The organism is Paraburkholderia sp. SIMBA_054 (assembly GCF_046534875.1).
Classification (GTDB): domain Bacteria; phylum Pseudomonadota; class Gammaproteobacteria; order Burkholderiales; family Burkholderiaceae; genus Paraburkholderia; species Paraburkholderia hospita.
Genome location: NZ_JAWRXV010000085.1, coordinates 1 through 41,165 on the forward strand (window position 1 = coordinate 1; position 41,165 = coordinate 41,165).

The 41,165-nt window shown below is 63.1% G+C and carries 45 protein-coding genes and 1 riboswitch; of the genes, 19 read left to right on the plus strand and 26 right to left on the minus strand.

What is annotated here, in order from left to right; all coding sequences use genetic code 11:
• Nucleotides 1-786: 786 nt before the first annotated feature.
• Nucleotides 787-1,215 carry a DUF3293 domain-containing protein gene (locus SB822_RS49475; protein ID WP_086915815.1) on the minus strand — a complete coding sequence of 143 codons (429 nt, stop codon included), beginning with the start codon at nucleotides 1,213-1,215 and terminating at the stop codon, nucleotides 787-789.
• A 28-nt stretch (nucleotides 1,216-1,243) separates the two neighbouring features.
• A riboswitch (SAM-I-IV-variant riboswitch) is annotated at nucleotides 1,244-1,347 on the minus strand.
• Nucleotides 1,348-1,565: 218 nt separating this feature from the next.
• Here SB822_RS49475 and SB822_RS49480 point away from each other — a divergent pair.
• Nucleotides 1,566-2,846: a DUF445 domain-containing protein gene (locus SB822_RS49480; protein ID WP_079490761.1), complete on the plus strand. Its 1,281-nt coding sequence runs from the start codon at nucleotides 1,566-1,568 to the stop codon at nucleotides 2,844-2,846.
• Nucleotides 2,847-2,898: 52 nt separating this feature from the next.
• On the opposite strand, the gene SB822_RS49485 is transcribed toward SB822_RS49480, so the two are convergent.
• Nucleotides 2,899-3,219: a hypothetical protein gene (locus SB822_RS49485; protein WP_007580336.1), complete on the minus strand. Its 321-nt coding sequence runs from the start codon at nucleotides 3,217-3,219 to the stop codon at nucleotides 2,899-2,901.
• Nucleotides 3,220-3,333: 114 nt separating this feature from the next.
• Between SB822_RS49485 and SB822_RS49490 the strand changes: the two genes are divergently transcribed.
• Nucleotides 3,334-3,837, plus strand: a complete 504-nt coding sequence (locus tag SB822_RS49490; RefSeq protein ID WP_410858165.1) for an MOSC domain-containing protein — start codon at nucleotides 3,334-3,336, stop codon at nucleotides 3,835-3,837.
• A 65-nt stretch (nucleotides 3,838-3,902) separates the two neighbouring features.
• Here SB822_RS49490 and msrB read toward each other — a convergent pair whose 3' ends face one another.
• Complete coding sequence (gene msrB, locus SB822_RS49495; RefSeq protein ID WP_007580332.1) at nucleotides 3,903-4,355, minus strand: peptide-methionine (R)-S-oxide reductase MsrB; 453 nt, start codon at nucleotides 4,353-4,355, stop codon at nucleotides 3,903-3,905.
• A gap of 303 nt (nucleotides 4,356-4,658) precedes the next feature.
• Between msrB and SB822_RS49500 the strand changes: the two genes are divergently transcribed.
• Nucleotides 4,659-5,342, plus strand: a complete 684-nt coding sequence (locus SB822_RS49500; RefSeq protein WP_079502123.1) for a DNA-3-methyladenine glycosylase I — start codon at nucleotides 4,659-4,661, stop codon at nucleotides 5,340-5,342.
• A 24-nt stretch (nucleotides 5,343-5,366) separates the two neighbouring features.
• Here the strand turns inward: SB822_RS49500 and SB822_RS49505 are convergent, their stop codons facing one another.
• From SB822_RS49505 to SB822_RS49540, 8 genes are all read right to left on the minus strand, one after another.
• Nucleotides 5,367-5,807 carry a zinc-finger-containing protein gene (locus SB822_RS49505; RefSeq protein WP_079490770.1) on the minus strand — a complete coding sequence of 147 codons (441 nt, stop codon included), beginning with the start codon at nucleotides 5,805-5,807 and terminating at the stop codon, nucleotides 5,367-5,369.
• Nucleotides 5,808-5,960: 153 nt separating this feature from the next.
• A complete protein-coding gene (locus SB822_RS49510) occupies nucleotides 5,961-6,839 on the minus strand; it encodes a hypothetical protein (RefSeq protein ID WP_007580327.1) in 879 nt (292 codons plus the stop codon).
• A gap of 290 nt (nucleotides 6,840-7,129) precedes the next feature.
• Nucleotides 7,130-8,365 carry a c-type cytochrome gene (locus SB822_RS49515; RefSeq protein ID WP_007580325.1) on the minus strand — a complete coding sequence of 412 codons (1,236 nt, stop codon included), beginning with the start codon at nucleotides 8,363-8,365 and terminating at the stop codon, nucleotides 7,130-7,132.
• A gap of 19 nt (nucleotides 8,366-8,384) precedes the next feature.
• Nucleotides 8,385-10,112, minus strand: a complete 1,728-nt coding sequence (locus SB822_RS49520) for a methanol/ethanol family PQQ-dependent dehydrogenase (protein WP_079490772.1) — start codon at nucleotides 10,110-10,112, stop codon at nucleotides 8,385-8,387.
• Between the two features lie 580 nt (nucleotides 10,113-10,692).
• Entirely contained in the window at nucleotides 10,693-10,884 is a 192-nt protein-coding gene (locus tag SB822_RS49525; protein WP_079490775.1) for a flagellar motor protein MotA, read from the minus strand.
• A 39-nt stretch (nucleotides 10,885-10,923) separates the two neighbouring features.
• On the minus strand, nucleotides 10,924-11,205 hold the full coding sequence (gene pqqD / locus SB822_RS49530; RefSeq protein ID WP_007580317.1) for a pyrroloquinoline quinone biosynthesis peptide chaperone PqqD: 282 nt from the start codon (nucleotides 11,203-11,205) through the stop codon (nucleotides 10,924-10,926).
• 111 nt (nucleotides 11,206-11,316) lie between these two features.
• Nucleotides 11,317-11,391, minus strand: coding sequence for a pyrroloquinoline quinone precursor peptide PqqA (gene pqqA / locus SB822_RS49535; RefSeq protein WP_006410019.1), 75 nt, complete (start codon nucleotides 11,389-11,391; stop codon nucleotides 11,317-11,319).
• 181 nt (nucleotides 11,392-11,572) lie between these two features.
• A complete protein-coding gene (locus tag SB822_RS49540) occupies nucleotides 11,573-13,570 on the minus strand; it encodes a sigma-54-dependent Fis family transcriptional regulator (RefSeq protein WP_410858166.1) in 1,998 nt (665 codons plus the stop codon).
• Between the two features lie 194 nt (nucleotides 13,571-13,764).
• Here SB822_RS49540 and SB822_RS49545 point away from each other — a divergent pair, with 194 nt between their 5' ends.
• Entirely contained in the window at nucleotides 13,765-14,679 is a 915-nt protein-coding gene (locus tag SB822_RS49545; RefSeq protein WP_410858167.1) for an alpha/beta fold hydrolase, read from the plus strand.
• Nucleotides 14,680-14,689: 10 nt separating this feature from the next.
• On the opposite strand, the gene SB822_RS49550 is transcribed toward SB822_RS49545, so the two are convergent.
• The 4 genes from SB822_RS49550 to SB822_RS49565 form a co-directional block, all read right to left on the minus strand.
• On the minus strand, nucleotides 14,690-14,965 hold the full coding sequence (locus SB822_RS49550) for a hypothetical protein (RefSeq protein ID WP_007736488.1): 276 nt from the start codon (nucleotides 14,963-14,965) through the stop codon (nucleotides 14,690-14,692).
• 97 nt (nucleotides 14,966-15,062) lie between these two features.
• On the minus strand, nucleotides 15,063-15,359 hold the full coding sequence (locus SB822_RS49555) for a hypothetical protein (RefSeq protein WP_007580305.1): 297 nt from the start codon (nucleotides 15,357-15,359) through the stop codon (nucleotides 15,063-15,065).
• A gap of 128 nt (nucleotides 15,360-15,487) precedes the next feature.
• Nucleotides 15,488-16,222: a glycine zipper 2TM domain-containing protein gene (locus SB822_RS49560; protein ID WP_410858168.1), complete on the minus strand. Its 735-nt coding sequence runs from the start codon at nucleotides 16,220-16,222 to the stop codon at nucleotides 15,488-15,490.
• A gap of 118 nt (nucleotides 16,223-16,340) precedes the next feature.
• Nucleotides 16,341-16,685, minus strand: coding sequence for a cupin domain-containing protein (locus SB822_RS49565; RefSeq protein ID WP_007580298.1), 345 nt, complete (start codon nucleotides 16,683-16,685; stop codon nucleotides 16,341-16,343).
• Between the two features lie 201 nt (nucleotides 16,686-16,886).
• Between SB822_RS49565 and SB822_RS49570 the strand changes: the two genes are divergently transcribed.
• Complete coding sequence (locus SB822_RS49570) at nucleotides 16,887-17,615, plus strand: transposase (RefSeq protein WP_079490784.1); 729 nt, start codon at nucleotides 16,887-16,889, stop codon at nucleotides 17,613-17,615.
• A 185-nt stretch (nucleotides 17,616-17,800) separates the two neighbouring features.
• A complete protein-coding gene (locus SB822_RS49575) occupies nucleotides 17,801-18,121 on the plus strand; it encodes a DUF4148 domain-containing protein (protein WP_410858169.1) in 321 nt (106 codons plus the stop codon).
• A 141-nt stretch (nucleotides 18,122-18,262) separates the two neighbouring features.
• Here the strand turns inward: SB822_RS49575 and SB822_RS49580 are convergent, their stop codons facing one another.
• Nucleotides 18,263-18,865, minus strand: coding sequence for a phosphatase PAP2 family protein (locus SB822_RS49580; RefSeq protein WP_410858170.1), 603 nt, complete (start codon nucleotides 18,863-18,865; stop codon nucleotides 18,263-18,265).
• Nucleotides 18,866-19,065: 200 nt separating this feature from the next.
• On the opposite strand from SB822_RS49580, the gene SB822_RS49585 reads away from it, so the two are divergent.
• Complete coding sequence (locus SB822_RS49585; protein ID WP_410858171.1) at nucleotides 19,066-20,073, plus strand: AraC family transcriptional regulator; 1,008 nt, start codon at nucleotides 19,066-19,068, stop codon at nucleotides 20,071-20,073.
• On the opposite strand, the gene SB822_RS49590 is transcribed toward SB822_RS49585, so the two are convergent.
• Nucleotides 20,028-20,528, minus strand: a complete 501-nt coding sequence (locus SB822_RS49590) for a hypothetical protein (protein ID WP_410858172.1) — start codon at nucleotides 20,526-20,528, stop codon at nucleotides 20,028-20,030. The genes SB822_RS49585 and SB822_RS49590 overlap by 46 nt on opposite strands.
• A 455-nt stretch (nucleotides 20,529-20,983) precedes the next feature.
• Here SB822_RS49590 and SB822_RS49595 point away from each other — a divergent pair, with 455 nt between their 5' ends.
• Complete coding sequence (locus SB822_RS49595) at nucleotides 20,984-21,685, plus strand: SDR family NAD(P)-dependent oxidoreductase (protein WP_007580286.1); 702 nt, start codon at nucleotides 20,984-20,986, stop codon at nucleotides 21,683-21,685.
• A 162-nt stretch (nucleotides 21,686-21,847) separates the two neighbouring features.
• Nucleotides 21,848-23,827 (plus strand): PhoX family protein, encoded by a 1,980-nt coding sequence (locus tag SB822_RS49600; protein ID WP_410858173.1) that lies wholly within the window; start codon nucleotides 21,848-21,850, stop codon nucleotides 23,825-23,827.
• Nucleotides 23,828-23,915: 88 nt separating this feature from the next.
• On the opposite strand, the gene SB822_RS49605 is transcribed toward SB822_RS49600, so the two are convergent.
• Entirely contained in the window at nucleotides 23,916-24,059 is a 144-nt protein-coding gene (locus SB822_RS49605) for a hypothetical protein (protein WP_007580282.1), read from the minus strand.
• A 308-nt stretch (nucleotides 24,060-24,367) separates the two neighbouring features.
• On the opposite strand from SB822_RS49605, the gene SB822_RS49610 reads away from it, so the two are divergent.
• The 3 genes from SB822_RS49610 (at nucleotide 24,368) to SB822_RS49620 (ending at nucleotide 27,990) form a co-directional block, all read left to right on the plus strand.
• Nucleotides 24,368-24,601: a hypothetical protein gene (locus SB822_RS49610; RefSeq protein ID WP_410858174.1), complete on the plus strand. Its 234-nt coding sequence runs from the start codon at nucleotides 24,368-24,370 to the stop codon at nucleotides 24,599-24,601.
• Between the two features lie 212 nt (nucleotides 24,602-24,813).
• A complete protein-coding gene (locus tag SB822_RS49615) occupies nucleotides 24,814-26,898 on the plus strand; it encodes a putative bifunctional diguanylate cyclase/phosphodiesterase (protein WP_410858175.1) in 2,085 nt (694 codons plus the stop codon).
• A 381-nt stretch (nucleotides 26,899-27,279) separates the two neighbouring features.
• Nucleotides 27,280-27,990 carry a lysophospholipid acyltransferase family protein gene (locus SB822_RS49620; protein WP_410858176.1) on the plus strand — a complete coding sequence of 237 codons (711 nt, stop codon included), beginning with the start codon at nucleotides 27,280-27,282 and terminating at the stop codon, nucleotides 27,988-27,990.
• Nucleotides 27,991-28,050: 60 nt separating this feature from the next.
• On the opposite strand, the gene SB822_RS49625 is transcribed toward SB822_RS49620, so the two are convergent.
• The 3 genes from SB822_RS49625 to treF all read right to left on the minus strand — a co-directional run bounded on the left by SB822_RS49625 (nucleotide 28,051) and on the right by treF (nucleotide 30,999).
• On the minus strand, nucleotides 28,051-28,527 hold the full coding sequence (locus SB822_RS49625) for a hypothetical protein (RefSeq protein WP_079490802.1): 477 nt from the start codon (nucleotides 28,525-28,527) through the stop codon (nucleotides 28,051-28,053).
• A gap of 251 nt (nucleotides 28,528-28,778) precedes the next feature.
• Nucleotides 28,779-29,018, minus strand: coding sequence for a hypothetical protein (locus tag SB822_RS49630; RefSeq protein ID WP_007736514.1), 240 nt, complete (start codon nucleotides 29,016-29,018; stop codon nucleotides 28,779-28,781).
• 184 nt (nucleotides 29,019-29,202) lie between these two features.
• Complete coding sequence (treF, locus tag SB822_RS49635) at nucleotides 29,203-30,999, minus strand: alpha,alpha-trehalase TreF (protein WP_410858177.1); 1,797 nt, start codon at nucleotides 30,997-30,999, stop codon at nucleotides 29,203-29,205.
• Between the two features lie 120 nt (nucleotides 31,000-31,119).
• Here treF and SB822_RS49640 point away from each other — a divergent pair, with 120 nt between their 5' ends.
• Both SB822_RS49640 and SB822_RS49645 read left to right on the plus strand, forming a co-directional pair.
• On the plus strand, nucleotides 31,120-32,172 hold the full coding sequence (locus SB822_RS49640) for an FUSC family protein (RefSeq protein ID WP_410858178.1): 1,053 nt from the start codon (nucleotides 31,120-31,122) through the stop codon (nucleotides 32,170-32,172).
• A 187-nt stretch (nucleotides 32,173-32,359) separates the two neighbouring features.
• Nucleotides 32,360-32,560, plus strand: coding sequence for a hypothetical protein (locus tag SB822_RS49645; RefSeq protein WP_007580266.1), 201 nt, complete (start codon nucleotides 32,360-32,362; stop codon nucleotides 32,558-32,560).
• Nucleotides 32,561-32,922: 362 nt separating this feature from the next.
• Here SB822_RS49645 and SB822_RS49650 read toward each other — a convergent pair whose 3' ends face one another.
• Nucleotides 32,923-33,099, minus strand: coding sequence for a hypothetical protein (locus SB822_RS49650; RefSeq protein WP_161556769.1), 177 nt, complete (start codon nucleotides 33,097-33,099; stop codon nucleotides 32,923-32,925).
• Between the two features lie 24 nt (nucleotides 33,100-33,123).
• Here SB822_RS49650 and SB822_RS49655 point away from each other — a divergent pair, with 24 nt between their 5' ends.
• Together SB822_RS49655 and SB822_RS49660 are read left to right on the plus strand one after the other, a co-directional pair.
• On the plus strand, nucleotides 33,124-33,546 hold the full coding sequence (locus tag SB822_RS49655) for a rubredoxin (protein ID WP_410858179.1): 423 nt from the start codon (nucleotides 33,124-33,126) through the stop codon (nucleotides 33,544-33,546).
• 129 nt (nucleotides 33,547-33,675) lie between these two features.
• Nucleotides 33,676-34,098 carry a BspC domain-containing protein gene (locus SB822_RS49660; RefSeq protein ID WP_039900248.1) on the plus strand — a complete coding sequence of 141 codons (423 nt, stop codon included), beginning with the start codon at nucleotides 33,676-33,678 and terminating at the stop codon, nucleotides 34,096-34,098.
• A 13-nt stretch (nucleotides 34,099-34,111) separates the two neighbouring features.
• On the opposite strand, the gene SB822_RS49665 is transcribed toward SB822_RS49660, so the two are convergent.
• The 4 genes from SB822_RS49665 to SB822_RS49680 form a co-directional block, all read right to left on the minus strand.
• Nucleotides 34,112-34,411 (minus strand): hypothetical protein, encoded by a 300-nt coding sequence (locus SB822_RS49665; RefSeq protein WP_007580261.1) that lies wholly within the window; start codon nucleotides 34,409-34,411, stop codon nucleotides 34,112-34,114.
• A 119-nt stretch (nucleotides 34,412-34,530) separates the two neighbouring features.
• On the minus strand, nucleotides 34,531-35,448 hold the full coding sequence (locus tag SB822_RS49670) for a LysR family transcriptional regulator (protein WP_007580260.1): 918 nt from the start codon (nucleotides 35,446-35,448) through the stop codon (nucleotides 34,531-34,533).
• Between the two features lie 34 nt (nucleotides 35,449-35,482).
• On the minus strand, nucleotides 35,483-36,394 hold the full coding sequence (locus SB822_RS49675; RefSeq protein WP_086915798.1) for a LysR family transcriptional regulator: 912 nt from the start codon (nucleotides 36,392-36,394) through the stop codon (nucleotides 35,483-35,485).
• Between the two features lie 106 nt (nucleotides 36,395-36,500).
• Nucleotides 36,501-37,841, minus strand: a complete 1,341-nt coding sequence (locus tag SB822_RS49680) for an acetamidase/formamidase family protein (RefSeq protein WP_410858180.1) — start codon at nucleotides 37,839-37,841, stop codon at nucleotides 36,501-36,503.
• A gap of 404 nt (nucleotides 37,842-38,245) precedes the next feature.
• Here SB822_RS49680 and SB822_RS49685 point away from each other — a divergent pair, with 404 nt between their 5' ends.
• The 3 genes from SB822_RS49685 to SB822_RS49695 all read left to right on the plus strand — a co-directional run bounded on the left by SB822_RS49685 (nucleotide 38,246) and on the right by SB822_RS49695 (nucleotide 41,021).
• The gene (locus tag SB822_RS49685; RefSeq protein WP_007580257.1) at nucleotides 38,246-38,995 is read left to right on the plus strand and encodes a creatininase family protein; all 750 of its coding nucleotides are present in this window, start codon (nucleotides 38,246-38,248) and stop codon (nucleotides 38,993-38,995) included.
• 235 nt (nucleotides 38,996-39,230) lie between these two features.
• Entirely contained in the window at nucleotides 39,231-40,331 is a 1,101-nt protein-coding gene (locus tag SB822_RS49690; protein WP_410858181.1) for an NAD(P)H-dependent flavin oxidoreductase, read from the plus strand.
• 27 nt (nucleotides 40,332-40,358) lie between these two features.
• Complete coding sequence (locus SB822_RS49695; RefSeq protein WP_079490820.1) at nucleotides 40,359-41,021, plus strand: MOSC domain-containing protein; 663 nt, start codon at nucleotides 40,359-40,361, stop codon at nucleotides 41,019-41,021.
• The last annotated feature ends 144 nt before the right edge of the window (nucleotides 41,022-41,165 follow it).

A 41,165-nucleotide genomic window follows, 5' to 3' on the forward strand; every position in this document is an offset into this window, starting at 1 on the left:
GGCAGGGGCAGGGGCAGGGGCAGGGGCAGGGGCAGGGGCAGGGGCAGGGGCAGGGGCAGGGGCAGGGGCAGGGGCAGGGGCAGCGGCAGCGGCAGCGGCAGCGGCAGCGGCAGCGGCAGCGGCAGCGGGCAGCGGGCGAATATCCCCAAGATAGATACGAGTACCGGAGCGCTCGATCACTCGACGCCCCTTATCCCCAACGAGACCCTCTGAGACCCACTGGCGCGCGAATGCAGACACAGCGCTGCCTGCCCGCAAGCCTAGCTTCGGCGGCGTCACCAACCCGTACGGTGCGGCCCTATCTCGAAATTAATAAGCTTTACTGATTGATCATTCGCAGCGACGCAACGGTGGACGACCCTAAAGCAACCAGCCTGTCTCCACTACAGAATGCGGCCCACAGGCCGCCCGCGACTCCCAGGAGATAGCAGAGCAGCAGACCAAAGCTCAAACCCGCCTACAGCCCCAAAACGGCCCCAAATTCGCCGCTACGCGCAAAAAGTATTTCCCAGCAAAGACTTGCAGCCGAAACCGTGAAACAACCTTAAGAAAACCAAGCAGGTCAAGAAACCTTTATAATGCAATGAGTTAGCTGATCATTCGCCGAATGTTCCACGCTTCTACATGCTTCAAGCGAGATATTTCGCGCCAAACACCGGTTTCGTTGATTTTCTAAGCGAAAACGATCAAACCGTATCATCCGATACGTAGTCTGTCGTATTCAATACAGCGGAAGCCCGCTCGGCCAGCAACCAGGCATAAAAATCCAAAAGCCGCGCCCGAGCGCTAACGCAAAAGCATCAACTGAGGCACCGTATCGCCTCCAGCCCAAACGATCGCATTCTGCCCAAACCGCACGCCAAGCTCCTTAGCCTCTTCAACAGACACCCCCAGCACAAGAAAACTAGCTTCACCGGTCCAATCATTGGAAGGGTGCTGGCCGACGCCCTCGATAAACGTCCACCCACGCTGCATCAGTTCGACAGCAAGCGTCTCCTGCCTCTCAGCATTCGCTGCATCGTCGAGCGGTTCGCTGAAAGGATTGCACGCCGTCACAAACGCGCTGCTCTCCACGCCGTTCAAACGGTGAATCTCAGCTAGCGTCGCATTACCTTCGCCGATCTTCAGCAAGGCCGGCGTGGAACCGTGAACCTGATAGTGCGTCTCCAGATAAGCCTGGATCGTCGCGCGGGGAATCTGTGATTCTGAAAACAAAAAACCCTCCAGCTGTGGGAGGGTCGACGCGTCACCCTTTGGTTGCTCTGCTGAGCCACATCCGCTTTCGCGATCCACCTTGCCGGGGCGGGCAGGTTGGCATGGGCGTCGACCCAATTCAAGATGAACCGGCAGTAGAGCATGGTGGCCAATTCAGCGTCAAGGCGGCAGACTCCGCTTCTGCACATCTGCATACGACAACTGGTTGCTCGCCGAAAATCGCACCCGTATCGTTCGCATGAACCGAGCACGGTGCGACTCACGGTGCGACTGACCGCACGCAAGCCAAACGCATCGCAGGAACACCCCGTGCATCCCGAACGCGAATCGAACCGACACGAACCTACTCAATGAACAAGGAAGTCGAACTCAAACGAGCCAAGCTTCGTGCGACGCTCCTGCTGCTGGTCGCCACCGGCATCTTCATCGCGACGGCCTTCATGCAACGCAGCCTGTGGATCGACGGTATCAAGGCCGTCGCGGAAGCCGCGATGGTCGGCGCGCTCGCCGACTGGTTCGCTGTCGTCGCGCTGTTCCGCCGCGTGCCGATTCCCGGCGTCGCCGCGCACACCGCGATCATCCCGCAGAACAAGGACAAGATCGCCGACAATCTCGCGCTGTTCGTGCGCGAGAAGTTTCTCGACGATTCATCGATAGTCGGCCTGATCCGCAAGCACGATCCCGCGCAAAGCATCACAAACTGGCTGTGCGTCGAAGAGAATACGCAGCGCCTGGGCGGCTATGTGGTCAAGCTGACGAGTGGCATCCTCGAATTGCTGGACGACGCGCGCATCCAGACCTTCATCAAGGACGCGCTGGACGCGATGCTCGACAAGATCGACCTGTCGAAAGCGACGGGCGCGATCCTCGACACGTTGACGCGCGACGGCCGTCACCAGCAATTGCTCGACGAAGGCATCGAGCATCTGATGGCATTGCTGCGCGAACCGGGCGTCCGCGAATTCATCGCTGAGCAGATCGTCGACTGGCTCAAGCGCGAATACCCGACGCTGCAGAAACTCATGCCGTCCGAATGGCTTGGCGAGAGCGGCGCGAACGTCGTCGCGGATACCGTGAACAACATGCTGTTGCGCGTGAGCGAGGACCCCGATCACAAGCTGCGCCACAAGTTCGACGAAGCGACCGCGCGTCTCATCGTCAAGCTGAAGTCCGATCCCGCATTTCTGCAGAAGGGCGAAGAGATCAAGCGCTACGTGAAAGAAAGCGAGAATCTCGCGCTATACGTGAAAGATCTGTGGAGCCAGTTGCGCGACTGGTTGCGGCGCGATCTCGAGCGCGACGATTCCGTGCTGCACGCGAAGGTGGCCGCGATGGGGCAATGGGTCGGACGCGAACTGGCGCGGGACGAATCGCTGCGCCGCTCGCTGAACGATCATATGGAAGAAGCGGCGCGCGCGATGGCGCCGGATTTTGCAGGCTATCTGACGCGCCATATCAGCGACACGGTCAAGAACTGGGATTCGCGCGACATGTCGCGGCAGATCGAATTGAACATCGGCAAAGACCTGCAATACATCCGCATCAACGGGACGTTGGTTGGCGGATGCATCGGTCTGCTGCTTTATGGAAGCTCGCAGATTTTCGCGCTCGTGCGGCTGCACCTCTGGTAGCGCGGCACGAACACGGACACGGACACGGACACGGACACGGACACGGACACGTTTATTGCGTGGCCGTCGGCTTTTTCTGCTGGGCGCATTCCTGCGTGAAAAGCATGCTCGCCTGGTCTGGCGTCATGGCCTCGCCGCTGTAAATCCTGTCGATGACGGCCGTGACCGCCTGACGATCCGATGCATCCTTGTAGTAAGTCTGCGCCTGCGTCAAAGCCTGCTGCTTCGTTTTCTTGTGACGGCGCCAGGACGCCACCTGGCCCGCGATATCGCCGATCGCGAAGCACTGGTCGGCGACCGTCTGCGCGAACGTCGGCGCCGACGGTTGCGCGAGGCAGACGGCGAGCGCCGCCGCGGCTACTGCTCGTTTCATTTCCGGTTCCTGTTGTCAGATGGGCGATAGTATAAAGACGGGCGCAGCCGACACCCAGCCTCGCGCTCACGCCCACCCGCTCATATCAACGCCACGCGCACCTGCAGGACGCCAATGCCGCTCAACCCTTCATCGCCGCTCGCCCGACTGCTCAACGGTCCGATTCATCCCGGCAAGGTCGTCTGGATCGGCTTGCGGCCGCGGCGAAAAGTCGCGATGTCGGTGGTGGAGACGGCGCAGATCGACGCCGACGCGGGGCTTGTCGGTGATCACTACGCGAGCCGTGCCGGCGCGCGTCAGGTGACGCTGATTCAGACTGAAAGCCTGCGCAGCATCGCAAGTCATCTGGGGCGCAGCGATGTTGCCGCAATCGACGTGCGCCGCAACATCGTGACGCAAGGCATCAATCTGATGGCGTTGAAAGACCGGCAATTTCGCATCGGCGATGCCGTGCTGCAAACGACGGGCGAATGTCACCCGTGTTCGCGTATGGAAGAAGTGCTGGGCGTGGGCGGATACAACGCCGTGCGCGGCTTCGGCGGCATTACGGCGCGCGTCGTGAAAGGCGGCACGATCGGGATCGGCGACGTGATCGAAGCGCTGCCCGTCGTGGACTAGCGCGTTCGATATCGTGAAACGCGACGTGCAGAGGCGCAATGCGCCAACGCACGTCACGCATCGGCTTACTTCTTCGCGACTTCGAAGAGATTCCGGAATTGCCCGTAACCTTCTTCTTCCAGCCGCGAGACGGGAATGAAGCGCAGCGACGCCGAGTTGATGCAATACCGCAGCCCGCCTGTTTCGCGCGGTCCGTCAGGAAACACGTGACCAAGGTGACTGTCGCCATGTTTCGAGCGCACTTCGGTTCGGATCATGCCGTGGCTCATGTCGCGCAGCTCGACGACGTGCTCGTCCTCGAGGGGTTTCGTAAAGCTCGGCCAGCCGCAACCGCTGTCGAACTTGTCCATCGACGTGAAAAGCGGCTCTCCGGAAACCACGTCTACATACAAGCCGGCTTCCTTGCTGTCCCAGAACTCATTGTAGAAGGGGCGTTCCGTCCCGCTTTCCTGCGTCACGCGACGCTGTTCGGCGGTCAGTCGGGCCACTGCTTCCGGTGTTTTTTCGTACGCGGGCATGTGTGAATCTCTCCTTGATAGGCGCGGCGAGCGCTGACGCTTGCCACACGAGTCTGACGGCCCGTTTTCCAGCGTTGCCGGTGACGGGCACTCGTATATATGGGCACTGTGGATACGCACAAGCATACGCAAATGTCCCGCAGCTTGCATGGCGCGCGCCAGGCGCGCCACTGGCGCGTGCGCTGCCATTGATGCATTTGCTGAATCATTCGTGGACGCTTGCGAATGGCCAGCGAGCAAGACGACAATAGGCGCGCTTCAGGAACAATGCCGCCGACCCACCGCCCTATATGGGCACCGACGATGAAGAAAACAACTTCCACCACGAAGCCCGCTGCAAAAAAGGCGCACGCCGCTGCGAAGAAAGCGGCGCGTCCGAAGAAGCCGCAACCGCTCGACGCGATCATTGGCCCTGACGGTCTCGCCCGTCCGCCGTGGGCATCCGTCGATCCGCTGCTCAAGGATTACTACGACACCGAATGGGGTATGCCCGTGCGCGACGAGCGAGGCCTGTTCGAACGCTTGAGCCTGGAGGCGTTTCAGTCGGGACTGTCGTGGGCGACCATCTTGCGAAAGCGCGACGCGTTCCGCGAGGCGTTCGCCAACTTCGATCCGGACGTGGTCGCAACGTTCGACGAAAAGGACATCGAACGCCTGTTGGCCGATGAGCGCATCGTTCGCAACCGGGCAAAGATTCTTGCGACGATCGCCAACGCTGCCGCGACGATCCGCTTGCGCGAAGCGGGCGGCCTCGCCGCGCTGATCTGGTCGTTCCAACCGCACACGACACCCGCGCCGCGAACGATCGCCGAGATTCCGACCACGTCGGCGGAATCCCTTGCGTTGAGCAAGGCGTTGCGCAAGCGCGGCTTCGTATTCGTCGGACCGACGACGATGCATGCGCTGATGGAAGCGACGGGCATCGTGGACACGCATCTCGTCGATAGTCATCGCCGTGGCACTTCGGGCGTGTGGCCGCGCGACTGACCCACGCGCCGACGTGCGGCGGCCTCAGCTACTGCGCCGCGCAGCCATGAACGCCTCGACATAGCGCAGCGCCTGTTCGCACTGATCGGGCGAAAGCATGTGAATCGAATTGGGCAGCGGATCGAAGCCTAGCTCGGTCGCAACCCAGCGGATCGCTTTCGAGCGTGCTTCGAAAGCATTGACGCCGTCGCGCCGCACCTTGCCGGCGACGAGCGGTTCGAGCGCGTCGTGCAAGCGGCTCTTCGCATCGCGCAGCGCGGCGTCGGCGAGGCGTCCGAGCGGCACATGCCGCGTGCTGCGCGCATGAATGCCGATCCACGCCTGACATGGCGTGCAGACCCAGACGGGACCGTGATCGTCGCGATACGGATAGCTCTCTTCGCCCGCGCGCGCGAGCACGGCTTTCGCGCCGCAGTAATCGCACAGCGGCTGCGGCAGCGCCTTGACGGGTTTGCCTACGCGCATCGCTGCGCCTCGGCCGGTTTCAGTTGCTTCATACAGCGCTCGACAGTGGGTGGCTTTCCCAACGATACCAAATGGCCGCTTTCCGCACGAGAGGCAACGCTTGCGTGCGGTGTTATCGGCGTTTGAGCTAGCGGGGAAGCAACCGTCCCTTCGCTACGGCGCGCGGACACCGTCAGGCGCCGACGATGCCGGCGGCGGAAACGTTGTCGCTGGTGTGCCAAGGCGTCCTGGCGGCGACGCGTCTTGTCGCTTGTGCGGCGCCATCGTCCGAAGCAGCACGACATCGCGCTCCGGCTCCGGCATCGCGATGATCGCGTGCAAGGTCACTCTCGTCGTCCAGCACACATCGGACGGTGTCGCGAGCGTCGGGTTGGACGCATAGAACGTGAAGCGCTCGATATTCACCTGATCGCCGCGCAGCTCGGCGATCAGTGTCCGCGTGAGTTGACGCTCGGCTGCCGCATACTGCTGCGGTGTCGGCGCGGGCAAGGGCGCATTCGACGCATCGTTCACCAGCACCTTGTAGAGCAGCCCGAAATACTGATCGACGTCCGTATCCGGCATGTCGCGCAGCGAGACGCGGTTCATCACCGCGCGCATATCGTGGAGACCGAAGCAGTTGACGGGCACCAGCTCGTCGAGGAACTTGGTCAACAGCTTCACGTACTGAAGACGGTCGGAAGGCGTGAGATGCGCAAGACCGTTCGACATGAATTCTTCGCGCGCTCTGGAGTCGAGAAAGATCTCCCCGACGTGCCGCGCGCCACCGTGAGCGTCCGACGCGATGACGGGGTCGTGCTGGATCTTCTCCACCCACGCGAGAATGATGCGCGCCTTGTTCGAATCTGGATCGATGCCGTGGTTGCGCAAGAGCTGATCGAGGTCGCGCTGTCCGTATTCCGCCGTGCCCGCGATCGGGCCGGGCGCGACAGGCTGCGGGGCGGAATCCGGGTCGTGACGGATCGCCGCGCTGACCAGGGTCGCGGCCGTCAACGCAGCGATCAGTGCGAGGAGAAAAGCTGACCGTCTCATCGGGATGACAGGGTTGCGAATCGATTGCGCCTGTCGTGATTGCCGGAAAACGGGAAAATGCGACTTGTCGCTACGTGGCGCCGACTCAATATGATGTTAGGACATCCCTGCGTGCCCTGATGCAAATAGTCGGCGTATGTGCCGCCCACATACGCATCGTCGATGCAATGAAGACGCGATGTTAAGAAGCGGTTGCGTAATGCTAGTGACGCTACGCGTGGGCGGGATGCGTGACGACGAAGATCGTCACGCTCCGGCCCACGCATTCGATTCAGGCAATCACAAAAGCTTCACTTTCCGGCTCCGGCATTGAGTGGCGTCGCCAGGGCGCGCGCATTGTCGGCCGTCATCTTCGCGCCGCTCGCCCGATAACCATTCGAATAGAGCAGGAACGCCATGATGTCCGCGTAATCCTGATCCTTCATCTTGCCTGGTTTGTCAGCGGGCATGTTCGTCGACATGTATGTGAACACGCCGCCAATCGTCAGATGCGCATTCGATGCCGGCGCGAACGCCGGCCCTTGCAGCGCGGGCGCTGTCACGCCCTGCAACTGCGCGCCGTGGCATTTCGCGCATGCCGCCGAATAGAGCGTCTTGCCGTGTGTCGCTTGCGCCTGATCGAATGAGGGCGTTCCGCCCGCCGCGTCGGCGGCGATCTTCACGAAGCCGCCCGCGCTGTCTGCGTTCGCCGACGCCAGCAGCGCGCGTTGTGCGGCAGCGTGCGATGCGGAAGGACCGTCGCGAAAGCGCGCAGTGTCGTCGCGCGCGGTTGCGTCGAGCGCGTGCGCGGGCATCGCCCAGTCGTGCGTCAAGCCAGCGAGCCGCCCACTGCCCGACATCTTGTCGAGCGCCGCATCGATCCGCTCGCGCAGCGCCACCGTGCGAGGCCCGAATGCGAACACGAGTTGCCAGTCCGCATAGGGCGAACGCGCGGCGGCGACAGTGAAGCGCTGTTGCGGATGCGCAAGACGATACGCGACGACAGCCGGATACCAGACGATCGCGCGCTGCGCCTGTCCCTTCGCGACGGCTTCGACGGTCAACGCCGACGTGTTCTCCAGATCGAGCGTGACGCTCGGCTGCTGCACGGCGATCAGTTGCGCGGGACTCGCATAGGTCGCCGCGACCGTGTTCTTCGCCGCGCCTTGCGGATTGGCGTCGGGCGCTTCGATGCTCACATAGCCCGCGCGCAGGTAGCCGTGCGAGAACTGCAGCTTGCTGCTAGAAGCATCGGCCACATTCGAGCGCGGAAAGCCCGCGATCACGTCACAGTCGCGCGCGAGCGTCTTGTCGAGCTCTCCAAGCGAGACGCCGTCGTCGTCGCCTTCGCCGATGCCGTGCCTGACGATCGTCGCGGCGATGCCTGCCTGCGCAAACGCGTCGCGCGCGACGGCTTCGTCCAGCGCCGCAGACGGACTGCCGGGAAACGTGCAAACCTTCACAGCCGCCATCGAATGAATCGACGTGAGCGCGAGACAGGCAGCGAGCACGCTCGCTGCCGGAATACGATTGAGAGAATGGTTCATGTCTGGACGTCCGGAAAGATCACGAGTGGTTGAGCGCGAACACGTACAGCGTTCCGCCGCGCGGCACCTTGTCGGCGGCCTTGGCCATCGGGCCGCCCCAGATCGGATTTGCGCCGCCGTAGCCGGCCAGCACCGCGACATATTCCTTGCCGTCGATCTCGAACACGGACGGCTGCGCAATGATGCCGCTCGCGAGCTTCGGGCTTTGCCACAGCACTTTGCCGCTCGTGACGTCGAACGCGTAGAGATGCCCATCGAGCGAGCCGCTGAACGCGAGGCCGCTCGCCGTGGTGGCCACGCCGCCGTTCCACGGCAGCTTGCTCCAGTGGCTCCAGAGCTTCTTGCCCGTATTCACGTCGATGGCCTGCAATTCGCCGTATCCCTTGCTGCCCGGCTCGGGCTTGATCTCGAAGCTTTCGCCGAGGTACGGCAAGCCTTCCATGTACGTCACCGACTTGCCGGACAGCGACATGCACGCATGCAGCGTCGGGATGACCGCGATGTGCTTGTCCGCGTCGTAGGAAACCGACCACCAGTTCTTGCCGCCGAGGAAGCTCGGGCAGGTTTCGATCGTCGTGCCCGCTTTCGGATACTTCGATTCGTCCTGCACGGGTTTGCCGTCGGCGGTGTAGCCCGTGACGGAAGTCGCCTTCACGAACGGGCGCGCGTAGATCAGCTTGCCGTTGCTGCGGTCGATCGCATGGAAGTAGCCGTTGCGGTCGGCATGGATGATCGCGTCATAGTCCTTGCCTTCGTACTTGATGTTGGCGAGCACGGGGGTGTTGACGCCGTCGTAGTCCCACGTGTCGTGACGCGTGTACTGGTAGTGCCATTTGAGGTTGCCCGTTTTCGGATCAAGCGCGAGCAGCGAGTCCGAATAGAGGTTGTCGCCCGGGCGAAGATCCGCGAGCCACGGCCCTGGATTGCCGACGCCCCAATAGAGCGTCTTGCTGCTGGGATCAAACGTGCCCGTCAGCCATGCGGGCGCGCCGCCATGCTCCTGTGTGCCGTCGGGCCACGTGTTGCCGCCCGGCTCCTTTGCGCCGGGCACGGTGTAGCGCTTCCATTGCACGTTGCCGTTCTCGGGATCGAGCGCCGCGATGAACCCTCGCGCGCCATACTCACCGCCCGAGCTGCCCACCACGATCGAGCCGTCGAGCGCCAGCGGCGCGAGCGAGAATGCATAGCCGGTGGCCGGCTCGAACATCGACTTCTTCCACACCAGCGCGCCCGTTTGCGCATCGAGCGCGGCCACTTCGCCATTGAGCATCGCGACATACACGTTCTTGCCATACAGCGCGACGCCACGGTTCACGACATCGCAACACGCGTTCTTGAACGCTTCCGCGCCGAGCTTCGGTTCGTACTTCCATAACTGCTTGCCGGTGGCGGCATCGAATGCATAGACGTTGTCCTTGGGCGTCGTCACGAACAGGTAGCGGCCGTTGATGATGGGCGTCGCTTCGAAGCCTTGCTGAAGCTCCGCAGGAAACTTGTAGGCCCATGTCTGCTTCAGGTTCTTCACGTTCGACGTGTCGATCTGCTTGAGCGGCGAATGCGCCTGGCCGTTATACGTGCGGTAGTACGTGAGCCAGCCCGGATCGCTTTGCGCCGACGTGAGCCGCTCGTAGGTCACGGCGGGATAGTCGGCCGCGGCGGCTACCGTTGCGGGCCTCAGACTGATTGCCGCCACGACGCCCGCGACGAGCATCGCGAGCCGTGTGGCCGAAGCCTGACTTGTCTTCATCGTTGTCTCCTATCCAACATCGTTGTGGGTGAGTTATCGTGCGACGCCTGTCAGCAAAGCATCGTTGGCTTGCATGGCGGCTGCGGGGTCGTAAAGGCAAGTCGCATGCCATTGGTTGGCTATCCTTGCTAACCGGCACGGAGTATGTCGGTGTGAGCGGGCGTCCTTTTAACACCCATCAGGAAGCGTCACGCGACGTGTTGCATCGTGGAGCAAGGGACAACTCACCTGTTGCCGCATGTGACAGCACACGTGTGTCGTGTGCCCGTTGCGCACGATGAATGGCGCGTACTCGATGGCATGCTTCTCGCACGCTGCATGTCGACGAAGAGCGGTGGTGACATATCGTGCCGCTGCGTCGTATCGTCAAACAGCGGGTGCAACGTCATGAACAGTTTGCGGGCGATGGTCGAGCGATGGCTGGCGCATATGCCGCCGTCCACAGTCAGCTTTGCCAGATTCGGATGCGACAGCAGCGGGCGGCGCTGTCATGTGCGTGTCCACGTGCATCGTCCCGAAGGCGATGTCGCGATTCACTTCTTCCGGCATTGCGACGGCATGTGGCGTGTGTTTCCGCCCGCTAGCGCGCCGATTGTGATGGGGTATCCGCGGATGTCTCGTTCCAGACCGACGACGTGAAGCGGTAGTTGTCGGCGGCAAGCCGCCATTCCGTGTGCGACTTGTGCAGAATCAGTATCCACATGGCGACGGATAGCAACGCCAGCACGCCGAGCACACCACCGACGATCAGAAACATCATCAGGTCGGACATGAGGCTGCCCTCAGGTTCATCCGTGGTTGCGCGCGCATGTCAATCGAGCCAGCCGCGTTGCCGCGCATGATCGATGAACTGATACACATCCGTCGCGAGGCCGGACGCATTGAAGAGCGCTTCGAGCTCGCCGATGATGTCGTCGAGATCGCGCGTGCCGTCGCAGCGCGAGAGAATTTCGCCTGCACTCGGATTGAGTTTCACCAGGCCTTCCGGATACAGCAGGACATACGCGTCCTGGACTGGCTCCCATTGCAGCAGGAAAAGATCACGCAGCCTCGGGCGCTCGCTCGCACCGGTGTTCGCTGGCATCGGCATCATGGCGTCAGGTCTTGTTCAATGGCGTCGGGCGCCTGTCACGAAGCGGACTAAGCCGTTCGTGAAGGCGGTCGAAGCGCCGCACGCGACGCGCGGCGGCGCATCGGCGCAACGTCAGCGGTTGGCGATATACATCGTGATCTCAAAGCCGAAACGCAGATCCGTGTAGGCGGGCGTAGTCCATTGCATGGCTGTCTCCTTGATGGGTTTGACGAAGAACCGCGGTTGAACTGCGGTCGGGGCTGTTGAACGCAAGCTCCATGCCGAAGGGCGTTCGCGCGATGTGCGAGAGATTCTCAGTGAACACGCTGTCCACATTCGGAGCACAGGTGTTGCAAAAATCAACAGCCTGCAACAGCGGACGACCGTGCTAGTTCTCGCTCGCTCCGCTGTTTCGCGGATCGGCGGCGCACAGAGAGGGCATCTTGCGATAGACGGTGTTGCGCGAAATGCCGAGAGCGCGCGCCGCCGCCGACACGTTGCCGTTATGCCGCGCGACAGCCGCCGCAATCGCGGAGGCCTGCACGTCCTGCATCCGCGCGTCGTGCAGCGGCAATGGGTAGTCTGCCGCGCGCGCCGCCAGTGCTGAACTGCTGCGCAGATCGTCGAAGAAATCGTCGGGCAGATGCTCACGGCGGATTTGCCCATCGTCGTCGACCATCGCGGCTGCCGTGCGCAGCAGATTGCCGAGTTGCCGGAAATTGCCCGGCCACGCGCATTGCTCGAACAGCGTCTTCACGTCGTCCGCGACGCTGAGCGGCGCGCCTGCGATTTCGTCGGACGGTACCGATTGCAGCATCCGCTCGATGACGATTGCGAGATCGGTGCGTTCGCGCAATGGCGGCAGTCTGACGACGAGACCGTTCAAACGGTAATACAGGTCCTCGCGGAACCGGTTCTGCACGATCATTTCGCGCAGATTGCGGTGCGTCGCGCAGATGATCGCGATGTCGACGGGAATCGACTTGCTGGAGCCGAGGGGATCGACGACGCGTTCCTGCAACACGCGCAGCAGCCTCACCTGTAACGGATACGGCATGTCGCCGATCTCGTCGAGAAACAGCGTGCCGCCGTTGGCCTGGAGCAGTTTGCCGATCGCGCCTTTGCGCCGCGCGCCCGTAAATGCGCCGTCTTCGTAGCCGAAAAGCTCCGACTCGATCAGGTTTTCGGGTATCGATGCGCAGTTGACCGCGACGAACGGGCCCGCGCGGCGCGGTGAATCGTTATGGATGGCCTGCGCGAGCAGTTCCTTGCCGGTGCCCGTCTCGCCCGTGATCAGGATGGGGATGTCCTTGCCGAGCACCTTGCGCACCTTCGCGACGACGGCGCAAATCTGCGGGTCGCCCGTGTCGAGCGAGTCGAGCCGCGACGGCGCGTTGGCGGGCGAGGCGGCTTTTGTTAGCGGCGCGCGCGCAGCGGCGGGCCGCGCGTTGGCGGCAGCGTCGGCGGGCCATGGAGTCTCGCTGCCGAGCGTCGGGCGGCGAAACTCGACGTTCGCGCACACGACCGTGCCGTTACTCAGATCGAGCGTAATGTGATGGCCCTGGCTCGCGCGCAGGCGGTCGATCAGCTGCGGCGTGGTCAGCCCGAACAGCGACGACAGCGTATGCGCGCGCATCGCCGCGAGCGGCAGCCCGACCTGGAACTGCGCGCTGCGATTCGCGGACAGAAAGCGCCCGTCACACGTGAAGGCCATGATGCCTTCCATCAACGTGCCCAGAAATTCGGGCCGGCCATGAAACGCGATTTGCAGCGTGTTGCGGAAGGTGTTCGCGAACAGATGGTTTTCGATCATCTGCACGGACATCTTCGCGAGCGCCATCGTGTGCTGATGGTAGCCGCGATGGTCGCCCGTCACGTCGAGCACGCCGACCAGATCGCCGTACGGATCGAGGATCGGCACGCTGGAACAGGTCAGGAAGCGGTTAGCGGCGAGATAGTGCTGATCGCCGTGCACGACGGTCGCCGTGCGCTCGGCGATGGCCGTGCCGATCGCATTCGTGCCTTGCCGTTCCTCGGCCCAGTTGGCGCCAGCCATGAGCGCGACTTTCTCGGCGCGCTGCAGAAAATCGTCGTCGCCGATCGAATGGAGAATCAGCCCTTGCGCATCGGTGAGCACGATCATGCTTTGCGTGTTCGCGATCTGCTCGCGCAGCGTTTCCATGACGGGCGTGGCGTGCGCGCACAGCACGAGATTCTGTTCGAGCTTCATGCGCAATTCGCCGTGCGTCAGCACATCGTAGTCGGGACGCATCGCCGCGCTTAGCCCGAACGTTTCCGACCTCTCGTGCGCTTTCTGGATCGACGGGGTGAGCCAGCCGCTCTCCCGGCCTGTCAGTGATCCGGTTGTCTTCGCATCGTCGCGCATCTCTCCTCCTGTATCGTGCCTGTCGTGGTGCAGGCATCGCGGGAGTTAAAAGCAAGACGCGCGCCATTCGATGCTGTTAGCCGGACGAAAGGATGGGTTGCGGACGAAGCGGTCGGTGGGAATCGGGCATGCGAAGATTCATTCTTCTGAAAACGCGTTCGTCGTCAGGAACGCATACGAGTGCACACGACTTGATGCATCGAACGATCACTCGCGATGGTCACGCGATCGCCTATACCGTGCATGGCGATCCACACGGCGTGCCTGTCGTCGTGCTGCATGGCGGGCCGGGAAGCGGCAGTCAGCCTGGCGCGTTGCGTCTGTTCGATCTCACGCGCGTTCGCGTCGTGATGGTGGACCAGCGAGGCACAGGTGCATCGACGCCGCGTGGAAGCCTTCGCCATAACGACACGCAGTGCCTGATCCGCGATCTCGAAGCGATACGCGCGCAACTGGGCATCGCGCGTTGGGGCGTTGTCGGTGGATCGTGGGGCGCGGCGCTTGCGCTGGCATACGCGGGAACGCATCCCGCGTCCGTAAGCGGCGTCGTGTTGCGTGGGCTCTTTCTAACGTCGGAACGCGAAGTGCGTCGCCTGTTTGTGACGTCGCGTTTTCGTGCGCCGCGCGAGTGGCACGCGTTGATGCGAGCAACGCGTTGCGAGCGAGCGTCGTCGCTGCCATCGGCCTGCATGCGGTCGATGCGATCGCAACCGCACGGACGCGCCGATGCCGTCGCTGTCGCGTGGCGTACATATGAAAACGCGGTATTGATGCACAAGCAGGCTGCGGCTCGCAGGCAAAAGGCTCCGAAGCGCGATCAAGCGGCGACAGCCAAATACCGTATCCAGGCCCACTATCTCGCGCACGATTGCTGGCTCGGCGAACGTCGTCTGATCGCGCTGGCGAAGCGTGCGGTCGCATCGGGTGTCGCGGTGCACGCGGTGCATGGATCTCGCGATCCCGTTTGTCCGCCCGACAATCTGCACCGCTTGATGCGCGCGGTTCCCGCCGTGCATGGCCGGTTTGTCGACGCGGGTCATCTGGCGTCGGACCCGCGTCTCGCGGAGGCCCTCGTTGCGGCGATCCGCGAAGCGTTCGTCGCTTGTTAAAGCGATCGCATCAACTGTCCTGATCCGCGAACAGATCGCCAAAAAGATCCGGCGCGGGAACGCGTTCCGGCTCCCGCGACGGCAGCGTGCCATCGCGCACCTGCGCGAGGACGCCGGGCGGCAGCCACGTCTCTTCCATCGCGGCGATGCCGCTCTCGATCATCTGCTGCAGAAAAAACGATTGCCGGCGTCCCGTGACTTCGGCCAATAGCCTCAGCCTCCGTTCGATCGCCGGTTCCACTCGTACCGCAACCACCTGAAGCCTGTTATCGGCGGTTCTTTTCACTGCATGCTCCTGTCGACATAACTCTGCGCCGTGCTTCTACCACGGCGCCTGGTCGCATGGCAATGCTTTATTTGAACTGGCAGTGAGTTACGGTGCCTTAATCGTCGTCATCGTCGTGATGACGATGCCCGCGATGGCGGCCGTGATCGTGGTGCCACCCGCGGTCGTCGCGATAGCCATATCCATATCCATATCCGTAGCCGTCGCCGTAGTAGACGGGCGCTGGCGCGTAGACGGCGGGCGGCGGCGGTGCGTAGACGACGGCAGGCGCCGGTTCGACATAGATGGGAGCCGGCACGCCGAACGTCACGCCGACATCGACGTGAGCGAGTGCCGCGGTGGACGCGCATGCGCTGAAAAGTCCGGCCGCGCAGATGAGTGTCAGGTGTTTCAACGTGTTGCTCCGTTCAAGGCGTCTGCAGATGGACGCCATTCGATGGCGAGTGACGCGCATTGTAGAAATGCAGTCGTTCTCATGTTGCTTCCACCCTGTTGCGTGTGTAACGCCAGGTAACCGCGCGATCAGGAAGCTGTGAGCGAGTCGCCCGATACATGCACGCGTTGTCCAACCTGCACCTGCGGCTGCGTCGCGTAAGTGAAGTTGCGATAGCTGCCGTCCTGCATGCGGACCTGCACCTGGTAGCTCGTCTGCTTGCGCACGGCGTGCTCGATGCCGTTGCCCGCGACACCACCGCCGACAGCGCCCACGACCGTGGCGAGAATGCGCCCACGCCCGCCGCCGAACTGATTGCCGATCAGTCCGCCCGCGACGGCGCCGCCTACGGCGCCGAGACCCGTCGTCGGCTCGGGGGTTTGCACGGCGTTGACAGCCACCACTTCGCCCGCATAGGGATCTGCGGCGACTTGCCGTGTGCCTGCCGGTTGCGCAGACGCTTGCGAGTAGTCGCCGTTCGCGTATTGCGGAGCCGGTGCGACACGCGGCTTGCGCGTGTGATGAACGGGCTTGGGAGCCTCGGTCGCTGCTTGCTGCGCGACGGGCTGCGCGACCTGTTGCGCGGCATTCGTTTGCTGCACCATGCCGGTTTGCTGGGTAGCGGCGAGCGGCACGCTCGCCGCTTGCGCCACGGCGGGCGCGATCTGCTCGTTGGCCGGGGGCGTCGCGTGCGACACGGGCAGAATGCCCGTCATCGCTGCAACGCCGGTGACGCTAGCGAGTATCACGGACACAGCCGCGCCCGCGATCAAGGGATGGATACGGCTGCGTTGCGCAATGCTGTTCGTGACGTTGGCGCTCATCGTGGGCTCCACGGTTGGTGTGTGCCTGCAATAACGCCGCTCGACCGAGCGCGGTGCACGTGATACTGAAACGGCTTTGTAAGCATTTGTAGCGAGTGTTTCGATGCGATATGCGCGCTCAGCAAAAGCGCTGCGCGAGATCGTAGATCAACAGAAACACGCAGCCCGTATCGCTCCTGAATCGATCTTCGACCGTTCCCGCTTCTGCAATGCCCACCCATCCCGGCAACAGACGCTGGCCGTTCTGAATAGCCTCGCCTTCGAGCATGTAGATGAACTCCGGTCCCGTATGCAGGTGCATCGGGAACACCGTGCCCGCTTCGAAGCGAACGAGCTGCATCGCGCGTCCGTTGGCCTTGCCGAGATTCTTGATCTGAACGCCGCTCGCACACGCTGACGGTGTCCACGGTAGCGCTTGCGCATCGACGGATGAAAAGCGCGGCGCGGTAGGTTGCTGGTTCATCTCATTTCCCGTTCGTTTTCGTTAGGGATTTCCTGACGCGAGATTCAGCAGGCTTGACGTCGAGCCCGTTCCCAATCCTGACTGCATCAAAAATTGCGGCGTGGGTCAATGTCAAAGCGCGTGCGTGTGTCGCTTGCCGATAGCGCACACCTGACTTTCGCTTGGGCTGGACGGCACGCGCAGACTGGTCGGGAGAAGGGAATGCATTTCGAGGAGCTTTCCAACGAAGAATGGTCGCTGGTCGCACCGATTCTCAACGCGCAACCGCATGCAGGCGTTCTCAAACGTGGACGCCCGCGCATCAGGACGCGCGTGGTCGCCAATGCGGTGCTATGGGTGTTGACCACTGGGCAATCGTGGTCGAAGCTGCCCGCGCACTATCCGTCGCAACCGACTTGCCGATGCCGTTTCGAAGAGTGGCGGCTCAATGGCAAGATCGCCGATATGATCCGCATCCTGCGCGAGCTGGGACGCAGTTTTTCGTACGTGCCCGATGCGCCATGCGTGAGCAAAAAGCCCGTGCCGAAACGCGACGATGGCCCGATGGAAGAGCGCGGCATACCTCGCGTGATTTGGAAAAGCCAGGCGTCGTGGCAGGCATCGCCGGCAGAGCAAGAACCCGCGCACGAGCTGCGCCCCGACTACCCGAGCCGCGCATTCTGGATGGGGCTCGCAGCGAAGGGCGCGCGCGTGATCGACGAGTGTGGCTATGTCGTGTATGTCGCGGCGGATCCGGTGCCGGGCGCGATGTTTCGCGGCTGGGCGGAGATCACGCGGGACGGTAGGCGCGTCGCGCGCTCCGGCCTGGTAGGCCCGAAGTTCGACATGCCGGACGACGCGCTGCAATGCGCGCTGACGTGGGCGCGACGCTGGATCGAACTGCACGGCGTGCGCTTCGAATTGGAACTGCTGCACAGAGCGGCCGATTGACGCACGCGGCCTCACACATGATCCGGAATGCATCGCGCACCAGTTTCGGGCGGTTTATAACGTTTCCTGAAACTGTGAGTTGGTTGATCAGATGTTTATCCGCAGAGCCGACACTCCTACACTGTTTTCAACGCAACGAACAAAACAGTTCGAAGCATCCGAAAACAAATCTGGAGGTAATGATCATGACATCGCTCATCAAGGCTCTTGCAGTTGCTGCTGTCCTCGCTGTTCCGGTCGTGTCATTCGCGCAATCCAGCCAGCCGGTGACCCGTGCCCAAGTCCGCGCCGAGCTGGTGCAACTGGAAAAAGCGGGTTATGTCCCGTCGAATAGCAGCGACACGCAATATCCGGCCAACATTCAGGCCGCAGAAGCAAAGGTTGATGCTGCCAACGGCGTCCAAAACAGTGGTGTCGGCGGTGTTGCAGATGGTTCGTCGCAAGGTGGTCAACGCGCTTCGTTCTCCCCGAGCTCTTACTCGGTGCCTGTTTTCGAACACCACTGATGCGCAAAGCGCTGGCTTCGTAGCCAGCGCACCGCTTGATTCAGTCCGCCGCGACACGCGCCGTCATATGACGGAACGCCTGTCGCGGTTTGTTTTTTGGGCGAGCGGTCCGACATCATTGACAAGCAGCGACCACCGGCTTTATTGAACAAGCCACCCGCGCGCAATCGGCCACGCCAGCACCTTCCGATACAACGCGATCAACCGGTCCGTCACCGCCTCACCCGCCAGCGACCAAAGCGGCGTGGCGACCCCATGTGCCACGCACGCAATCGCAACGGCGCCCGCCATATCCAGCGGATAGTGCACGCCGACGAACACGCGCGCCCAAGCGACGGCCAGCCCTGCAACGAGCGTTAGCTCACCGTACCAACGCTTGCGCGCCAACAGCAAGGTCAGCGCAACGCTGGCGAACACCGTACCGTGATCGCTTGGAAACGACGAATCCGGCGCATGCTCGATGAACGTATGACCAAGCCCGATCATGAACGGCCGCGGATGCAACCACGCATGACCGATGACCTGATTGAACCCGAGCGCAAGCAGCACAACGCAACATGCGCGCAGCGCCGTCGCGCGATTGTTCCTGATGCCCGAGAGCCATAGCGCGGCGAGCATCAACGGAACGAAATAGATCACGTAGTCGGCGATGAATGACGCGACGTCGATTTGCCAGCGTGGCGTCGACGTAGTCGCGTTGATCGTGAGAAAGAGCGCCTGATTTAACGCTTCGAGTGTGTGCATGCTGTGATCGTGGCGGGATCGAAACCCTGGTGGAAAACGGTCGCCCGATCGTACCGGGTGAAGCTTATGTCACGCTTAGGGCCATGCAATGCATGTTGAGCACGTGTACGCAACGAACGGAGTATTCTTTCGATGAACTTGCAAAAGACGGCACATGTGCCGTCTTTTAGCAAAATGCCGAAAATGAAGGACGGTGCTTCATGGATGCGGTCTCCGACGTGCTGCGCGTCGTGCGCCTGGGCGGCGCGGTTTATCTTCACGCCGAATTGACGGCGCCGTGGTGCGTGATCGGTCACGCCGATCAGTCGTTGTGCACCGCGTATCTGCCGAAGTCGGACCGTGTCGTCTCCTATCATCTGATCACGGAAGGCACGTGCTGGGCGCGACTGCCCGACTGCAGCGAGCCCGCCATCTGCGTCGGCGCGGGCGAATTGCTCGTCGTGCCGCAAGGCGAGGCGCACATCATGGGAAGCGCGGTCGATCTGACGCCCGTGCCCGCCGGACCGCTCATCGAATCTCAACTGGCCGCCATGCCGGGCGAAGTATTGAATCTCTCGTACGGCGGAGGCGGCGCGCGGACCAGCGTGCTATGCGGCTTTCTCGCCTGCGACGATGCGCTGACCAACCCGGTGCTCGGCTCGCTGCCTCGTCTCTTCAAGGTCGACGTGCGCAACGATCCGCACTCGGCATGGATCGAAGCGTCGCTGCGCTATGCCGCGACCGAGGCGGCGCAACGGCGCGCAGGCAGCGCCATCGTGCTCTCGCGTTTGTCGGAACTGCTGTTCGTGTGGGCAGTGCGGCGCTGCATCGACGACTTGCCGGCAGACCGCAAGAACTGGCTCGCGGGCGTGAAGGACCGGTTCGTCGGCCGCGCGCTGTCGATTCTGCATGCGCAACCTGCCTACAACTGGACCGTCGATGAACTCGCGCGAAAAGTCGGCCTATCGCGTTCCGCGTTTGCAGCCAGATTCAGCGAACTGCTAGGCCAACCGCCGATGCAATACCTCGCGCGCTGGCGTCTGATCGTCGCGGCGCAGGAACTGTCGTACAGCAGCAAGGCGATTGCGGCGATCGCCGAGGGAGTCGGTTACGAATCGGAATCGGCGTTCCATCGCGCGTTCCGGCGCGAGTTCGGCCAGCCGCCCGCTGCGTGGCGAAAGCATCATAGCCATGTCAACGGCGCCGAGGCTCTGGCGGCGAGCCAGTAACGCGACAACTCCAGCAACTGACCGCTGCGCCGCAGCGTGAAGGTCACGCGGTTCCGTCCGGGCAAGCCGCCGCGCGCAACGCGGACGCAGGCAGCTCGCCGTGGCATCGAATGGAGAGTCCGAAGCTCGCTTGCGATCGCGTGCACGATGCGCCGCGCTGCGGCATGCCATGCGAGCGGATCGAGTATCCGCGTGCCGCGCAGCGATCTCAACAACGACAGCGCGGTGCTGAGTTCGCGCATATGCCTGCCGTGGTCGTTGTTCAACTGCCGCACGATCGCGAAGCACGCATCCCAGCCGACATGCGTATGAACCTGCAGCCACGCAATCAGCAGCACGGTCGGCAAGAGCGCGAGGCTCTCGCGCGTCAGCACGTCGCTGTGCAATAGCGCGAGCAATTGAGCCTGTGAAATTTCGCTGATGCAGCGTCGCTGCAAGTCCGGCAGGTGACGCATGACAAGGCCTCCTGTGACGAAAGGGTCGCGGATTCTCGTGGCCGAAGGCGGACGCGTCGCGTCTTGCCACGGCGATGGAAAAGGCTGGACACCCGACTTCACAAGACCTTGCTGCCTGACGTCGTTGAACGCGCTTGCTGCAACAGATGATGGATGGTGCTCGATGCCGTCTCGGGATTCACTATGAGGCAAGGTGCCTCAAAGACCCTTGCCCTTGCGTCGCGCCTCTTTGTCCGATCGTCCGTTTTTGTCGTGTGCGTCGCGCGGACTTTGCCGCGCGTCCGGCGCGCTTTGCCGGGCGTCCTGTTGTCATCGGCGAGCACCTCGCGATTCCTTCAATTGACGCGAGCGAACCTTGCGACAACACTGTCTTCGAGTGCGCCCTGTGCCGCGAATGAACGCGTGACAGGGCGTTTGTTCGTCGGGCATCGATCTGCGTTGGGAGCGCGTAATTCATGAACAGTCTGGATGGAACCATCGTCGCCATTACGGGCGCCTTCGGCAATCTCGGTCTCGTGACGGCGCAAGTGCTGGCGGAGCGCGGCGCGAAAGTCGCGTTGATCGGCAGAGGGAAGGCACCGGCGAATCTGCCTGCGTCGCTGGCGCAGGCGTATGTCGCGAGCGGCGTCGATCTCGCGGAACGGGACGCGGCGCAACGCGCGGTCGATTCGATCGCGAGCCAGCTCGGCGGCCTGAATGCGCTCGTGAACGTCGCGGGCGGCTTTAGCTGGGAGACGGTCGCGGACGGCAGCGCGGACACATGGGAACGCATGTTCGACGTGAATGTGAAGACGACGGTCAATGCCACGAAAGCGTCGCTTCATCATCTGACGAAGGCCACGGGCGGGCGCATCGTCAATATCGGCGCGATGGCGGGGTTGAAGGCGGGCATGGGGATGGGCGCATACGCTGCGTCGAAGGCGGGCGTGATGCGTCTGACGGAAGCGCTTGCCGAAGAACTCAAGGACAAGGGCGCGACGGTCAACGCGATTTTGCCGAGCATCATCGACACCCCGCAGAATCGCGCCGACATGCCGGATGCCGATTTCACGCGCTGGGTGACGCCGGAGCAGATTGGCGGCGTGATCGCGTTTTTGCTGTCGAAGGAAGCTCAGTGCGTGACGGGCGCCTTGATTCCCGTTGCCGGGCGAGTGTGAGATCGATTGAAATCTAATTTAAACATTACAGAAGCCTGTCAAAGATATTTCATAATCATTCATTAAATTAGCGCGTCATCAAGGCGCGCCATGGACGACTGATCCGCGGCGTGGGCTGATTGTTGAGCCAACCACCCATCCCTACCAACGGATCACAACAACATGGCGCAGCCACTCGACTACTCACGCCGCAAGGCGCTCAAGATCATCGCCGGCGCACCGATGCTGCCGCTCGGCAGCGCGGCCGCCGCCTCGCTGCTCGCAGCATGCGGCAGCGGTAACGACCACGCGGCAAGCGCTACGCCTTCCCCTTCGACGTCCGCCTTCACGGCGGCGTCGTTCGCCGGCATGGCCGCGCCGTCGCTCGCCGATCCCGCCGCGATGGCGACGACCACGGTCGCCTCGACAATGACCGCGCAGTTCGCCGACGGCAGCCGCCGCAGCTATAAGCTCGCGTATCAGCCGTTCTTCATCACGGGCGACACGGTGCCGAACACGACGGGCGGCACGATCGTCGCGGGCGGTTATTTCGATATCAACAAGCAGCCGATCATCGACAGGTCGGTGCCCGGCAAGGAACGCCAGTTCTTCTCCGACTGTCCGGACGGCACCTCGCTGATTCGCCTCGACAAGCCGACGGTGAAGGGCGTCAAGGGCAACCCGGTGTTCGCCGTCGTGCAGTTCGAATACGCGACGCGCGACCAGACGCAAACGGTCGCGGGCGACATGTACGGCAAGCTGCCGTCGCCCATTGCCGTGCTCACGCTCGATCAAGACCCGGCGACGGGCAAGCTCACGCTCGTGAGCTATTCGAATGTCGATACGTCGGGCGCGCATGGTCTGTGGATCACGTGCGGCGCGAGCCTGTCGCCGTGGAATACGCATCTGTCGAGCGAAGAATACGAGCCGGACGCCGCGACGATCGCGACGAACACGCAGTTCCAGGCGTATAGCCAGAACCTGTACGGCAACACGGCGACGGCGCGTCCCTATCACTACGGGCATCTGCCCGAAGTCACCGTCAATCCCGACGGCACGGGCACGGTCAAGAAGCACTACTGCCTCGGCCGCATTTCGCACGAGCTGATCCAGGTGATGCCGGACAAGCGCACCGTGCTGATGGGCGACGACGCGACCAACGGCGGCCTCTTCATGTTCGTCGCCGACAAGGAAGCGGACCTGTCGGCGGGCACGTTGTACGTAGCGAAGTGGGCGCAAACATCGTCGGCGGGCGCGGGCGCTGCGACGCTCACGTGGCTCAATCTCGGCAACGCGACCAGCGACGAAATCGAAGCGCTCGCCAACACGCTGACGAACGCCGACATCATGGACATCGTCACCAACGAGGCCACGCCGCCCAGCGATCCGACGTACACGCAGATTCACTTCGGCGGCAAGTTCAACTGGATTCGCATCAAGCCGGGCATGGAGAAGGCGGCCGCGTTCCTGGAGACGCACCGCTACGCCGCGCTGCGCGGTGCGAGCATGGGCTTCACGAAGCTCGAAGGCACGACGGTCAACGCGAAAGACAAGATCCTGTACTCGGCGATGTCGCAGATCACGGCGTCGATGGTGCGCGGCAACGCGCATTCGACCGACATCGCGCTCGACAAGGGCATCTCGTCAGGCGCCGTCTACGCGCTGAACATGAAGGGCGGACAGAGCGACCTGGGCGGCGCGGCGATCAACAGCGAATGGGTGCCTGTCGACATGAGCGCGCCCGCCGCGCTCGTCGGTGAAGACCTCGCTGCGGCGGACAGCCTCGGCAATACCGCCAACCCGGAAAAGATCGCGAACCCCGACAACCTGAAGTTCTCAGAGAAATTGCGCACGCTCTTTATCGGCGAAGACAGCGGCATGCACGTCAACAACTTCCTGTGGGCGTACCACGTCGACACGAAGACGCTGTCGCGCATCCTGTCGTGCCCGGCGGGCGCCGAATCGACGGGCCTGCATGCCGTCGATGAAATCAACGGCTGGACCTACATCATGAGCAATTTCCAGCACGCGGGCGACTGGAGCAGCTTGCACGCGAAAGTGCAGACCGCACTCGATCCGCTCGTGCGCGCGAACTACAAGGATCGCTTCGGCGCGGCGGTCGGCTATCTGACGGCCGACCCGACTTCGATCAAGCTCGCTTGACGGAATAGCTTGCGGCGATCCCTACGGGCCTCATCGCGGGGAATTTGATGACGCTTCGGGCTGGACGGAAGGCCCGGTCGCGGGCGATTCATCGACCCCTCTTCGGAGGGGTTTTTTTATTGGCGTTCACTTTCTTGCAGCGCCGGTACTCCTTGCGCAGTTCGGCGATCTTCGCTGCGACGCTCGCCAGAATGCCGAGCGCTCCTACCGTTTCTACCAAAGCGGAAAGCATGGTGTCTCCTTTCTGATGCGAGGGCGATCGACGGTGATGTGTGAGTGGAGCGTAAGTCCACCGACTGGCCGTCACAATCTGGAAGTTCCAAAGCCAGATTTCGCCCTTTCCGAAGCGTGAGGTTTGCGCGCCGGCAATCAGAAGGACGATTGATGTGCGAAGGATTCAACGCGCGCGCTGCCGCGAATGGCGGTTCCTCACCGCTTCTTTCACGTCGGACCACAAAGCATTCGTCTCTGTCACTATTTGCGGCTACGCGGCGCAAGCGCTGTCAATACACTGGACGCGCCGAAAAGGATTCGGCCTACGTGGAAGAGTTTTTCGTATCGAGAGCGAGCGCCGTCGAGCGCATCGTGCGGGCGCGGCGTGCGCTGATGAAAGAGATTGAAGGCGCGAGCGCGGGGGCGTTCGCGCTCAGTCAAGGTCCGTCGTTGCTCGACAGGCTCGAGCAACTGATGTTCGACGTCCGCGCTGGCCGGATATCGAATTTCGTCATGCCGTCGCTGACGAGCAAGGTGCGGATACTCGTGATGGCCGACTAGCGCAATACACCGAATCCCGCCGCCAGGCCAGTGGGACACCTACGAACGCAATCGTAAAACCGAGCAGAGCCTCGGAATTTGACATTCCGCACTTAACATTTTGCTGTCGGATGTCGATAAACCGTACTTCAAACGCCTCTTTTCTCGGATAAAGGACTGCTTCATTCATCAAAGTCCGGCGAGTGGCCGAGGGGCACATTCTGGGGGCTCTCATGTTACAGGGCAGCTACAACAGTCTTCTCGTGCTGTTCTCGCTCCTTGTCGCGGTGCTGGCCGCGTACACGTCGCTTGAAATGGCGGGCCGCATCACGACGGCGACCGGCCGGGCCGCGCGTTGGTGGCTCACGGGCGGCGCATTCGCGATGGGGCTCGGCATCTGGTCGATGCACTTCATCGGCATGCTCGCGTTCAGCCTGCCAATCCGGCTCGGCTACGATCCCGTCGTCACACTGCTTTCGCTGTCGATCGCGGTTGCGTCGTCGGCGTTCGCGCTGTGGCTCGTTTGCCAGGACTCGTTGCCCACCGGGCGGCTCGCGGGCGGCGCGGTCCTGATGGGCCTCGGCGTCGCGGGCATGCACTACACGGGCATGGCAGCCATGCAGATGGAGCCGGGCATCGCCTATGACGCCGGGCTCTTCGCGCTGTCGATCGTGATCGCCGTCGCCGCCTCGGGCGTCGCGTTGAAGACGGCGTTCAGCCTGCGGCACAACTCGCGCCGCGTGCGCCCGCTACGCGTGGGCGCCGCCGTCGTGATGGGACTCGCGATCGTCGGCATGCACTACACGGGCATGTCGGCGGCGGCCTTTCCGGTCGGCAGCCTGTGCGTCGCGGCGACGGACGGCGTGAACACCACGTGGGTCGCCGTCGTCATCATCATCGTGACGCTCGCGGTGACGGGCGTCGTACTGTCGATTTCCGTGCTCGACGAGCTGCGGCTCGAAACGGAGAACGCGGCGCTGACCCGTTCGCTTGCGCAAGCCAACCAGGAGCTCGGCTATCTCGCCTGGCACGACGCGTTGACCAAGCTGCCGAACCGCGTGCTGCTCGAAGGCCGGCTCGAAGAAGCACTGGCGAAAGCGCGCGTGGACGGCAGCCAGTTCGCCTTGATGTTCATGGACCTCGACGGCTTCAAGGTCGTCAACGACGCATACGGCCATCAGGTCGGCGACCGGCTGCTGGTGCAGGTCGCCGAGCGGCTCGCGTCGGCAGTCCGCGCACGGGACACGGTGGCGCGCGTGGGCGGCGACGAATTCGTGCTGCTCGTGCCCGGCGAGGACCAGGCGGGCGCGATAGCCGTCGCCAGCCGGTTGCTGGCCGTGATCGGCGCGCTGTTCGAGATCGACGGCCACGAACTGGGTATCTCGACCAGCATCGGCATCGCGATGTGTCCCGCCGACGGCGCTCGCGGCCACGAGGCGCTGATGCACGCCGACGCCGCGATGTATCACGCGAAGTCGCTGGGCCGCAACGCGTATTCCTTCTTCGATGTGTCGATGAACGAGAACATGCAGGGCCAGTTGCAGCTAACGCAGGACCTGCGCGTGGCCGTCGAGCGCAAGCAACTGGTGCTGCACTATCAGCCGCAATTCGCCGCACCCGATGGGCCGATTACGGGCGTGGAGGCGCTCGTGCGCTGGGCACATCCGAAACGCGGCCTGATCGGCCCCGACGAATTCATCCCGCTTGCCGAAAAGACGGGGCTGATCGTGCCGATCGGCGAATGGGTGCTCGACGAAGCGTGCCGCCAGATCCGCGAATGGCTCGATTCGGGCGCGTGCGACTGGAACGTCGCCGTCAACCTGTCGCCCGTGCAGTTCGGCCACCCTCAACTGACGTCGCTGGTGCGCGAAACGCTCGCGCGGCATCGCGTCGATCCGCGCCGTCTGACGATCGAAGTGACCGAGTCGGCGGCGATGCGCGATGTCGACGCGAGCCTGCGCATTCTGCACAGCCTGCACGAGATGGGCGTGCGGATTTCCATCGACGATTTCGGCACTGGCTATTCGAGTCTGATGTATCTGAAGCGTTTGCCCGCGAGCGAGCTGAAGATCGACCGGGGCTTTGTGCGCGAGCTGGCGCATGACGCGGAGGATGCGGCGATCGTCTCGTCCGTAGTCGCGCTCGGCCATACGCTGGGTATCGAGATCGTCGCGGAAGGCGTCGAGACCGCGACGCAAAAGGAGTTTCTGACGCGGCTCGGGTGTAATGCTTTGCAAGGCTTTCTGCTCGGACGGCCGGTTCCGGCTGCGGACCTGGACGCCTTGTCGAAAGAATGCACGCAGCCGAGTCTGTCCTGACGCGTGCGGCTGCGCGGCGTGTTTCGTCTGAACGTTCGGTTGACCACATAACGACGCGCGCAGGTCGGCGATACTCTGCTTGCGCACGGGGGAAGTTTGCGCGTAACGCGATAAATCGAAAGGGGCGAAGGGTTGAACCGTCTGCAAAGCGTGAGCGCCACACGGCGCGAATCTTTGCCGAATGTCTAGCCTTCCGGCGCCGTCAGGCGACCGCGGCCTTTAAAACTACAGCATGAACGCCGGCCTTGGCCGGCGTTTTCTTTTGTGCGTGCCGCGCGTCGGGTCGAGCTGCGCTGCGGCTTTGTCGCATGCGATCTTTTCATCGCCGGTAGTATCTGGGTTTGGCTTGCGCCTTCTCACTTTCCGTCGATGCCACACAACATGCGCGCTGTACTCAAAAAATGGCTGTTCATCATCTATCTGCTGGGAAGCGGAACGATCTGGTCCACGGTGATGCTGCTGCTGTATCCGTTCACCAGCCGGTCGGCGCGTTACGGGCTCGCGGCGCTATGGTGCAGGGCGCTCGTCGCGGTGATGCGCGCGGCGTTCGGCATCCGCTGCTCGATAGAAGGCCTCGAACATTTGCCGAAGGAACCGTCGATCGTCCTGTGCCGCCACGAATCGACGTGGGAAACGCTCGCGTTTCTCGCGCTCTTTCCGCGCCGGATCAGCTTTGTGTTCAAGCAGGACTTGCTGCGCATTCCGTTCTTCGGCTGGGTGCTGAAGGGACTCGACATGGTCAGCCTGGACCGCGGCTCGCCGCGTCAGGCGCATGTCGCCGTGACGCGTGAAGCGGCGGAGCGTCTCGCGAAAGGCGATATGGTCGTGATTTTTCCGGAAGGCACGCGCGTGCCGCACGGCGCGCCCGTCAAGCTCACGTCGGGCGGCGTGCGTCTGGCTTGCGCGACGGGCGCGCTGATCGTGCCCGTCGTACACAACGCCGGCAAGGTGTGGCCCGCGAAGGGCTGGCCGATGGGCGCGGGGGAAATCCGCGTCGTCATCGGTCCGACGCTGTCGCCTGTCGAGCGGTCACCGCAGGAACTCAGCCATCAGGTGCATGACTGGATGCAGGCCGAGCTACTGAAGCTCTAGCGCTCGCGGCTTCCGCTTTACATCGCGCCGCCTGAAACGGCGGCGCGCCAGGTCGTATGCTCAGGCGGCGACGGGGTGCGCGAATTCCTGCTCGGTGCGCATCAGCCCTTCGATCATCCGCGCTTCGGCCTTGGCGATATCTTCCAGCGAAGCAACGGCGAGCTGTCGGTCGAACGCGTCGAGCGCGATGGTCAGCCAAGCGTAGTTGTCGCCTTCGACCGTCCACTCGCCGCGCACCTTTTCAGCGCCGTCGATGTCGGTCATCGCGATCTGCGCTTCGGCGATATCGTCGATCGCTTCGGGCAGGTGGCCGATGCGGCTGAGTTCTTCCGCAATGAGCAGTTGCCGGCCGAGCGTCGTGAACAGCTCGCGCGAGCCTTGCCCGCGGCGGAACGCGTCGAGACTTGCATATGCTTGCAACAGCATGGCCCGTGTGATCGGCTCGTGTGCGGCGCGGCTGAAGGTCAGCGCGCGCAGCAACGGCGACATGGCGGGAGCGTGACGGGTCTGTTTGCGGCTTCTCGACTTGTTCGACATGTGATGTACCTCTTATCTTCGTTTCCTGTGCGGGCGGGGGCCTTGTGGTCGCCAGGAAAAAGGTGCCGCCGATGCTCTGGCGGCACTACAGGGGATGATTGGTGTTACATGGGACGGAAGTCAACGCTGAGGCGCAACTCCCGTCGGCAGGGATCCAACGACAAGCCTGCGAACGAATAATGAGCCGGGACAATTAAGACAGACTTAAATCGCGAAGGCCATTTCGAGCGAAGTACGCAGGCTTGCCGGCATTACTGGTACTGGGCGTGAATGGCCTGACGTTGCGCGGCCTGTTCGTCGGCGTGCTTTTTCGCAAGATGCCGCCCGACGATGCAACCGCCCACCGCGCCAACCACGGCGTGATGGCCCGCGTAGTGTCCCGCGACGCCGCCAACCACGGCGCCTTTGATGCAGCCCGCCGCATGCGCCGTCCCGCTGATGGCAAGAAAGAGCGTTGCGGCGGCGAGTGTGGCTTTCCCGAAAGCGGTCATGCTGATATCCCGTTTGTTTTGATCGAACCGATGTTGCGCCAGCGCGCCCGATTTCAATAGCGTCGTGCATCGAATCGCGCTGGATACTGTGAGCGCAGTGTACGTGGCGGCCCATGCCGAAGGTGCAACATGTGTGCGAGTTTCGTAACAAGCAGTTAGACGGCGCTTCGGCGGCGTTCGCGCATCACGGCGCGGGCGAAGATGACGGCGCAGGCGTCGCGCGTAGACGATGCGTCGTTTTCGGCGCGGCGGCCGCAGCCGAGGCCGCTTCCGATACGCCCGCCGCACCCGCAGGCACATCGGCGGGGCGTGTCGACGGGCCTGCCGCGCCGGGATACATCGCCATCAAGGTGCGCAGCACGCCGTTGGTCCAGCCAAAGCCGTCCTGCAACGGATACTCGCCGCCGCCTGCCGCCGTCGTACCCGCCTTGGCATCGACGTCGTACTTCTCGACCAGCTTGCCCGTGTGCTGGTAGTACGTGACGTTCGTGCCGATCCAGCGCGTGGCGATTTGCTGCGCGAGGTCCGCGTGACCGTAGCGCCGCAAGCCCGTCACGGCGAGATATTGCAGCGGCGCCCAGCCGTTCGGTTCGTCCCATTGCTGGCCCGTGTTGACTGTCGTGGTCGCGAGGCCGCCAGGGCGCAGCAGGCGAGCGCGGACGGTCGCCGCCACCGCGGCGGCCTGCGCTTTCGTCGCGACGCCCGCGTACAGCGGATAGACAGTCGCCGCGCTCAGCCGGTGCGTGAGCCGGTGCGCGACGAAATCGTAATCGCCGAAGGCGTTGAGTTGCGGGTCCCACAGCACGCGGCGGATCGCATCGGCGCGCGCGGCGGCGCGCTGTTCGAGATTTTCCGCGTGCGAAGCGTCGCCCTGCACGCGATACGCTTTGGCCAGCGTGCGTTCGAGATCGACGAGCAGACAGTTCAGATCGACGGGAATCACCGACGTGACTTCGATCGTCGCCAGCGTCTTGCCGTCGGCGAACCAGCGCGAGCTGAAGTCCCAGCCGGTTTCGCCGCCCGCGCGCAGATTGCGCCACAGGTCTTCGGCGTTGCGCTGCGGCGTCGCTTGCGCGGTGGCGACGTCTTCCCGATACGATTCGTCGCGCGGCGTGGCGCGCTCGTCCCAATAGCGGTTCAGGAGCGTGCCGTCGGGCAGGCGCACGAGATGCCGGTAGGCGCTGCCGGCCGCGATCTTGTCGTGGCCGTCCATCCAGTACGCGTATTCTTTGCGCAACTGGGGCAGATAGCGCAGATAGACCTGATCGCCTTCGCGATCGGCTGCGAGACGCACCATCTGCGCGAAGAACGGCGGCTGCGAGCGGCTCAGATAATACGTGCGATTGCCATTCGGAATATGGCCGTACCGGTCGATCAAGACCGCGAAGTTGTCGAGTTCGTTCTTCAGCAGATCTTCGCGTCCGCTTTGCCTCAATCCAAGCATGATGAAGTACGAGTCCCAGTAGTAATTTTCGTCGAAGCGGTCGCCGGGCACGATGTACGGAAATGGCAGCGGCAGCAGCGACGACCACGGGCTCGCGCTGGCATCGGGGTCGCGCCTAAGCACGGACCAGAGCGTGTCGATGTGCGCCGTGATGCTCTGGTTCGGGTCGGACACGTAGTTCTTCGTTTCGCGCGCGGGCAGCGTAAAGCGCTGTTCGACGAACGATTTCAGTGCGAACTGCGCTTTGTCCTTCTGCCTGGCATAATCGGCGACGATCTGTTGCGGCGGCGCGTTCGGCACCATGTCGGCGAAGGTCTTGCTGTCCGGGTAGAGATGCGCGAGTTCGACATCGCGATACAGCGCGCCGTATAGCTCGGACGGCGGCACGGGCACGACGGGCGATACGGTGCCGTTGATGCCAGCCTGATTGGCCGCTGGTGTTTGCGCGGCGCCTGGCTGCATATAAGCGACGAGCAGCGCGGCGGCACAGAGGGTAGTCGAGAGAATGCGGCGGGCATGGGCTTGCTGCATCGGCATGACGCTCCGGAGTAAGGGCTTTCGAATACAAGGGAGTCACGAGAGCACTGCATGTTCCCCAATGAGCGCAGATAGCGCTCGCCCAACCCGCGTTTCATGCGTTTTGATGGAAACACCCGAATGACCGTTCAACAGCAAGACTGGTTCACGAACCTGATACGCGCGCCCGAGGCGCGCCGCTTCGGACGCACGCTGTCGGGTTGCGTGCTCAGCTACGGCGCCGCGAGACTGGCGGGATTGCCCGAAGGCTATTGGGCATTGATCACGACGATGATCGTCGTGACGCAACCGAGTCTTACGCAGGCCATCACGACCGCACGCGACCAGATTATCGGCGCGTGTATCGGCGGGATCGTGGGCGGGATCGGGCTGGTCGTGATGGATCGCGGCATCGAGCCGCTGACGGTGTTCTCCGTCGCGCTGCTGCCATTGGCGGCGCTGGCCGCTGCGCGGCCGGGCTTGCGGCTCGCGTGCGTGACGCTGGTGATCGTGGTGCTCGTGCCGGGCGACGGCGGCTCGGCGTTCGTGCGGCCAGCGCATCGCGTGGCGGAAATTCTGATCGGCGCGGCGGCTGCGTTCGTCGCAACAGTGATGTGGCCGAACCGCGCGTTGAAGGGCGCGCATCGGAACGCGCGCGAATGTCTGGAGACGCTTGCCCAGATGATCGAGCACAAGCTTGCGTTCTCGCGGGATGACGCGCAGATGGCGCGTCTCGAGCAGCGCAGCCTCGCCGCGCAAACAGCGCTTGCGGACGCATTGCAAGAGGCGGGGCGCGAGCATGTGTTCGTGCCGATCCTGCGCGGCAGTTCCGACGCGATCGACAAGGTGCCGCCGTTTCTGAGCCGATTGCACCGCGACGTGCTGGTGTTCGGTCAGGCGCTCGCGCATACATGCGTGGGCGACGAAGTGCCGCATCTCGATCAGGCGTGGTCGGCGGTGCCGCGTGCGTTGTCGCAGCTCGCCGATGCGGTCGGCGCTATTCCGTTGAACAAACCAAAGTTGCAGGACGCGCGCGCGACGCTCGACCCGTTGCTCAAGCGGATCAACGAGCGTGTGGATGGCGCAAACGCGACGCTCGCGCCGGGCATCGAACTCGTGATGGCGTTGATCGTCAAGGACACGGACGGGCTCGTGCAGGTGTTGACGCCCACGGGAAAAACGAAGGCGCCGTAAGTGTTCGCTATGCCTCACCAAAACTAACAACGGGGCGAGGCAGCGACTATCCTTTTCGATGAGGCCGGATAGTTCGTCGCACGCAAACGACTGACGAATCGGATCACGCCCGCCATCAACGTTTGCAAACCATCGCGCCTCGCTCGCAGTCGATTGTTGTCGCAACGATCAAACAAGGAGGTGAACAATGAAGACCCTTGCGTTTGTTCTTGCTGTCGCGGGTCTGGCGGGTCTGGCCGCGCCCGTGGCGTCGTTCGCGAAGATCGATCAGAACGCCGACTACTATCGCGCCGACTACCGCGTGCACGATACGGGCAACGATCCGCAGGAAGCAAAGCGGCAAAGCAATTGCCAGAGCCGCGGCGATTGCGCGCCTGTCGGTCAGTGAAGCGGCGGCTGCGCCTCTCTTGCATCTGTCGCGGATCGACCGTCGATTTGCATCGCGCGCTGTGGGCCATGTAGGTGCCTGCGGCGCGTCGTAGGCGCTCGCCATCGAGCAGTGAGCGAGAACATCGAGTCCGTCGCAGACATCAATAACCCGCCGACGGCGAAAGACTCTATCAACCACGAAGAGTGAATGACGGCCTTCGCGCGAGCGATAATTCAGGCTCGTAACGCAAGTCAATCTTCCCGCATGCAACACCTCGATCCGCGCAAGCCGACAGCGAAAAGAAAGCTACCGGGCGAATGAGCGTTTAAAATCCGGACTCACGTTTTTTTCGGACCGGATGCAACGCTTCGGTCCATCCGTCAATTTTTCCGTTTAAGCCCATGTCGACACCTAATCGTGCCAACGCTCGCCGTTCGCTGACGCTTCTCGAAACCCTCGGTCTGATCGGTATCGCTGCCGCGCTGTGCAGCGCGCTGCTGCGTCACTTTTTCTGAGCGCGGCGGCCGATACAGCCGCTGCGCGGCGAGCGGCCGCATGCGCTCGTCCAGCCATCACTTCACATGTACACGAAAGCCACTGCCGTCGAACTCCAGTTTTCACCCGATCGCCTCAACGATGGCGCGGGCGATCCCTTCTGGATCGATCTGAACCACAACGAAGCCGTCGAGCTTCATCAGGCGCTGCAACGCTATCTCGGCACGCCGGCCGCTGAGCGGCCTGCGCCGCTCGTCGTCTCGCTCGACAAGGACGAGAGCGCGGGCGTTGCGGAGCCAGCGGGGTCGAATGCCGCGACGCAGACACAGACATCCGCCGACGACTTCAAGCAGTGGGTGTGTGTGATCTGCGGCTGGGTCTACGACGAAGCAGCCGGCTTGCCGGAAGAAGGCATCGCGCCAGGCACGCGATGGGCCGATGTGCCGGAAGACTGGCGCTGTCCGCTGTGCGATGTCGGCAAGGAAGATTTCGCGCTCGTCGAATTCTGATCGCGCCTTGTTGGCGAAGCGCTGCGCAAAGCCCACAGACGACGCAAACGGTAGCCATCCGGCGAAGCGGGTATACTCTCGCGCCTTGAACGTTTGCAACACATCTGCACTTCCGGGCACCGCTTCCTAATGAAAAGCATTACTGCCCTATTGGGCGTCTTCAGTCTCGTCTGGTTCTGCACGAGCGCATTCTCGCAATCCCAGACCGACGTGCCCGACGACTACGCATATCTCACGCGTCTTCACGTCCGACCCACAGTCATCAACTGCATCGCCGAGCTCGACCGCTGGATTCGGACTACCTCACGTTATGACATGTTCCTCGCACCGGACCGTCGCGTGCTGAAGGCCAAAGTCAACGAAGATGGCGGCCTCTTTTCCGGCAACAACGGTTCGCAAACGGTCGAATCGACCGTGTCGATGCGTGCGTTCGCACGCGTTCGTAACCGGCAGTCGTGGATGCCAGTGATCGCGCAGTGCGGCGTCTGGCATGAGCATGTCGTCGGCGTGTCGTTGCAGCAGGTCGACGGGCAAACGCCCGTTGTGCGCTGACGAGGCGCGCGGCTCAATCGCCGTGGTTGTTCAGCTTGAAATCCGATGGCGAGCCGTATGAGAACCTGCGCGTCAGCGAACGCACATCGTACTCGCGCAACGCGGAAAGATACGACGGACCGTGGATGATGGCGGGCGACGGCGTGCCCGACCGGTGCCGGTCGTGATGATCAGGTTCGAACGCGGGTGAGTCGAAGTCGGAAGACGGATTGGCGAGCGCGATGATAACCGGGCCGTCCGCGTAAGCCGAATAGACCCCGGCTGTGCCGAACGCGGCCATCCATACTGCGAGCAGTACGACGTACGATTTCATCTGCGACGGGCTGCCGGTCTGATCTCGGCGTGTCGTTCGCGCACGATGCGCGAGTTCGCGCCATGAACTGATATTAGTCACGCAACGACGGCAACGCAAGGCGGCCCCGCCGGCGCGCGCTACGTCAGTTCGTCGATCATCAGCCGCGCGGCAGGCGAAAGCACGGAGCCGCGCCGCGTCACGATGCCGTATGGCTCGGTGCGCGAGCGCACTTCGATCGCCAGCGGCCGGGCCAGGCCGTGATCGGCCAGCAGCGCTGCCATGTCGCGCGGCATCAGCGAAACCAGTGTCGGGTCGCGCTGCAACATCAGCACGGTGGTGATCGTCGATGCCGTCTCGATGGGATGGGACGGCACCGATAGCCCCGCTTCCTTGAATTCGCGCTCGAACAGGCCGCGCAGCGGCATGATGCTCGGGTAGACGATCCAGCGGCTCTTCGCGAGATCGGCGAGCTTCACTTTGCGCGCCTTCGCCAGTCGATGCATCGGGCTCGCGACAATCGCCAGCGGCTCGTCGCTCAGTTCGACATAGTCGTAGTGATCGGGTTGCTGCGCGACGGTCGTGCGGCAGATCGCGAGATCGAGCCGCCCCTGATCGAGCAGCGTCAGCAGCCGCGCGCTGGTGTCTTCGACGACTTCCACGGTCAACGTCGGCTGCCGCTCGCGCAGCCGCGTCAACGCGTCGACCAGCACGCCCGACACGGCGCCCGTGATCGCACCCACCGCGAGCCGGCCGCCCGAGCCTTGCAGGATGCCTTCCATCTCTTCGCGCAGATGCGCGACGTCCATATGAATCAGCCGCGCGTAACGGATCACGCAACGCCCCAGCTCGTTCGGCTGGATGCCTTGTTGCGAGCGCGTGAAGAGCGTCGCGCCGAAGGTCGCTTCGATCTCGCGCAGCGCCTTGGTCGCGCCCGGTTGCGTGAGCGCCATTTGATCGGCGGCGCGATGCAGCGAGCCGTGTTCGTCGAGTGCGATCAACAGACGCAGTTGCTTGAGCCGCAGACGGGCAACAATCGAATCGACGTTCGGCAGCATGAGTGAGGAAGAGAGGAGATTCGGAGTGAGCGTTTCAGGCTCTGAGCTTTTCGACGAGAAAGTCGACGAAGGCGCGCACGCGCGACGACAGATGCCGCGCATGCGGATACAGCAGCACGAACGGCCTTGTGCGGCCGCCGAACGGCGTGAGTACTTCGCGCAACGTACCATCCTTCAGGTCTTTTTCGACGACGAACCGATAGGTCTGGAAAAGCCCGGCGTCGTGTCGCGCGAGCGTGGCGCCTGCGAGCACATCACCCGACGTGCTGTTTCCGCCGCGCGTCATCAATTCGCTCTCTTCGCCTTCATGTTGGAACAGCCACGGAATGTTGCGCCCCGTGCTCGGCAGCGCGAACTGGATGCATTCGTGGTGAATAAGATCGTCGGGTGTCTCCAGCTTGGCCGCCGACTTCAGATAGGCGGGCGAAGCGACGACCACGAGTTCGGCGTCTTCGAGCTTGCGCGCAATCAGGCCGGAGTCATCCGGTGCGCGGCCCCGGATGGCGAGGTCGAAGCCTTCGTCGGCGAAATCGATGTTGCGGTTGCTCAGGTGCGTTTCGACCGTGACGTCGGGATAGAGCTTGCGAAATTCCGCGAGCAGCGGCAGCACGCGATAGTGGCTGTACGGCGTCGGCATGCTGATGCGCAGCACGCCTGACGGCGTGCTCTGCTGTCCCGTCGCCTCGCGCTCGGCGTCGGCGAGCTGGGCGAGCGCCAGACGGCATTGCTCGAAGTAACGGCGGCCTGCGTCCGTGAGCCTGATCTGCCGTGTCGTGCGTACGAAAAGCCGCACGCCAAGCCGTTCCTCCAGGCGCGCTACCGACCGGCTCACGGCCGCGGGCGTCACGCTTGCAGCTGTCGCTGCTACCGTGAAGCTTTCCAGTTCGGCGGCGAAACAGAACAGTTCGATGCTGCCAAGGAGTAGGTCTTCGAATTGACGCTGCATGTCCTTTCCGTGATCGGCGGATGTCGTTCGCGTTGGGCGCCGTCAAGGCGCCCAACGCGAAGCGGCGCAGGGTGCCGCGCCGCGTGTTCGAAGAGGATAGCAGGTCTCAAGCCAACTGATACTTCTCCCGGACCAGATGCCCGATGCCGATCCGATCGAGAATTTCCAGCGGGCAAAGGATGGTCACACGCACCGTGCCGGGCAAGCGGCTGATCTCGATCGAGCCAGCGATCGTCGCGCGATTGAGCACTTCCTCGTAGCTCAGACCGGTGACGGCGGCGGCGCGGCGCAGTCCGTTTTCGGTCGCTTCATTGAGGTTGACGCCGCTGCCGATGAACGTCACGGGCCCATTTTCTTCGATGTGATGCTGGCCCCAGCGCGCGCCGAGTTCGGCGACCTTCTTGCGCTGGTCGGCGCTCATCGGGCGCGCCATCGGCGGCAGGTCGTCGAGATTCTGCAGCAGGATCGGTCCTTCGATCGTCAGGTTCTTGATGACCTCGACGCTCAGCTCGGTCTCGCCCGAAACATCCGTTGCGTGCCCGGCGATCTCGCCGTTGCCCTGTTGCGCGTGCATGTCGCCGAGATAGACGCCTGCGCCCGGCACTTTCACGGGGCAAATCACGATGCAGCCTTCGCGTACCGAGTTCGTGTCCATGTGCCCATCGGTCTTCGCGCTGTGCAGCTCTTCCGTCGTCATGTTGAAGCGGTGCGGCGCGCCGACCAGATATTGTCCGAAGTCCGCGCAGTTGTGCGAGTCGGGCAGATCGCGCGACGGCGTCGTGCCGATGTTGCCGAGGAACGGCCGCATATGCGCGGCGAGGCCGGGCATGTCGGCGCGCGCCAGCGACAGGATCGAATGCTGCGCGGCCAGTTCGGGCAGCGCGGACATCGCCGATGCCTTGCCCGCGAGCCGGTCGCCGACTTCCTGGTTCACCGTGAGGCTCACGCCGTTTTCCTGGTCAAACACGATGACGTAGCCGTGTTTGAACTGGAACGCGCTGACTTCCGCGCCGCAATGGTCGCAGCGAATCGCTTCGGGGCCGATGCCTTCGACGTGACTGGCCGGGTGCTCGGTGCCGCACGACGAACAGAACTTGGCGACGAACGGATCGCCGTGATAGCGCCCTTCGACGAATTGCATCACACCGGACGACGTGGCATGCGACGTCACGCGCATGCGCTGGATTTTCAGCGCGACGGCGTCGCCAACCTCCGCGCCTTCGATGGCGACGGGCTGCGTGACTTCATGGCCGCCCTGGAACGCGGGCGTGATCATCGGGCCCCAGCAGCCGGGCGGCGTGCCGGCGATCAGCGTGCCGCCGTCGGCGAGCGGTCCCAGCATCGGCTGGCTCGGGCCGAGAATGCCGTTCGTATAGGATTCGACGCGAAGCTGGCTGACGGGTGGCTTGACGGACTGTGCGTCGGAGGGGGCGGTCGTGGTCGTCAATCTTGTCTCCTGACTGGAAGTGGGGTGCGACATAAATCGTATGCGATTAAAGCGTGTGAGTCGGATCATACGCGGAGTTTTCGTCGTGTCAATCCTGTGCGATAAAATCGCGTGCGATATATGTGGAAAGCACGCCGCGCTATCGGGCGTATCCGCGGCATTTTTCCCGCGTGGAATCGATCTTCCGGATTGGTGCCTGCTGGACAATAGTCGGCCCACGAAATGTCGTTGCCTTACGGACAACGAGTCGTGAACCTGGTTGCTGTTGGTGAGGGCGCCGATTTGCCTGTACGCTTGTGCGGATCAGGGTTCGCCGCCCGCGCCTGCGGCAGCGGACCCCGGATTTCCCCACGATCAACGCGCCACGTCGTGTGCGGCGCGAGGCAGAAAAAACAGGAGTTTCAATGCTTTTACATCTTTCGACTTGGGCCGAGATCGAGCAATACCTGAAGCGAAGCCGCGCGATCGTCGTGCCCATCGGTTCGAACGAGCAGCATGGTCCGACGGGCCTGCTCGGCACCGACTGGCTGTGCCCGGAGATCATCGCGCGTGAAGCGCAAAAGTCCGCTGATATCCTCGTCGCGCCGACGTTCAACATCGGCATGGCGCAGCATCACCTCGGCTTTCCGGGCACGATTTCACTGCGGCCGTCCACGTTCATCGCTGCAATTGGCGACTGGATTCGCTCGCTGGCTGCGCATGGCTTCGAGAAGATCCTGTTTCTGAACGGCCACGGCGGCAACATCGCATCGATCGAGGCGGCGTTTTCCGAGGTCTATGTCGAAGCGAGCTTCGCGAAGCGTCACGCAGGTTTCGCGATGAAGCTGGCTAACTGGTGGGATCTGGAAGGCGTCGGCGAGCTCGCGCGCGAGCAGTTCCCCGAAGGACACGGCGTTCACGCTACGCCGTCCGAGATCGCGATCACGCAGTGGGCCTTCCCGGACGCGATCAAATCCGCCGACTACTCGCCGAAAATCGCGCCGTCCGGCCCGATTCGCGAAGCGCTGGATTTCCGCGCGCGCTACCCGGATGGCCGCATGGGCTCGGACCCGGCTCAGGCATCGCCGGAAAAGGGCGGTGAACTGGTGCGGCTGGCGGCGTCGAGCCTCGTGCGCGAACTGAACGCGTTCGCCAACGAGCCGCTTCCCGGCTGAAGCGGCTGATGCGTGGGACGGGCGCGGAGTTTCGCCGCGCCTTTCACCTGTTCCCAGCACTCAAGAGTGAATTGCCCGCTTAATGGTTGACCCATCGTCCGCTGAAAAAGATGATCTGAGGTATAGATAGCATGGCGAGAGCGTTTGCAATGGGCGCCAGGCGGCTTTGGGTCGTCCGGCCACTTTCCGGTTGCGGGCCGCGTCCATGCGCTAACCGTTTTCATGAGGACATGACATGAGCACTCGTTCCGAAGGCAAGCCGCTGTTGAGTTTGTTGGGCATCAGTAAGCCAATCATTCAGGCGCCGATGGCAGGCGTCAGCACGCCGGCGCTGGCGGCCGCCGTATCCAATGCGGGCGGCCTCGGCTCGCTCGGCGTAGGCGCGATGAAAGCCGACGCGGCGCGCAAGACGATCCGCGACACGCGCGCGTTGACGGGCGCGCCGTTCAACATCAACGTCTTCTGCCACGCGCCCGCCACGGCCAATGCAAAAGTCGAACAGGAATGGCTGACGTGGCTCGCGCCGCAATTCGCGAAGTACGGCGCAAGCGCGCCTGAAAAGCTCGCCGAGATCTACACGAGCTTTGTTGAAGACAAGGCGATGCTCGACGTGTTTGTCGAGGAAAAGCCGGCCGTCGTGAGCTTCCATTTCGGCCTGCCGTCGAAAGAAGTCATCAAGGCGCTGAAGGACGCGGGCATCACGCTGCTGGCGTCGGCGACGAATCTGGACGAGGCGCAGCAGGTGGTCGATGCGGGCGTCGATGCGATCGTCGCGCAGGGCGTCGAAGCGGGCGGCCATCGCGGCATGTTCGACACGCAAGCCTTCGATGAAGGCCTCGGCACGTTCGCGCTCACCCGTCTTCTCGTGGAGAAATTCGATTTGCCCGTTATCGCGTCGGGCGGCATCATGGACGGCGCCGGCATTGCCGCGGTGCTCGCGCTCGGCGCACAGGCCGCGCAACTCGGAACGGCGTTCGTGCCGTGCCCGGAGACGTCGATCGACGACGGCTACCGCCGCGCGATTCTCGGCGATGCCGCGCTTCACACCACGATGACGTCGGCGATTTCGGGCCGTCAGGCGCGCAGCATGGTCAACCGCTTCACGGAACTGGGCCGCGGGGCCGATCGTCCTGCGACGCCGGATTACCCCGTCACCTACGATGCAGGCAAGGCTCTGCACGCGGCCGCGAAAGCGCAGGGCGAGTTCGGCTTCGGCGCGCAATGGGCTGGCCAGGCAGCGGCGCTGGCGCGTTCGCTGCCTGCTGCGGAACTCGTCGCGCGGCTCGAGGCGGAACTCGACGAAGCGATCCGTCGATTGCAGCAGTTCGCCCGCTGACACATAGAGAAAAGCAACGGCCACCCGATGGATGAACCGACAACGCCTGCAGAAACCGGCAGCACCGCGCGGGTAAGCGACGCGAGGCTGCTTTCGATCAACATCGGCGTGTGCCAGCCGCTCGACGTGGGACTCGCATCCGAAGGTCTGAGCGTCGAGTCGGCGATCCGCAAGCGTTCGGTGAGCAGCGCGAGCGAAGGCGCGGTGGTCGAAGTGAAGAAGCTCGGGCTTGTGGGCGACGAGCAGGCGGACCTCAGCGTTCACGGGGGCCTCGACAAGGCCGTTTATCTCTATCCGTTCGAACACTATGCGTGGTGGCGGCAGCGGCGCATCGAAGCCGATCTGCCCGATGCGGGCGAGCCATTGGCATTCGGCATGCTCGGTGAGAATCTGACGACGCAGGGCTTGCTGGAATCGGATCTTTGGGTTGGCGATACGCTTGTGATCGATCAGGTCAGGTTACGGGTGGAAGCGCCGCGCAGTCCCTGTTTCAAGCTCAATGCCGCGATGGGGTACAGGAAAGCGGTCAAGCATATGTATCTGAGCGGGTTTGCCGGTGTGTATCTGAGCGTCTTGCAGACGGGGTTTATTCAGGCTGGCGCACGCATTGAAGTCGTGCCGGGGCGTAGGGAGGAGTCGGTGAGCAACATTCTCGACTGGCGGCGCGGGAAGGCTCGGCGGGAGCCGTGAGGTTTGAGCCTTTGCGGCGTGGGCGTTGCCGGTCGGTGTGCTTGTCTTTGCGCTGGCATCCGCGTTGTGGTGTTTGCCGTTCACGCGTCGCCCCTGTGCGGGGCGGCACCTACTTTTCTTTGCCGCCGCAAAGAAAAGTAGGCA

Excerpts from the sequence above, each read along its gene's own strand:
- SB822_RS49570 (WP_079490784.1), top strand. The coding sequence starts at position 16,887 with ATGCATTTCGAGGAGCTTTCCAACGAAGAATGGTCGCTGGTCGCACCG.
- SB822_RS49655 (WP_410858179.1), top strand. The coding sequence starts at position 33,124 with ATGTACACGAAAGCCACTGCCGTCGAACTCCAGTTTTCACCCGATCGC.
- SB822_RS49515 (WP_007580325.1), bottom strand. The coding sequence starts at position 8,365 with ATGAACCATTCTCTCAATCGTATTCCGGCAGCGAGCGTGCTCGCTGCC.
- SB822_RS49575 (WP_410858169.1), top strand. The coding sequence starts at position 17,801 with ATGACATCGCTCATCAAGGCTCTTGCAGTTGCTGCTGTCCTCGCTGTT.
- SB822_RS49660 (WP_039900248.1), top strand. The coding sequence starts at position 33,676 with ATGAAAAGCATTACTGCCCTATTGGGCGTCTTCAGTCTCGTCTGGTTC.
- SB822_RS49580 (WP_410858170.1), bottom strand. The coding sequence starts at position 18,865 with ATGCACACACTCGAAGCGTTAAATCAGGCGCTCTTTCTCACGATCAAC.
- SB822_RS49675 (WP_086915798.1), bottom strand. The coding sequence starts at position 36,394 with ATGCAGCGTCAATTCGAAGACCTACTCCTTGGCAGCATCGAACTGTTC.
- SB822_RS49485 (WP_007580336.1), bottom strand. The coding sequence starts at position 3,219 with ATGAAACGAGCAGTAGCCGCGGCGGCGCTCGCCGTCTGCCTCGCGCAA.
- SB822_RS49670 (WP_007580260.1), bottom strand. The coding sequence starts at position 35,448 with ATGCTGCCGAACGTCGATTCGATTGTTGCCCGTCTGCGGCTCAAGCAA.
- SB822_RS49510 (WP_007580327.1), bottom strand. The coding sequence starts at position 6,839 with ATGAGACGGTCAGCTTTTCTCCTCGCACTGATCGCTGCGTTGACGGCC.
- SB822_RS49500 (WP_079502123.1), top strand. The coding sequence starts at position 4,659 with ATGAAGAAAACAACTTCCACCACGAAGCCCGCTGCAAAAAAGGCGCAC.
- SB822_RS49665 (WP_007580261.1), bottom strand. The coding sequence starts at position 34,411 with ATGAAATCGTACGTCGTACTGCTCGCAGTATGGATGGCCGCGTTCGGC.
- SB822_RS49600 (WP_410858173.1), top strand. The coding sequence starts at position 21,848 with ATGGCGCAGCCACTCGACTACTCACGCCGCAAGGCGCTCAAGATCATC.
- SB822_RS49625 (WP_079490802.1), bottom strand. The coding sequence starts at position 28,527 with ATGTCGAACAAGTCGAGAAGCCGCAAACAGACCCGTCACGCTCCCGCC.
- SB822_RS49545 (WP_410858167.1), top strand. The coding sequence starts at position 13,765 with ATGCATCGAACGATCACTCGCGATGGTCACGCGATCGCCTATACCGTG.
- SB822_RS49685 (WP_007580257.1), top strand. The coding sequence starts at position 38,246 with ATGCTTTTACATCTTTCGACTTGGGCCGAGATCGAGCAATACCTGAAG.
- SB822_RS49615 (WP_410858175.1), top strand. The coding sequence starts at position 24,814 with ATGTTACAGGGCAGCTACAACAGTCTTCTCGTGCTGTTCTCGCTCCTT.
- SB822_RS49565 (WP_007580298.1), bottom strand. The coding sequence starts at position 16,685 with ATGAACCAGCAACCTACCGCGCCGCGCTTTTCATCCGTCGATGCGCAA.
- SB822_RS49695 (WP_079490820.1), top strand. The coding sequence starts at position 40,359 with ATGGATGAACCGACAACGCCTGCAGAAACCGGCAGCACCGCGCGGGTA.
- SB822_RS49620 (WP_410858176.1), top strand. The coding sequence starts at position 27,280 with ATGCGCGCTGTACTCAAAAAATGGCTGTTCATCATCTATCTGCTGGGA.
- SB822_RS49560 (WP_410858168.1), bottom strand. The coding sequence starts at position 16,222 with ATGAGCGCCAACGTCACGAACAGCATTGCGCAACGCAGCCGTATCCAT.
- SB822_RS49645 (WP_007580266.1), top strand. The coding sequence starts at position 32,360 with ATGAAGACCCTTGCGTTTGTTCTTGCTGTCGCGGGTCTGGCGGGTCTG.
- SB822_RS49650 (WP_161556769.1), bottom strand. The coding sequence starts at position 33,099 with ATGCGGCCGCTCGCCGCGCAGCGGCTGTATCGGCCGCCGCGCTCAGAA.
- msrB (WP_007580332.1), bottom strand. The coding sequence starts at position 4,355 with ATGCCCGCGTACGAAAAAACACCGGAAGCAGTGGCCCGACTGACCGCC.
- SB822_RS49525 (WP_079490775.1), bottom strand. The coding sequence starts at position 10,884 with ATGTCCGACCTGATGATGTTTCTGATCGTCGGTGGTGTGCTCGGCGTG.
- SB822_RS49490 (WP_410858165.1), top strand. The coding sequence starts at position 3,334 with ATGCCGCTCAACCCTTCATCGCCGCTCGCCCGACTGCTCAACGGTCCG.
- SB822_RS49640 (WP_410858178.1), top strand. The coding sequence starts at position 31,120 with ATGACCGTTCAACAGCAAGACTGGTTCACGAACCTGATACGCGCGCCC.
- treF (WP_410858177.1), bottom strand. The coding sequence starts at position 30,999 with ATGCCGATGCAGCAAGCCCATGCCCGCCGCATTCTCTCGACTACCCTC.
- pqqD (WP_007580317.1), bottom strand. The coding sequence starts at position 11,205 with ATGATGCCGATGCCAGCGAACACCGGTGCGAGCGAGCGCCCGAGGCTG.
- SB822_RS49540 (WP_410858166.1), bottom strand. The coding sequence starts at position 13,570 with ATGCGCGACGATGCGAAGACAACCGGATCACTGACAGGCCGGGAGAGC.
- SB822_RS49585 (WP_410858171.1), top strand. The coding sequence starts at position 19,066 with ATGGATGCGGTCTCCGACGTGCTGCGCGTCGTGCGCCTGGGCGGCGCG.
- SB822_RS49590 (WP_410858172.1), bottom strand. The coding sequence starts at position 20,528 with ATGCGTCACCTGCCGGACTTGCAGCGACGCTGCATCAGCGAAATTTCA.
- SB822_RS49505 (WP_079490770.1), bottom strand. The coding sequence starts at position 5,807 with ATGCGCGTAGGCAAACCCGTCAAGGCGCTGCCGCAGCCGCTGTGCGAT.
- SB822_RS49690 (WP_410858181.1), top strand. The coding sequence starts at position 39,231 with ATGAGCACTCGTTCCGAAGGCAAGCCGCTGTTGAGTTTGTTGGGCATC.
- SB822_RS49630 (WP_007736514.1), bottom strand. The coding sequence starts at position 29,018 with ATGACCGCTTTCGGGAAAGCCACACTCGCCGCCGCAACGCTCTTTCTT.
- SB822_RS49520 (WP_079490772.1), bottom strand. The coding sequence starts at position 10,112 with ATGAAGACAAGTCAGGCTTCGGCCACACGGCTCGCGATGCTCGTCGCG.
- SB822_RS49480 (WP_079490761.1), top strand. The coding sequence starts at position 1,566 with ATGAACAAGGAAGTCGAACTCAAACGAGCCAAGCTTCGTGCGACGCTC.
- SB822_RS49595 (WP_007580286.1), top strand. The coding sequence starts at position 20,984 with ATGAACAGTCTGGATGGAACCATCGTCGCCATTACGGGCGCCTTCGGC.
- SB822_RS49605 (WP_007580282.1), bottom strand. The coding sequence starts at position 24,059 with ATGCTTTCCGCTTTGGTAGAAACGGTAGGAGCGCTCGGCATTCTGGCG.